Raw genomic sequence first — 41,420 nt, forward strand, 5'->3', positions numbered from 1 at the left:
CTTTGCTGGATTGAAAACAGGTTTAGATGGCTTCGCTGTGGGCAAAGCCCTCAATCATCAAAGTTTGGATGTATGGGAAATTCAATCACAAAATGTGCACCGGGGACATCCATCAGTTTGACACTTCCCATAAGTTGATGCTCAGACAATATTTTAAGTAAATATAAACCCAGAGAATGAATTGAATCCCAGACGACGGGTTTTTGAAGACCAATCCCATTATCGATGACTTCAAGTCGCATACTATCATCTTCAATCTCAGTGAATTGGATGATGATGTGTTTATCCTTTTTTCCAGGATCGGGGAAGGCATACTTCAAAGCGTTGGTGACCATTTCATTTATCATCAAGCCGCAGGGCACAGCAATATCCACAGACAAGTTAATTTCTGGTATGTTTGTTTTGATCTGAATGGGAACTGCATGACGTCCAAAAGCTGCATGTAGTGTATCGGTTAGATCCTGTATGTAGCTGGATATATCAACATTATCAAATTCTGGTGATCTATAGAGTGCATCGTGGACCAAAGCCATTGAGTTGACTCGATTTTTTATATCATCAAGCGTCTCAAGTGTTTTCTTATTTTGAGTCCCGGCTTTTTGTAAACCAAGCAAACTGGCCACAAGTTGTAAATTGTTTTTGACACGATGATGTACTTCTTTAAGGAGCAGGTCCTTTTCAACAATTGATTTTTCCAGAAGATTTCTTTGGCGAACAATCTCAGTTACATCTTCCAGAGATACCATGACCTGATTTGTCATCCCCACGATGTTTTTGAGGGGGTAAAGGAGCATTTGAACCACTTTTATACTCCCATCTTCTGCCATGAATTTGACTTCAGGAATCTCGATGATGTTTCCCTGGACAGCTTTTCTGAAACTTTTCCCCAGAGACAACTGATTTGCCAGTTCGTCCTCTTCAACATGATAATCCCTGATAATTGCTTCTGGACTTTCAGCACCCCAAAGTTCTACCCAACCCGAATTGAGATGGGTAATATTTCCCTCAGAATTGTGGATAGCCATGGGGATAGGAGATTGGGCAATCACCGCACGAAAATAATTTGCCCTTTCGCTGGCCTTCACATGGGCTTTGCGGCGAGATTCTATTTGGGCATTGAGTTGAATATTATGTTTTTCAAGTTCCACCCCACGTTTAATGAGAAACTTTGTTCTAAGTCGAAATGATAGGATGCCAACAAAAGTGAGAAAGAGAAACCAGATTAATATAAACCACCATGTCTTATAGAATTTAGGATACATAATCAATTCAAGCGCAGGACCATCATTATTCCAGACCTGGTCATTATTACTACCCTTGAGATGAAAAGTATACTTCCCTGGGGGCAGGTTGGAAAAAGTCACCTCTCTTTGAGTACCAAGTTGCCGCCACTGATCGTCAAAACCTTCCATGAAATATGCATAATTATTGCTGCTTGGATGGTAATAGTCCAGGCTGGCAAAGCTCAGGCTGAAAAACAAATCTTCAGGATAAAACTCCAACAGGGGTGTGGTAGTGATGGATTTTTCTAATACGATTCTATCATTAAACTTTTGATTGATACCGATGGATGTATTCATGATAGATAAATCTGTGAATTTGACAGGTGGAATATGGCGGTTGTCCTGAATCTGATCTGGATGGAAATACGTAATTCCTTTGACACCACCAAAATATAGCCACCCATTGTCAAGTTGGCACCCTGCAGGATTAAACTCTTTGCTTAATACACCATCTGCGATGCCATATGATTTAAGTATTTTTTTCTTGGGATGATATTGTGCCAGACCATTATTGGTACTCATCCACAACCAACCATGGGTGTCCTGGAAAATGCTGTAAACTGCACTACTGGGTAATCCATCTTCAGTAGAAAAATTCTCAAAAGTACTATTACGTGGATTAAATCGGCTAATCCCACCACCATAGGTCCCCAACCATATATATCCGTCCTCATCCTCAAAGAAACACATCACATCATTATTTGGCAAAGCAGAGGGGTCACCTGGGGAGGCCTTGAATTGTTTTAGTGTCTGGGTGTTACGATCAAACCCGATCAACCCTTCGTTTTCAGCACCAATCCATAACCTTCCTCGAGAATCCTCGAACATGACGTAATATGAAATATTACCAAGATTTATCTCATCAATTCCAGGGGTTCGGAAGGTTTCAAATTTCATGGTTTTAGGATCAAGCCGGAAAAGACCTTCATTCCAGCTACCCAGCCAGATATTGCCCTCCTGATCTTCAAGCATGGACAGTAGATACTCACTTTGGAGAGCTTCAGGATTATCTAAATCAGGGGTAATATGTGTAAAGGCATGGAAATTGTTTCTCAGGAGATCAAGACTTTTACTGGCACTGATGACCCAGAGATTGTCATCTCGATCTACCAGGATATCCTGAATTCCATTGTCACTGACACTTCCCGGGTCATCAGGGTCGTGTTGATACTTTTTAAATGTATTTGTTCTGGTGTTATAGTAGGTGAGACCAGTTGACCAGGTCGCTATCCAGAGGTTCCCTTTGCTGTCGTTGGCAATCTGAAGTATGCGATTATCATGCAATCCCTCAGGATTCAGAGGATCGTAACTTAAGGCGTAGAATTTTTTTCTATTGCGGATATATTTGCCAACACCACCAACAGATGTCCCTACCCAGACGATATCTCCATCATCGTAGAATGATTGGATTGCATCATCATTTAAGGCTGTTACATCATAGACCTTTTTGCCGATCCTCTCTATAAGTTTGCCCTTTAAATTCAGGATCAGAATTCCTTTAGAATCGGTGCCAACCCAGATGCGATCCTCTCCAATTTGCACCATACGGCTTACACTGGTTTCTGGATAGTCAGGATTGATGGTAGAAGTATACCCATGATGAATGAAACCATCGGTTTCGGGATCATAGCAATCCAGACCACCCCAGGTTGTTCCAATCCAAATCCGATAATTTTCGCCATCAAAGGTTTCATAGATATAATTTACATTGTCGTCAAAAAGAGATGCTGGATCATCCGCATTATAGCGGTAGGTCCGCATGGCGTATGTGTTCAAGTCCAGGACGTTCAGTCCATTCATAGTTGAAATCCAGAGTTGATTATCATGGTCCTGAAAAAGACCATAAACAACACGATCTGCTAATGTATCCTCATTTGTGATAAGGGCCTCTACTGGTGTGGACATTCCTGTTTCCGGGTTGAATCGAACCACACCTCCCCCAGAAGTCCCGATCCAGATATACCCTTCATGATCTTCCTGTAATCCCCAAATCGTTCCTTCGCCGAGGGAAAGGCTATCCTGTGGATCATGGGGGTAGTGGATAAATGATTCAGTGTCATCAATGTACTTATTCAAACCTGAAACATAGGTGCCTATCCACAAATTTCCTTTGCTATCCAGGAGGCTTGAATAGATAGAATTTGAATTGATTGATGAGGAATCCATGGGGTCGTGGCGAAATTGCTTGAATGTGACACCATCATAGCGGTTTAAACCGTCTTCGGTACCAAACCACATAAAACCATTTTTATCCTGTGCAATCGTCATCACACTATTTTGAGAGAGACCATGATTAATATCAATGGTTTCAAATTGATAGGAATGATGGTCATTTGCCATTGTAAGGCTGGTCAGGAGTAGCAGCGTGAGGATTACATGAAGCATTTTATTCATAAGTTTTTCCTGATGGTTCCTTCGTTCAAGGCACCAAATGATTTTCATATAAAAAATCAAATGCTCCTATGTAATAGCAAGTGTAGAAATATAGTGTTATTTCCAAGACCTACAAAGAGTAGATACAGTATTTAGCAGGTTTTGAGTTGTTCTTTAGGAACGAGTTTTGGGCTTGAGCGCGGGTCTCTGAATGAGATATTTATGTCTCTGGGGGTGGATACTATTGTTGACCGGGAAAAAATACATCCCAGTTTTTGAGAGTATCTTCCGATGCCTCCTGACTGGCTTCCTTTTTATTGCGTCCCTCACCAAAACCAACTACCGTACCATCTATGGACACCTGAATCATATATATAGGATCATGATCTGGACCAGTTGTCTTGGTGACTTCAAAAGCAGGATTTCCCATTTTCAAGCGTTGGCATTTTTCAGCAAGTTGGCCTTTGTAGTTGAATGACTGTAATTCAGAAGCATAATCAGCTTTGCCTGCAATAACGTGTTTTTTAACCCAGCTTAAAGCTGACTCATAGCCTCCATCCAGGTAAATAGCAGCAATGAGTGATTCAATGACATCAGCCATAATGGAGTCATTGTCGCGTTGTCCACCCCGGCGGCTGGAGTCACTGAGAAGAATCCATTTCCCCAGATCAAGCCTCAGGGCGCATTCCGAGAGATAATTCCCATTCACCAGGATAGTACGGTATTTGGTAAGTGTTCCCTCATTCAGATGAAGATGGGTTTTGAAAAGATAATCTGATACAACCAGCTGTAGAACAGCATCTCCAAGAAACTCAAGACGCTCATAGGAGTAGCGAATATTGTTCTGACTGGCAAAGGAGCTGTGGGTGAGAGCACGTTCCAACAAATGAGGTTTACTGAATGAATAGCCCAGTGTATTTTCAATTGCGGAAAGATTTTTTGCAAAGTGGTCTGAGACCCCTGGTGTCGAATCTTTCTTCCTGAAGAGTTTCCCCAAAATCCTCATACGCGTAAGATCAGACCTTATATTCCTTCACTGCCAGCACAGCATTGTGACCACCAAAGCCAAAAGAATTACTTATTCCTGCTTTGACTTCCCGCTGAATTGATACACGAGGTGTATAGTCCAGATCACATTCATCACAGGGATTCTCGTGGTGAATGGTAGGGGCAATTGTATTGGTCATTACTGTCTTTACCAGGGCAGCCAGTTCAATTCCACCAGATGCACCGAGTAGATGACCGGTCATGGATTTTGTTGAACTCACGGAAAGTTTATAGGCATGGTCACCAAAGACATTTTTAATGGCGATAGACTCGTTTTTGTCATTGGCGGGTGTGGACGTACCGTGGGCATTGATATAGTCAATATCTGTAGGATTTAAATCGCCATCTGACAGGGCCATTTTCATTGCACGATTGGCACCCTCACCACCACTGGCCGGGCTGGTGATATGGTAGGCATCAGCTGTCATTCCAAAGCCAGAAAGCTCTGCAAGAATAGTGGCCCCGCGAGCTTGAGCATGTTCCAGACTCTCCAGAACAAAAACACCAGCTCCCTCGCCCATGACAAAGCCATCACGAGCTTTATCAAATGGTCGGCTAGCTGAATCTGGATCTGGATTGAATGAAAGCGCCTTCATATTAGCAAATCCGGCAAAGCCCATATGGGTCAATGCAGCATCTGCTCCACCACAAACCATGACATCGGCATCACCATAGCGAATGGCCCGCAATCCAAGACCAACTGCATGTGCAGCTGTTGCACAGGCTGAGTTTACGGAGAAGTTAGGGCCTTTGAGCCCCCAGATTATGGAAACATAACCTGCTGCAATATCTGGAATCATCATGGGAATAAAAAATGGGCTGACCCGTCGGTGACCTCTTTTGATAAGCATGGCGTGTTGTTCTTCAAAGGTATAGAGTCCGCCAACTCCACTTCCGATGATGACTCCCATGCGAGTGGGGTCTTCATTTGCAGTATCCAGAGCGCTTTGCTCAATGGCAGCCTTGGCGGAGTGAACGGAATACCGAGTAAAAGGGTCCATGCGACGTGCTTCTTTAAAATCAACCACATCATCAATGTGAATTTCATCTTTGGCAGTGGCAGCTACAGTGGCATTGAAGCCTTCCTCAACCAACCAATCCTGGGTGGTTACGCCATTGGTTCCGGCCACCAGATTGTTCCAGAATTTATCAATTTCATTCCCCAGCGGCGAAACGACCCCCATCCCGGTAATTACAACGCGCTTTTTCATGGTACTCCTTTATAAAAAAAACTGGATTCACCGTAAAGCCAGGTATCAACCCCAGACCCATCAGTGAACCCAGTTTTATTTCAGAATGTTTTGACTAAAGCTTATCCAAGCTTACTGTCTACGTACTGAACGGCCTTCCCAACAGTTGTGATGGTTTCAGCATCTTCATCGGGAATTTCAATATCGAAGACTTCTTCAAACTGCATAATGAGTTCAACAGTATCAAGTGAGTCAGCACCTAGATCATCAATAAATGAAGCATCTTCAGTGATTTTTGCAGCATCAACACCTAATTTTTCGACGATAACATCACGTACTTTTTCAAAGGTTGACATATTATTCTTTCCTCCTAACGTTCAATTCTATCCTTGCATGACCAGGCCGCCGTCAACATTGAAGACCTGACCTGTGATATATCCAGCTTGCTGTGACCCCAGAAAAGCTACCAGATTGGCAACATCCTGCGGTTCTCCAATACGACCCAAAGGGATCTGTGCAAACAGTTTTTCCTTGGCTTCATCTGTGATCGCGTCTGTCATATCGGTGGCAATATAACCAGGTGCAACGGCATTCACAGTGATTCCTCTTGACCCAACTTCCTTCGCCAGAGACTTGGTAAACCCAATAATACCAGCCTTCGAGGCAGCATAATTGGCTTGTCCTGCATTTCCCATTTGTCCAACAACGGAAGTAATATTAATAATGCGACCCCCTCGCAATTTCAAAAAATTTCTTAACAAAGACTGAGACATATTGAAGACACTTTTAAGATTGATATTCATGATATCATCCCATTGATCTTCTTTCATACGCATCATGAGATTGTCTCTGGTGACTCCGGCATTGTTAACCAACACATCTACCTGGCCAAAAGTTTCCAGGGCAGCTGCACTCAAGGCTTTACAATCTTCCATGGATGAAACATCAGCAGCCACACCGAGACAAGTATATCCCAGTGCTTCAAATTCTTGCTGAACCCGTTGACAATCCTCACTTTTTCGGCTACTGATAACCACCTTGGCCCCTAATTCGGCGAAGGTCAATGCTATCTGGTGGCCAATACCTCTGGTAGACCCCGTAACAATTACAACTTTTCCCTGATAATCAATCATGATAGTGCCTCCAATTGTTCCTGGTTTGCGATTCCGCCAGTTACCATATCTCGACTAATGCGTTTAACAAGTCCCTGAAGAACCTTCCCGGGACCAATTTCAACAATTTCATCAACGCCATCATTGACCATGTATTGAACCGTATCCTCCCAGAGGACAGGACTCTGGAGTTGGTCAATCAGATTGGCTTTGATTTTTTTGGGATCTGATGTGGGTTTAGCATCCACATTGGCGACGACTGGAACCCGAGCTTTATTGAATTTTGTTTTCTCTATGATGGCACTGAGATCCTCTTTGGCTGCTGCCATGAGAGGCGAGTGGAAAGCACCGCTCACATTCAGGGCCAAGGCCTTGCGAGCCCCTAAATTTTTAGCGATCTCCATGGCATAGTGTACAGCCACTGTTTCACCTGAAATGACAATCTGTCCAGGCGAATTATAGTTTGCCGGTTGGACGATACCACGTAAGGCGGCATGTTTGCACACTCTGAGGACATCTTCACGAGACATATTCAAAATGGCTGCCATGGTTCCAGTTTGATTTTCTCCAGCAGTTTGCATTCCCTCTGCGCGTACCTTCACGATAGCGAGAGCATCTTCAAAACTCAGCACACCAGCTGCAAATAGAGCGGAGAATTCACCAAGACTATGACCGGCTGTCATGGAAAATTCATAGGACTTTGGCAGGAGGGAAAAAAGAGCAGTTGACGCGACAAACAGGGCTGGCTGGGTCACCTTGGTTTTTGTCAAAGCTTCCAGGGGACCGTTAAAACTTACATCAGCTACATCAAAGCCAAGGATATCACTGGCTTGGGCATACATATCCTTTATCGATTGATGTTTGTCAAATATGTCCTGTCCCATTCCAACATATTGGGAGGCCTGTCCTGGAAATACGAGAGCGCGTTTCATGAATTACCCTTTCTTGCTAGGCCCATAGCGCAGTAAAATACTACCCCAGGTATACCCTGCACCAAATGCAGCAAACAGAACAAGGTCGCCATCTTTTATCCGCTTCTCACGGACCACCTCATCCAATCCAAGGGGAAGTGTAGCAGCGGTTGTATTGCCATATTTATCAATATTAAGCAAGACCTGTTCATCTTTGAAACCTGCTTTTCGTGCAGCAACATCGATGATACGTTTATTTGCCTGATGTGGAATAAAAATCCCTACATCCTCAGCAGTAAAATTGTTTTTTTCAAGAATTTCGACGCTGACATTAGCCATATCATTGGAGGCACGTTTAAAAACACTGCGTCCATCCTGATAGATATAATGTTCACGAGCATCGATAGTGGCATGGGTGGCAGGTTTCCTGCTTCCACCTGCTTTCATATACAGGGCGTCGGCACCGCTACCGTCAATGCGCAGAATATCATCGATCATTCCATAGTTTTCATCTTCAGTGGGCTCGAGCAAGACTGCGCCGGCACCATCACCAAAAAGGATACAGGTATTTCGATCCGTATAGTCCAGAATAGAGCTCATGGTATCCACTCCTACAACAATGACCTTTTTTGAGCCGGTCTGGATGAGGGAGGAACCTGATTTAAGTGCAAAGAGGAAACCAGAGCAGGCGCCTGAAAGATCATAACCCCAGGCATTGGTGGCGCCGATTTTTTCCTGAATCAAAGCAGCAGTGGACGGGAAAAGCATGTCAGGAGTGACGGTTGCCACAATAATGGCATCAATCTCTTCAGCCTTGGTTTCAGTTTCAGCCAGAAGCTTGGTCACTGCACTCACACTCATATCAGAACTGGCTTCACCTTCAGCTACGACATGTCTTTCTTTAATGCCTGTACGACTGACGATCCATTCATCGTTGGTGTCCACCATTTTTTCCAAATCAAAATTTGTAATTATCTTTTTGGGTACATAGGAGGCGACTCCAGTTATTGCAGCTCTGATCATATACTTAGTTTCCTGAATAGTTAATGGTGGATGATTTGTTCGTCCAAATCCGTGTAGGTAATAGTGGATAGGGATTTTGTAATTTCCTGTTCGATGACCTCAATCAAATTCGATTTGATAAGGCTTTGGGCTTCAAAAAGAGCTGCCTTAATGGCTTTCTCATTTGAGGATCCGTGGGCTATGATGGAGATACCCTTGATGCCGAGTAAGGGTGAACCGCCATAATTGTTGGGGTCGAAAATACCCATCAGTTCGGTAAAGACTGGTTTGATTAGCCGGGCACCTAGAAGTCTGCTGGGACGATCTATTCTTTTCTTGATCATACTAAATAGAGTTTTGAATGTACTCTCAGCCAGCTTTAATGAGACGTTACCAGTAAATCCATCGGTAACAATAACATCAAATTTATCAAAAAAGATATCTCGGCCTTCAGCATAGCCCTTAAAGTTCAAGTTGGATTCTTCCAGAAGTCGCTTGGCCTCTTTGACCAAGGGGGTTCCTTTTTGAGATTCCTCCCCAATGCTCATGAGGGCAACTCTGGGCTCCTTGGTTTTGGTAACATTACGATGAACAATGCTGCCCATGATGCCGTATTGAAGTAAATTTTTTGGTTTGGCTTCAGCTGTTGCACCCACATCCAGCAAAAGGGTAGCACCTTCTTCGTGGGGCATAAAGGCTCCAACTGCAGGGCGATCGACTCCAGGGATGCGACCCAGTGAGAGGAGGGAATAGGTCATGATAGCACCAGTATTCCCGGCAGAGATAAAAGCGTCTGCTTCTTTTGACTTGACCATACCTATACCCACACGCATTGATGAATCTTTTTTTTCCTTGTAGGACCGGGTAGGGGATTCATCCATGCCAACCACCTGGGAGGCATGCTGAATATGTAATCGCGGACTTTCAAAAGATCTCTTTTGAAGTTCTTTGCGAATAAGGTCTTCCTTACCAACCAGGATGACTTCACCAATACTTTTGGGATCATTCAAATATTGAATAGCACCTTCTATATTGATAAAAGGGGCATTATCGCCCCCCATACTATCAACCACGATTTTCATTTTTGGAATCAAACTTCTTTAGGAATGGTAACCTGTTTTCCCTTGTAGTATCCACAATGGGGACATACTCGGTGTGGTAATTTTGGTTCGCTGCAGTTTGAGCAGGTGATAAGACCGGCAAGAGTTGCCTTCCAGTGTGTACGGCGTTTGTCTCTTTTGGCCCGTGAGGTTTTTCTTTTTGGTACAGCCACGAGTTAAATTCTCCTATTCATTGAACAAATCTTTAAGCTTAGCCCAGCGTTCATCCGGTACTTCATTTGCTTCGATACTTTTTTGCAGGTCTTGACCTGCTTTGCAATCAGGACCACATCGATGTGAAATAGGGATGACTAACAACACAGCATCATGGACAAGAGGATAGAGATCATATTCTGCCTGGTGAGCTGGAACGTGAAATATCTCATCTCCTTCATAAGACTCCAGGAACTTGGAATCAAAGGTGAGCATGACGTCAATTTCGCTCTCCAGGGTATCTTCAAACTCCTCCATGCCGGACTCACATATAAAGAGACCCGTGCAAGAAATCTTTCCGTGCAGATAAAAATTTTGACCCTGTCGGTCGATGCCTAACTTCAATTCAAACTGGAGTGGTTTCCACTCGATGCTTTCATCTTGTTGTAGTTGTGCTACGCTGTCAAAGATCTGCTCTGATTTGCCTCTCGGCAATGTGTTCAGTACTATCTTCATTGTCAAAGCCGCGCAATATAGATGGGAGTTATTCGCATGTCAAACGTTTAACTTATTGAGAAATCAGCAGCCTATCAGGGCTGCATCAGACCCTCAATCTCTTGAATAGTTTTAGGGATAGACTGGCTTAATACACGGTGTCCCTTTCGTGTTACCAGCACATCATCTTCAATACGTACACCAATATTCCACCATTTGGAATCCACGTCTTCTGACTCGCTAATATAGATTCCAGGTTCCACAGTGAGAACCATCCCGACTTTTAAGGGGTGCGCCTTGCCATCGTCACCCACCCATCCACCGACATCGTGGACATCCAGGCCCAACCAATGTGAGGTGCCGTGCATAAAAAATTTACGATAGGCTTTTTCCTGAATAAGATCGCCGGGATCGCCTTCGAGCAATCCAAGACCAACCAGCCCAGAAGTGATAAATGCAACAGCAGTGTTGTGAGGTTCCCTCCAGGAAACACCTGGCTTCACTTTTTCAATAGCTGCTAGCTGGGCATCAAGCACGAGTTGATAGATTGCACGCTGCTCAGGGCTGAATTTTCCGGAGATGGGGAGGGTTCGGCTGATATCAGCTGAATAGAAATTCCACTCAGCTCCAACATCCATCAATAAAAGATCTCCAGCAGTGAGTTCACCGCGGTTGTCTTCATAATGGAGGTATGTAGCGTTTTTGCCTGCTCCGACAATGGATGGGAACCCCAGACGTTCAGCTCCTCGTTTTGCGAAACCATATTCAACGGCAGCCTGCACCTCATACTCAAACTTCATGGTAGGAATCAGTGGCCAGACTTCCAGCAGTGATTGACGGGTCACATCAATAGCTTTTTCCAAAGATTGAATTTCACCAGGGGACTTAATGAGTCGATGTGATTTGAGTAGCGCAGATGCTTCCTGCAGCAGGCTGGGATGGCTGCTGATGGATTCAAGTTTTTCCGCAAACTCATGCTCAAAAACAGGGTCGCTGCCATAAGAAATAACAAGTCGTTCATAGCCCTTGATCAGTTTCCCCAGATGGGTATAAAAATCCCCATAATCATATGCTTGATCAACGTCAGGGAGAGCGATGGCTTCATCAATTCCAGCTTTGGGACCGGTCCACACCTCCTTTTTTAAATTTCGAGGTGTGACAAACAGTGAAACCTCGGCGCTATCCTCCGGGTTTGCTTGTGGGGTAAGGACCAATATTCCCCCCTTAAGAGGCCAGCCTGTCAAATAAATGAAATCTGAGTCCTGTCGATAGGGATGTTCAACATGATGATTACGATCGGTCTGTGGGGCAGTATGAAAAATAGCACAGGCGTTAAGTCCCCGCAATTCTTCAAGAAAAATGGCTCTGCGTCTGGCGAACTCATCAGCAGGGAGATTATCCTTTTTTGACATGCTGCTGGCAGTTGCTCCGCATAACAGAACAAGCAGGAGGGGGATAATCAATTTTATTCTGGGGGGCATTAAGATATCCTTATTCAATAATTCGGTACTGAGAGCGGGCAACTTTGACAGGCACCGCATTAAAGTGCCACCATTCTATGGAGATAGCCTGAAAGCCAGCTTGAGTCATCACTTCTCTTAAGAGAAGACGGTTGTCTATCTGCTCCTGAGTCAGTTTTTTTTCTTTCAGGAATGAAGCTTCATGACGTGGTTGAGCCAGTTTGCCAAAATAGTCAAATGCAGTTCCCATATCCAATGGGACCCCATCCTTAGTGGCAATGGTAAGATCCACAGCAGAACCAAAGTTATGGACGGACCCTCTATCAGGATTTGCCACATAGTCCTCAGATGGTGTATTCACCACGAGAGCCCACATCTTACGCTGAATGGAGCGAGGCCGAGCGCCATCATAAACCAAAAGGGTTAATTCAGGGTGTGATTTCTTGAGTGAGTCCTGGGCTTGTTTAAGCATGGCTGCAGCCTTGGGCTGGAGATAGCAATTTTCTAATTCTCCATAGGTATCCACTGAAAGAAAATTGTCTGATGTGGAGTATTTCAACTCAACCAGGATATCTGGAGCCAACGTGTGGATGTTTACCAGTCCCTGTTTTTGTAGTTGTTCTTCCAATGATATTTCCTGACCTGCAAACAGGTGGAAAAAGCAAATGAGAACAACCAGGGGTATGTATGTAAATCGATTTTTCATGGCTTCAAGATAGTGTAATCTCTCCCATTCTGAAAGTTTCGAACTCGAAGCGGATTTTTTGTACAGGCATCAGCGAAACGCATATCAATAAACCGATAGGGTAGGTGGGCATCTCGCTCTTTATGTATCCCCAGTCTGGTTGTTTGGATAATATTTTCAGGGGAGTATGCATCATCCCAGAGCTCAAGATGGTGGGGTTTCAATTGCTGAGCATCCCAATCTGAAACCTTGATATTAAGGGATTTGCATAACAAGGTTTGACCGGCACATAGTCTGGCCAGGGAACGTTTGCTGCCATCTCGGTTGGGATTGTTATTCTGCATAGACAGGATTGACGCGGGATCATCAGTATATCTGGCGACAGGATACCCAGATTTAATGAGTACGGCGTTGCCATCACCCAGACAGGAAAAATTGAGCGAATCCCCTCCTCTGGCATAATACATATATATAGTCCCTGGGGACATGAAGAGCGCTTTTCGTTTATGGGTGTAACCCAGGGAGGAATGACTTGCCTTTTCCCGGCGATAATATGCTTCGGTTTCGATAATTCTGGCCATCAGCCATTGAGTACCAGAATTCACTGCAATGACCTTCCCCAGAAGTGATTGAGCCACAAGGAGCGGCTCTCGCTCAAAAAAAGTCGCTGATATGTGGGCAGGTTGTTTATGCTTTAGGTATTCCACTGTTCCAATATTCACTCAAATAAGGACCAACCAAATGATTCTATGCCTGAGACATTGTATAAATATTACTATTTTGGTCACTCTCAGTTGCGAGAATGTCTTCTCGAAATTCAGAGGGAAATCACGAAACAACTATATTCCCTTCAAAATATTGAACAAAATCAGTTGATGTGAAGCACGTTTATTAATTTACTACGACATTTTATGTTGGTACTGCTCTACATAATTGACTCAAATGAGAGTCATTAGCAGTTAGCCCATCCTTTTGGCACACCCTTTGTAAATACCGTATTTCAGAATACAGAAAAATTAATGAGCATAATTCCAAATACTGAGTCAGCAGCCGAATCTTCCCAGGGTGAAGTGTATCATACACCACGGGAGGTTGCCCAACGGTTGAACCTTTCAGTTGAAAGCCTCCGCTTGTATGAACGTGAGGGTTTGATCGTTCCACACAAGTTGGACTCAGGTCACAGACGTTATACTGATTCTGATATTGAATGGATTGTTTGTATCCAAAAACAGATTCATGAAAACAAACTGAATTTTGCAGGCATTCGCTACATCCTATCTATGCTGCCTTGTCATGAGATGAAGCCCTGTTGCCTGGAAGACTATAAAACGTGTCCTGCTGGAGACAGAAGTTGTAGACCCTGCTGGGATTTTGATAATACACCTTGTCGAACCAACGGAGAAAATTGTAGAACCTGTGTGGTTTACCAACAGGTCCTCAATGTTGAAAATCTAAAAAAAATATTATCGGTGAAATTCAAATGCGATTAATACAAAAATTATGGATTGCTACACTGCTTGTGTGGAGTTTTTCATTTTTAAGTTGTGATGCTATCAATCCTACCAGCGATGGAGATTTGACGGATTATACCTGTGAAGGTTGCCATACAAATCGAGCGGCTCTGACAAATATAATTGATGCGTTGAATCTGGAACCACATGAGGAAGAAGCTGAGGCACCTGGCTGAGGTGGCGGAGCGGTGCCGTTGGCACTCACGGATAAAGTTTTAATCAGAATCAACGCCACACGTGGTGTGAACTCATTTTCTGATATTGATCCCATTCATGCCGCCATTGGTTGTGCAGGTTGTCATGGTGGATCTTCATTGGTTGATGCAAAAGATGATACCTCAGCATTTCGCGAGGCTCACACGGGGATGATGCGCGATCCTTCTGCAATTGGTGAACTGGGATGTAGTGGCGGAAGCTGTCACGCAGGCATTGTCGCTCGCAACGAAACCAGCATGCATAGCAATCTCTGGGGTGAAAAAGCACATGTAGCCCTGAGAAATGGGTACGAATCATTTGAAGCATGTCCCTCCGAGATTAAAGATGGCTTTGCCAAAGATTGCAATAGCTGTCACACGACCTGTGGACAGTGTCACATCAGCCGTCCCCATGCTGCTGGCGGTGGTTTTCTTGAGCAACGAGTGGGATATAGCCACAAATTTTTAGCTACACCAAGTGAAGAGAACGTCTGTACGGCCTGTCACGGATCTCGTGTAGGAGATGATTGGAATGCCAACCAGGAACGTGTTCCTGGTAATGTACCTGATGTTCATAATGATTATGGCTATACTTGTCTGGATTGTCATACGGAAGATATGCATGGTGAAGGTGAGAGCGATGCTGAATACACCTCTCGCTATCAAGTAGCTGATTTGCCCGAATGTATTGACTGCCATCAAATCGACAGGGATGACAATGCTTATCACCGCATGCACTGGCCCAATGCAGATGCCTCTGATGGACCAGATCTGGCATGTTTTGTCTGTCATTCACAACAATATAATAATTGTAACACCTGTCATGCTGGTACCTGGAAAAGCGAGTACAATGAACACAATACAGATGAGTATCGTGTTTATCCCCAGTTCAAAATTGGTCGCAATCCCTATTATGGTGATGCGGGTCATCCTCATACTGAATCAGCCTGGATCACGGTGAGACACGTACCAGTCTCTCCAGACGCTTATAAAAACTGGAATATTGGTTCCTGGGATTTACAGGATCTATCTCAGACAAAAGATATGGAGACCTGGAAATATACCAGTCCACATAATATTCAACGCTGGACCGAAAGAACTTTAGTTGATACTGCCTGGGCAAATAATTCAAACCAGGATTATACAACGGATGATTGCTATACAAGTTGCCACATGCATGGTGATGTAGGAGCCTATACAGCAGTCAATGATGCGCTTTATTTAATAGATGAAAACATGGAGAACGATATTACCAATGATGATTTGAGTGATGAGATTCCCTTCAACACACTTACGAGTTTGGGAGATCAGTCAAATGGTAGTTATTGTAATGCATGTCATTAGTAAATAGTCAAATAAAAACAAGTTAACTAAGCCACGAGGAGGTAAGATGAAACTTGATTGGAGACTAGTATTGGTATTGGTGTTGTCACTAGGACTTATGGTAAGTTGTGAGGACACTGATGATGAAGAAACAGCCACGGCATTTGAAACATTGACCACATATATGGCCGATAATTCATATGATGCAGATGTGGTGGTAAGCGGATGGACTATGGCAGCTTCCGCACTTACTGGAAACGAAGCTAACTACTTTATTTTGGACATCCGTTCTGCGGAAAAATACGCTGAAGGTCATATTCCTATGGCTGTCAACTGTCCTGTATTTGCCGATGTTCTCACGACTGTCGAGGCCCAAAACACCTCTGATCTTCCAGTGGTAGTGGCCTGTTATAGCGGTCAATCAGCAGCCCATGCTGTTGTTGCACTACGCTTGAGTGGATATACAGATGCAAAATCACTTCTGTTCGGTATGAGCAGCTGGGCCATGCAGTTTGATAGCTGGTCAGGCAATGTTGCCAGTATTGCTGTAGGTAATGCCAACTGGTCAACTGCTGCTGCACCTGCCCTGCTTTCAGGTATGGATGATCCAGTGATTGACACTGATCTCACAGATGGCGCTGCCATTCTTGCAGAACGTGTTGATGCCATTCTTGCTGGTTTTAAGGGAACACCCTCTGCAACAATCCTGGCAACACCTGAAAACTATCAGATCATTAACTACTGGGGATTGACAGACTACGACCATTATGGTCACATTGCTGGTGCCTATCAGGTTACTCCTGGAACACTGACAATTGCCAATGATGGTCTTGACATGCTTGATCCTTCACAGACAATCGTTACCTATTGCTGGACCGGTCAGACATCATCCATGATGACAGCCTGGTTGACAGCAGTCGGTTATGATGCTACCAGCTTAAAGTTTGGTGCAAATTCAATGATCTATTCAGCACTCGAAAGCCACAAATGGGCTGCTTTGACTGCTGACTTACCAATGGAATAGTTTATATTCATTGAACCAATTTGAATAAAACATATTCATATCGTTTTAATAGAGGGGGCCGAATTCTATTCGGCTCCCTTTTGTTGACCAGCTTTCTCTTTGGGCAGCTCACATTTCCAGGTGTTAAAAATCCACACGGGAGCAAAGACTGCTCTTTTTGTCATACTGAATCACTTGGAGCAAACGCAGCAAATCTAAAAAAAGATATTTGTGTTCAGTGCCATTCTGCTGTCGCAGTAAATGACCTGATCCATCCGCTTCAAAACGTCAACCCCAAGTCAAAAAAGGTGTCCATCTCCACTAATTTTAAGCTGGATACCGATGGAAGTCTGGGGTGTCTGACCTGTCACCAGGTCGCCTGCAAAATTGATCGCTCCAACCGAACCTTCTTAAGAGGGGGCCCCTATAAACTAGAGATTGATTTTTGCTACAATTGTCACAATAAATCTGACTATAAGAAAATGAATCCCCATAAACAGGTTCAAGCCGATGGCAGTATCAACAATTCAACCTGTTTGCAGTGTCATGCAAAGCAACCCAGCAAGGATGATCATCCCACCATTGCCAGAGAGATGCAGTTGGATATGGCTGCCACCTGCAACAAGTGCCATTCTCTCCATTCTCACGAACAGAATCATCAGGGTAAAAATATTGAATTATCCAAAAAAGCGACAGTAAAACGCTTTAATGAAACACAAAAAAAATTCGGGCTGACTTTGCCCCTTTCAGCGGATAATCTTATACAGTGTAATACTTGTCACTATACTCACAACCGGGGGACCCTTGCAGCCGATCAGGTGATTTACGAGGGTGACGGAGAAAACCAGCGTTTTTTACGCCTATCAAAAGAGAAATTGTGCTATGCCTGCCACGATCTATAGACCTTCCACATTGCTAGTGTTGATTCTGTCCCTGCTGATGCTGACTGCCAGTTCGGTGACGGCTCAACAGGCCGATGCTGAAAACTGCAATTTATGCCATGGGCTGGCTCTGTTGGGAATTGCTACACCAGCAGACGGACTACGAAGCTTCGAAATTGCCTCGGATGCTTACAGCCATTCAACGCACAGAAATGTTATCTGCAGAGATTGTCACACGGATATCAACGTCTTTCCACACCCTGAACAAGTGGCTAAAGTTCAATGCTATAAATCCTGTCACATTACAAAACCATTTGCTCTTACTGGTTACTCACATGCTGAGCAGGCAGATGCACATGCTATCAGTGCCCATGGTTCCAATCCTGAATATTCCGATGAAAAAAATGCGGCCAAACCTGATTGTAAATACTGCCACTCAAATACATTTCGGAATGTTATCAATAATGCTGCACTACAAGAAAGTAGTCAGCATTGTGCCCGATGCCATGAAGGGGCGGGTCTTGCAGGTGTGATTCTGCATGTGAGTTCCCATTCTGGTCACAGGACTGCTCAAGCCTCTATCAATGTCGTAGAATTGTGTTCATCCTGCCACGCTGATCAGGGCCATATGAAACAATTTGACGTCAACCTGACTCAGGTTGGTGGTTATGAAAGACACTTCCATGGTAAAGCGCTGAAACGCGGTCTGGATGAGGTTGCCAATTGCATGGATTGTCACCGCAACCATTTAAACCTTCCTGCAAAAGACCCCAACTCAAGTATTCACCCCAATAATATTCAACAAACTTGTAGTGCAAACAGCTATTGTCATTCCAATGTATCCAGCAAATTTGCTGCGTCTGCAATTCACTCAGAACCGACATCTCAAAACAATCCCATCCTTTTCTTTGTAGAATGGGGATTCATAATATTAACCGCTGGTACCATGGCCTTGCTCTTTGCTCACATTTTCCTCGATTTTGGACGCTGGCTCGGTGATATCTGGATGCGGAGGAAGGGAAAATGAGTCAAGACTATACACGTTTTACTCTCAGTCAGCGTTTGCAACACATTTTCATGTTTGTACCTTTTATCATATTGGTTCTGACCGGATTCCCCATCAAGTTTCCTGAAAGCGAATTTTGGAGTTTCGTCATGTCAGCCGCTGGAGGGATTGAAAATACCCGTATTGTTCACCGGTTCGCTGCAGCAGTCATGATTCTTGATTTTGCCTTTCATATTCTTTATGTCGGCTACAATCTCTTCAAAAATAGACCCTCTCTCGCTGAAATGCATCTCCTACCCAATGGAAGAGATGGCAGGAACATCAAAGAGAACTTGAAGTACTTTCTATTTCTGTCTGATGAGCGTCCAAGATTTCACAAATTCTCATATATTGAGAAATTTGATTACTGGGCGGTGTTCTGGGGTATGTTTATCATGGCAGGAAGCGGAATCATATTGTGGTTCCCCGTACTATTCAGCAAATTTTTACCAGGTATTGTGATTCAGATCGCCTACATCGCCCACAGCGATGAAGCCATGTTGGCACTCTTAGCCATCATAATCTGGCATTTTTATAATGTCCATTTCAACCCGCGCATCTGGCCTGCAAATAAGGTCTGGTACAAAGGAACATTGTCCGAAGAAGAGATGGAATATGAGCATCCCCTCGAGCTGGAGGAAATCAAAGCCAGAGAGGAGGCTTCAAAATGAAAACAATGTTGAAGGTTTTTTATGGTTTTCTGGCTCTCGTCCTGGGAACCCTTATTTCCGTCACCCTCATCAAGGCAGTTGTTTCCCATGATACTCCTCATGAAACCGAAGTCCTCTCTGAATCCCGTTTCCCAGACTATGTGGAGCAGCTCAACAACTATTATGATAGTTACGAGAATCGTCAGAGTCATTTTCATCGAACAACAGAACGCTATTTTCTACCCATGGAGCAGCAGGAGAATTGTCTGAACTGCCATTCGCTCTGGCCCCATAAAAAAGACTTGAGAACACGGGCTTTCAACAACCAACACTCAAGATATATGTCATGCATGAGCTGTCATATGAACGAAAAGTCTGGTCGACCCATAAAATTTGAATGGTATGATTTTGGTGTGGATAATTCCATCACTCGACAGGGCCCCTTTGGATTGACCCGGGATGGCGATGGCCAGCTATCCGGGACAGAAAACTTCATTAGTAAAATTCTTCCTGTGATTTATGATGGTAATATTCAAAGCAGAATTTTCACCCCCTACAGCACAGAAAAATTGATGGAATACCGCAAATCAGTTGACGCTGGTAAGCTTGTAGATGAAATCCAGGTAAGAAACGAGGCCGAAGCCCTGGTAGGGGAAGTAGCGCTCACCTGTTCTAAATGCCATTCTGAATCGTCACCATTTCCCTGGGAAGCCTTAGGGTTTAAAGGTGAAAGATTAAATGAAATGCGTCACTCAGCTGTTGTAGGAATGGTTGAAAAATATGAATCATTCTATTTCCCACCGGTCTTCGAGTAGTAAAAGATTTCGAGAAAATCCATGAGAGCAAACAAACTTCTAGTCGTTTTTCTGATTACCTGCTCTTGCCTGGTCCAGGCTCTTGAAGCTCAGGATATAAGCTTCTCATCTGTCCGAGTTATTGAATCTAACTTTAGCTTCCCCAGCGATATCTGCGGTAATGATAAGGGTGATGTATTTGTGTTGGACGGCATGAATGATCGAGTGGTTCAACTCAAAGCAAGTGGTGAGCTGGTTGTAATCAAACCACAAAGAGAATCTATTTTCAAAGCAGTTGGAATCGCCTGGATTAATGATGCGCTGTGGATTGCAGACACACCCCGTTCACGGCTACTGAAAATGGGGATGGACGGACGGATTAGCCAGGTTGTCAAGCTTGATCATCAAACTGAACCCGTTGACGTCATTAGCATGGATGACAATATGGTGGTGACAGATCGTCGCAATCATACTATCACAGTTCTGGATAATAATTTTAAAGAAAAATATTACTGGGGAAAAAGAGGGGACAAGGTTGGTGAATTTATCAATCCAGGTTTCCTGGCCGCTGGACCTGAAAATAGAATCATTATCGGAGACATCCTCAACCGCAGAGTTGTTTCATTCTCACCCAGTGGTCGCTACCCACAATTCATTGCCAAACAAGGCGTTGAAAAAGGACAAATATTCAGACCCAAAGGGGTTGCCCTGGATTCAAAAAACCGGGTGTGGGTGGCTGATGGATACACAGGAGCGATTCAAGCCTTTTCCATCTCTGGAAAATATTTAGGTATCGCCACCAACGATGGGAAAAAGCTCGCCTTATCTGCTCCCATGGGGGTCTATATTGATAAACAAGACCGTCTGTGGGTCGTGGAGTCATTCGCCAGTAAAGTTAGCGTTTGGCGGATCAAATGATGAACAGTCTGAAAAGATTATTCATCTCGCTTGTTGTCCTGGCACTGTGCAATACTTTTGCCTTTGGTCAACACAATCCAGATGGCCGCAAAGTGAGCCTCGATTGTGTCACCTGTCATGTCACCTGGCATGTCAATATTGATCCTGAAAAATCATTACTTCCCAAAATAGATGCACCCATTCAGATTCAAGGTATGCCTGCTCGCATTCCCATGGCAGCAATGTGTTTTACCTGCCACGATGGAACGGTGATGGATTCGCGCCAGATATTCTCTTCTGGGAATCATCAGGGGAACATGGATGTGAAGCATGCCGATATCAAAGATTTACCCCTTGATAAACATGGCAAGATTTACTGTGGCACCTGCCACACACCCCACAGCTTGAAACCCACTCGTCCAGGTGGTCTGGCACCCTTCCTGCGGAAGGCTAAAATAAATTCTGATTTATGTCTCAACTGTCACTCAAATCAGGCTCAAAATCATAAAAACCATCCAATAAAAGTGAAAGTCTCTCCAAATAACACAATGCCAAAGAGTACGTTTTGGGGTAAAGACGGTACTATGGAATGCATGACCTGTCACCCGATTCATGGGAAAGAACCTGTGAATGGTGTGGTAGGCAAGGATCGCAGCAAACTCTGCTCCTCTTGTCATGAAGCCTATTTTAACATTAAGCTCACTGATCATGATCTTGCCAGCTCCTTGAAAAATAAAACAGGCAATATGGGACCAGATTTCAGGGGAAATGACCCCTGTGCTGCTTGCCATGTGAGCCACAATGGTAAAGCCGAGCATATGTGGGCCATGGCAATTGATCCGAAAGCAGGGGAGAATGCCTACTGTGTTGGATGTCATAGTAATAATGGATTAGGCAAGCAAAAAGTATTTACCCACGCAGGTCACCCCGTATCAAATATCAAATTAAGAAAAAATATTCCAGCATTGGGAATCAAAGCTGGCGACAAATTGCTCTGCAAATCTTGTCACGATCCACATCAATGGGAATTTTCCAACAAGCATGCCGTGAATGCCGGCAATGAAGAGGGTACTGAATATACTTCTTTCCTGCGCTTGCCTGATGATGCCCAGGGTCAGTTGTGTGTGACTTGTCACGCCAGCCAGTCGAGCATGTTTAATTCTGACCACAGTGTAGCGCGTGAAGGTTTCCAACAGTTATTCAGAGAATCAAATACCTTGCATGGTCAATGCACCGTTTGTCATGGGGCTCATACAGATGCTCTGGCAGGATCAACGGAAGATGATCCATACACCGTTCTCTGCATGCGCTGTCATGATGGCCAACACTTTGCAACTTCAGTGGTTCATAACAACCATCCCATTGGCGTGCCTTTTACATCAAAAAGCAAGCTTCGTGGCTACAAAAAAGATGGACAAACCTTACTTAGCTGTAACACCTGTCATGACCCCCACAAATGGGGTAAAAAAGTTGAGGTTTCCCGGACAGTGGATTTGAAGGGAGATGATAGAAATTCATTTCTAACCATTTCAAACTGGCCCGAACCAAAACTCTGCCTTGACTGTCATCCTGAACAGGAAACTATTTTGAATACAGATCATGATTTGACTGAAGCAGACAGGAGTGCCTGTAGTCTTTGCCATGCGCCTCATAATGCTGAGACGCAATATGGCATTCTGGCAAAATGGGGCGATGCTCCTGGTGCAAGTTTTAATGAAAAACATTGTTTCAGTTGTCATAATGAACAGGGTTCAGCCTCAGCCAAGGTGGTTGAAGGGTACAGCCATCCACGTGAATTTGGCATTCTGACACCGCCGGCACGAGGAACGGGAGTTTGGTTGGACTTCCCCCTCTTTACCGAAGCTGGTCCCAGTATGACCGTTGGACACATCGATTGCTTTACCTGTCACAATCCCCATTCCTGGTCTTATAAACCGGAGTTTCAAAAGTTGGGATTGGGAAGCAAGGGAGGCGATGATGGCCAGGAAGGCAATGACCTCACATCATTCTTACGCAACCCCAGCCAGCTTACCCTTTGTACTGATTGCCACGGCGAAAGCACATTATGGAAATACAACTACTACCATGATCCAGTTAAGAGAAAGAGATACTAAGATGAGAGTCATCAGATCTTTTAAAACTCGCTTAACAGCTATGTCACTTATAATGGTGATTTTCATGTCTGGACTTGTTGGCTGTGCTTCTAGCAGCAAGCTAGGTGAGAGCTTGAATTACCCTGCTGATGTGCCACAGCCCTATCTAACCCTGGAACAGGTTATTGAGGGAGCTCAGGATACACCTGCAGGTCTGTTCAGTCGTTTTCTGGGTATGATTGTGGGACCAGAGAGAAAATTTACCCTGAATCAACCAACCGACATGGTTGTGGATCAAAAAGGACGTCTGCTCATTGTTGAGTCTGAATCTGGATTTATCTCTATCTATACTGAAGTAGAAGGGGAATGGCTGAACAGTGGAAGAGTTCATCTGCCTGAGATTCTACATCCCACGTCCATTGCAGCGGGTCCCAATAATATTTTTGTCAGTGATTTGATGGGTGGCAACGTGCATATCCTTGATTATGAGTTTAATCTGTTAGGGACCATGAATCATTCTGATATGCAAAGACCGGGAGGTCTCTGCTACGATGCACATTCCAATCGGTTACTCATAGCCGATCCGCCAGCCCATAGAATCTTCATTTTTTCTCCTGGGGGTGAATATCTAGCTCAGGTGGGACGGGTTGGACATACCAAGAGTCTTTTACAGAGTCCCATTGCCATCACAGTTGATGCAGCCAATGGTAATATTTATGTACTGGATGGGATGGCTAGGAAGGTTAAACACTATGATCCCGATTTGAATTTCATAGGCAGTTTTGGTGAATATGATCAGGTGCCCGGCAGTTTTGCATTTCCAAAGGGTATTGCGATTGCAGTAGATGGTACTTTATTTGTTGGCGATGCTGCTTTTGGAAACATCCAAATGTTTGATCCTGCTGGCGCTCTGCTTTTCTATTTCGGCGAAACAGGAGCAGGGGCGGGTCAATTTCTGATGCCACGCAATTTATTTATTGATCATGAGCAGCGTTTGTTTGTTGCAGATCCATTTAATAACAGGGTGCAAATTTTTCGTTATTTCGCACAGGACTGAGCGGGGACATGAAACTTAATTATACACATCAGACAACACCTCCCATGAGATTAATGGTGATAGGTGTTATCAGTATTGTTTTGCTTGGCAGTCAGGTATTCGCACTTGATTTGACAAGTATGGGTAGAGTTGAAAGTCGAGTTGGAATACTCTCGAATGATGCTGGGGCCGATAACAATTTAGTCCACATGGAACGCATTAACTGGGGCATCCAGCAGCAATTTAATTATCTGGATTTTAACTATAGTTTAACTGGCGGAGGAATCCTCAGAGGATCCTCTCAACTTGAAATGACGGAATTTGTTCCTGAGTTCCAAGCCAAAGCACAACTTCAGCCATCTCGAAAAACCACCATTGAGATGTTCAGCTATTCTCAATTGAGAAATCCCATGCAGATTGCTCAGGATAGCCTCCAGCATAGGGAGCAGGTCAGTGGGCTTCAATTTCGTTCCAGCCTCCCCAATAACGGACGATTACTTCTAGCCTATGGATTCAGAAATTCCAAACGAGACACCAACACAATAGACCACCAATTTGCTAAACTTCATCTCGAACAAAAACTCCTGGGGTTACAGTTCCGTTTTCGTGGCGAAAAAGATTTGATCACCAATGAGGTTACAAGCGGGGACGACGACAGATCCAACATGTCCATTCAGTGGTACGGAAGCCCTTCAAAGGGCTTAAACTGGACAGCAATAAATTCCGTGTATAATTATGGCGGAAATGCCTATTGGCGTGTTTACCAGCGTGTAAACTATCAGTTATCCAACCGTTCCACTGTCTGGGCACACTTCAACAATCAGCAGGCAGCCTATCGTGGCAGCTATCTCAACACACAAACTTATGATGTCGATTACAGATGGAAAAAAAGTGAGACCATGGCCTTTCAACTGCTTACCGAGGGGAGTAAGGTCAAACCGATTAGCGGGGATCCCCAATTCCATTGGAGAGCTTATCTCGCCGGAGTGCATTGGCGTCTTGGCAACCGGTCTACTGCTCTGGGTGTGTTCCAGTTTGGATATAAGGAATCATACCGATTTGGATCCGGTCTTGATATGCGCTTTGAATTAGAGGAACGTATCCCGCTTTTACAGAATCGAAAATTACGCGTTGGCGTAAGTGATCATTCAGAAGGTGAAATATTTATTGGGCAGGATGGCGTAAGCGAGGATCCACAATATGATATTGACCATCGATTGGATTTAACCGTTGATCTGTGGCCGGGTCAAAAAGTTCAAGTCGCCAACACCTTCGGGCTATTGAATCATTTTGGAACGGATCTCGATTTTTCAGAGGATACCTTGCGCAATGCCATCACACACAACATTCAATTTAAATACGTAAAACGCAAGCTGAGAGCCTCTCTGGATCATCTGGCTATAAGTGATCTGGGTGACGAGAGTGATTTACGTCTTCACATGAATACACGCCTCACCTATCATATGTCTCCTGGCAGTAGTTTGAATTTGATCAGCATGTATCGTTATCAATCTGAAATCTATCCTGACTATCTCTGGCTTAATTCATTTATAAAAGTGAATATGCACTATTTCAATTGGGCACTTGAAGTTCAAGCTCAGGGTAAACCCGATACCATATTTGATGAAAAATTCTCAGTATGGATGCGTTTTGTGAGGCAACTATGATCAAGCTAAAATTTATTCCAATTCTTTGTGTACTAGCCGTGTCCCTAATGGGTCAAGGGCTTGAGGATCTGCGGAGTAAGAGTAAGATTGCAGCAACTCCCCATAACCTGATGATGAATAAAAATGGGCTCATGCTGGATAGTGTTCTTGTTGATTTCTCCCTGTGTCGTTCATGTCATGTGCCCAATAAGGCTACTGCTGTTGAACCCCTGTGGTATCGAAAGATCTCAATTCCAAGATTCGATATAAATAAAGAAATAGACGCTGGAGATGAGCATGTTCACACCCTGGATCCAGGCAGTCGGAATTGTCTATCCTGTCATGATGGATCAATGGCTCGCAGTTTCCCTCATCGTGGTGACCAGAAGCACCCCCAGGTTAACATGACTGCTTCTGAGGCTCGGGCACCAGCAAATTATAACATGCACCTTTTCAATTTCCCCAAATCAGGGAAGGAAATCAGTCATCCTGATGAATCTTCAGCATTGATGCTCACCAATCAGAATCAGGTTGGTTGTATCACCTGCCATGATCCTCATAACAATGAGAAGGGTCATTTTCTGAGAGTATCAAACCAGGGCTCTGAAATTTGCATGGAATGCCATCATATGCAGAACTGGGAAATGTCTACACATGGGAATCCCCAGAATCCCTTGCATGCTGAGCTTGAGGAAGTTGCCTGTCTGCAATGCCACTCCATCCATACCTTACCTACTAATGCAAAATTACTTAAGGCCGATGAAAACACACTTTGTCTGAGCTGCCATGATGGAAGGACTGACGAAGATACGGAAATCGCCAGCATAAAGAATCTTGAAGAAGTATTTGAAAAGCCATTTACCCATCCCATCCGTATCAATCCCAATGTCACCGATGTAGGCTACGATTCTGATACAGACTCTCCATGGAATTTTGGTTTAGCTGACGATCGTTTTGTCCGTTGTGGTGATTGCCACAATCCACATGCAGTAACTGAAAAAAATATTTCGCCTGTCCTCGATGGAAGTCTGGCCTTTGTTGAAGGTGTTGATGCTATCGGCTTTCGGAAAAATCAGGTTGATTATGAGTATGAAGTTTGTTACAAATGTCATGGCCAAAATCAGAACGCAAATCCTGGTAATGATGTTGCCAGACTCCTCAGCGTAGGGAATCGAAGCTTCCATCCCATTGAAAGTATCGGATTGTCACAGCGTGTCCCAAGTTTGAAAGATGGGTGGAGTGAACAATCCCTAATCACTTGTTCTGATTGTCATGGGAATGACGATCCCTATGGCCCTCAGGGTCCTCACGGTTCAAGTTTGCCCCATATTCTCAAAGCACCTTACAGTGACTTCCCCTATGCCAGCATTGATGAGCAGGAACTTTGTTTTAAATGTCATGACCAGCGCAAGATTACCGGAAATGATGGCTTCAAATTCCATAATATCCATATCAATAGGGCTGGTTATAGTTGTTCCGCTTGTCACAATCCACATGGTAGTGTTGATTCCCCTGGTCTCATTGATTTGAATCAGTCTCACATTACCAGCATCAACGGGGAGAAGCAGGTGGAAGGTTTGGAACCAGGACATGGAACCTGTACGCTGAAGTGTCATGATGCCAAGCATTTGAGGGATGTCTACTAGTCGAAGCCCTGCACATCGTCTAGAATCATTTAATTACGAATATTATCCTGGATTATAGAGTTTAGCTATAGTCCGGGATTCCTTTATGTCCCTGAATCTTGTATCTACACTAGGCTTGATCCATTCGGGGTTTTGTTTCGCCCAATCTCCGGAAATCAGCAATACCAGGAGCTTGAGAACAAGAAGCAATCGACCCTTAATCAATTGGTTCCAGGGTCGAGTCCTGCCTGTCCCGCCGTAGCTCGTAGAGCGTAGGGGGAGGCGGTGTACAAAGAGAAACCCTTGCAGGGTAAGCCCTGCAAGGGTTTTGTGGTTTTAGGGCATTCGTCACCGAAATCTTGAAGTTGGGTCATAACGGGTCATAAGAGATCATATCGTCCAGAATTGGGGATACATCTGGGATACCGCTATACATCAACCCTCCTAAATCCTTACCTGGATTGACTTCGCATGACTCAGGCGTCGGATCTGTTATCCGAGGGCAGAAGAGAGGATCGATTCTGCAAGCAAAGCAGGGAGGCTAATTATTCAAGCTGTCATTCGAGCTGTTTTCTTGCTCTTGACGCTTGCGTTCCATTAACTGATTCCCATAAGGAAGATCTAGATCAAAACCCTCAGCTCGAAGATTCTTCATCCATACTTCAAGTCCCTGAAGCGATGTCTCTTCTGCTTTAACAAAATCTTTAATATCCATGTATATTGCCTTATTTAGCGCGATTTTTTGATATTCAAGCGCCAAATTAAGCATTCCACCCATACTGTAAATAAGAGCCAAGTAATCGGCTGACCAAAACACACCTTCACCATAATCTATATCCTGTGCAATTGCATAGGCAGTCTTAAGTAATTGCTCTTGAATAAGAAAATTCTCAGACTCTACATCTAGAGCTTCAAAATTTTCAATATATATCCAGAGCTTATTATAACAATCTACCTGAAATGCTTTATCCCCAATTTCTTCCGCTAATCTTAATGCCTTCTCGCAATAAGAGCCTGCATCAGTATTAGCACCTTTTTCATCGTGGCTTAATTCTGTCATTGCATAATAGGCTCTAGCTAAACGAGCTTTACTCTTAATTGACTTGTTGATCTCGATACTATTTTCGAGCAATGTTCTCCATTTAGAATTGTGGTAATCCTCAAAAAGCTCAATGTATTCTATGTCCAATCGATTCCGTGAAATCCCTTGCGACATCACCTTATTCTGGAACACCATCCCCCAATTATGTGCCTTCGCCTTTTCTATTTCTGCTAGCTTCAAAAGCGCAGTGGCCTCTTCGGACATAAAACCGTTTTTTTGAGCAATACGATGTGCAACCTTAAAATGCCTTTTAGCCTTCTTAAGTTCGGTATACTTCCAGTCCTTTAATATTGATATGTACGATTCACCTAATGCGTTATGAACCGAAATCTCAGTGTGTAAATCATTCACTTCTTTAATCTGTTCAAGCGCTTGCTTGGAATACTCAAGACCATCAATGTGTTTGCTCCATTTGTTGAAAATCGAACTGATATTCACTAGTGATTCAGCAATGTACCTACTGTTTCCAAGTTCTACAGAGCGAGTATAGCAGTCCTGAAAAATGTTGAGAGCCTCTGTGTAGTTACCCCTGTCAAAAAAACTCTTACCCAGGTAGATCTGGGCATCAATTAAATTCTTGTCTATTTCTAAGGATTCCCTGAATAGTGATTGGGATTGCTCTAAATCTCCAAGATTTTGGCGATTATCATATATATACTTTCCCTTTAGATATAGTTCATATGCTTCGGGATGAGGGATTGAAGTCAGGTGTATACTTCGATCTTTGACACCCAGACTATTAAGTATGCCCGATGTTAGTTGTTTCGATATAGGAGCGAGACTGTCGACAGGTTGATTCCATTTGTTAGCGTAAACAACCGAACCTATCGCAGGATTCACCAGTTGGGCTCTAAAGTTAACGATCCTATCCTCAAGTAGCATGCTTGTCACAAGAAGATGCTCTACACCAAGTTGATTAGCTATGTCTTGTGTTGAGAAATCTATTGTGCCGAACCTGAGAATATCCGCGAGCGGTGGGATTCTAACCAATCCAGTACTCGCCAACTCAATAATTAAATCCTCAGTCACGCCCCGTGTCCAATACTCCTCAGCGCTATTATTCAGATTTTGGATGTGAAGAACACCAACTGATGGAAGCTCATTGCCGCGGGCTATTACTATATACACCACCACCAATATTGCAATGGTTCCAGATGAGGCGTACCTGATCCACCATCCTGGTTGACTTTCAAGCTTTGCTGATACATCAGAAAGTTTTGTTGGGGTTAATCCGTGTGAAGTGAGACAATAAACACGAATATCTTGTTTCACTCCCTTGAGTTTTGGTTGCCCAACAAACTTGATCTCGTAAACTGGACTTCCTGATATATCGTGCTGCACCTTATCTGAAATGGCAATTCCACCAACCGCAGAAAAGGGCTCAATTCGTGATGCTACATTGACATCGTCTCCAAAGACATCACCATCTTTCTCAAAAATATCACCTTGGTGTATACCGATTCTCAGATTTAGCCCAGGCTCCTCTTTTAGTGTTTTTTGAATTTCAATTGAGCAGTCTAATGCTTGGATTGAGCTCTCAAAACACAGCAGAAGACCATCCCCGATTTCCTTAATCCATTGACCTTCATATTTTGTAACAATTGGTTTTAGGAGCTCACGCTGTCTATCAAGAAGTGCGAGGCTCTTTGTTTCATCCTTGGCAGAGAGCGCCGTGAATCCTGCAATATCAGTAAAAACTATTGCCCTAAGTTTCCTTCGACTTGTGGTCACAAAAAGAATCCCCGAAAATGTTTGAGACGATCAATTCGGGAATCCGAGTTAGTCGATCTCTGTTAATTGGAATACGTGAAGAATATAGTTGAGTAATTGATCTAATCCCAAATTGTAGTCAGGTTATGTGAAACTCCTGTGCTCTTAGTTTGCAAGAAATATCTACAAAATTGGGGATACCAGCGGGATACCGACTGTTTCAGTATCTCATAACTCACTGAACCATAGCTACTTACGCAACACAGCCATTTGACTCTTAATCAATTGGATCCATCAAATTATTCAGGACAAAGTTTCCTGAATGATTTTGATAGAGGGATGCTAAGGTAATATCTCGGGGAGTGGTGGAGACGAAAACCCCCAGCTGTATTGAATGTCAGCTGGGGGTTTTTAAGGTTGTCAGAGTTCTGATTAAATCAGTTTAATCTTCCTCCACCTCAGGTGGGTTGAGCTCAGGGTCTGGTTCTGCACCACCGTGCTCATGCTCAAACATTTGCCTGGGCATCTTACCTGATAACCAACTGGTATTCATGGGAGCTACACTGGGTCTGAAAACAGTGTTGTAGAGATGCCAGATGAGAATGGCCAGGGTTGCCAGCCAGGCTTCCCAATAATGAATGACCAGGGAGACATCAATGAAGCCACTGGAAAATTTCTGAATAAAGAAATTGTCAAACCAGAGCACCAAACCGGTTCCTATCATGACTATGTTGCCCCAGACACCAGCCCAGTATTCAAGTTTTTCAGCATAGGCAAATCGGCCAAATCGTGGTTCATGATCTCTAAAGTCAAAGAAGTACAGCACCATTTCCCAGAACTCACGAATATCCCGCAAACCAGGAACCATATCTTTAACAAACTGCTTTCCACGTTTGGTGAACAGGAAGAGTAGATGCCATACAGAAGTGACAATCATAAAGACCGCTGCATAACGATGGACCACGCCTCTGAATTCAAATCCACCTTCCCAGCCAAAGAAGAACTCAGCAATCCAGGATTCATTGAAGCGCAGGGAGAAACCTGAAACCACCAGCGTAAAGAAGGATACCAGCAATGCGGTGTGTTGCACGACTTCCAAACCTCGCATGCGCCGAACTGAAGGTCCTTTCATTGTCATGCGTACTTGTTTTAAGTAGTCCAGGACAGTATGCAGGAACATCCCACCAATGGTTACAGCGATGAGTAGAATGTAGATTTTCTCGATAAGTACTGCCAGAGGCGCTCGTGGGTCTGTATCACCCATACCATGGATGGTTACTGCGGCAAGCTTGTCACTCATTCCGGGATGACACTCGCCACAGGTCGTCGCCAGATTATTTGGATGAATGGATGAGGTAGAATCCGTGCTGGGTAAAATCCTGTGTGCACCATGGCAGGATTCACAGTTTGCAACATGGATGTCGCCGGACATACTTTTCAGTCCATGATAACTATCAACATAACTACTGACCTTGCCACGTTTGGTCCCTAAACGTTCATTGAGAACCGTGGACTCATGACAGGGCTCACAGGTGGCTGAAGCAACCCGAAGCTTAGAGACAGGAGATCTGGGATCAGAAGGTGAGATGATACCGTGTTCGCCGTGGCAATTGGTACAGACCGGGGCGTTGGCCATCCCGCGTTTGGCCATTTTACCATGAATACCTTCCCAATAGTCTTTGGCTTCTGCCGGGTGACATTTCCCGCAGGTGGTTGGAATATTAAGATGATAAATGGAGGATTCTGGATTAGTTGGAGGATATATCCCATGGGAAGAACCTCCTGAAGAGTGGCAATCATCGCAGGAAGCTGCTTTTGTATTGCCTCTGCCAGTGGCCTTGCCATGGACACTGCTATTGTACATAGCCACAGGGTGTTCAATGAGGATATCATAGCGTTTGACCAGGTCGATGTTCTCATGACAATTGCCGCATGTATTTGCCAGGTTGGTCGGGTTGACACTGGAGTTTTTCATGCTGCTGGGAAGGATATTGTGATCGCCGTGACAATCGGAACAAGTCGGCATATCCTTGCACTCACCCTTTACGGAACGTCCATGTGACTGATATTGTTCTGAGGCATCATCATGACAATCCCGGCAACCTTCACAACCAGCAACAAAATTTTCAGCTTCTGGAGTGTGTGGGCTGGTATCATGATGGATATGACAATCAAGACATTCCATCCCCTCATGAATAGAACCATCCAAATCATCCTGAATGATTGTTTCCATCTCACTGGTTTCATGACAGTCGATACATTGGTCACTATCAATGGGTTCATAATCATCATCCTGGGCAAAAGCAGGTACAATGAACAGGAGCAAAATGAACCAGGGGAAGATGTTTTTAATCGTGAATCGCATAAGAATGTGGACCTTCTCCATCTAAGGGCTTATTTAAGCTTGATTAATTCTCCAGGAATATCTGTGGGAAAACTCAAATCTTCATCGTGACATTCCACACAAGATGGCGTGATATCATATTGATCATCAGTATGACATTCATAACAGTCTATTTCTTCGTGGTCTTCACTCAATTGCAATCCGGTCACAGCGTGATCAAACGAGTCCACCTCAAAATTGGTATGGCAGGTTGTACAGGTATTGTCCAACGCGGTGATTGGTTCTTGGCCAACATGGCATTGATTGCACTTCAGGGGTTGGTGATGTTTGTTCAGCTCCCAGCCCGTGTTGCTGTGAGTAAAGCCCTTTGAGGCTGTACTCCGATGGCATAATTCACATCCCGTCTCTATTCCCGTATCATGACATTGACTACAGGGGTCGTGGTGAATAGCTAATGACCTCACCTTTTTATTCTTGGAGGGGGTGTAGTTATGACAGGTTGCACAATTGGTCTGTCTGTGACAATGTTCACACTTAAATCTATACAACTCGACATGCTCTTTGTGCTGGAACACAACTGGCTTTTGCTTGCTCTTTGGGGATACAAAGTTGAAGATATTGGGTACAATGATTTCTTCATGATGATGAGCTAAAAGATCAGTTGAATCCAGTTTTTTACGAATATTGAATCTCAGTTTTTTCTGAACATGACAGGTTTCACAAACCTTGTCTCCAGTCCAACTCTGGTGGCAGTTCAGACAATTCCGGTGATAGGCACCGTTAATGGTGGGCATGGTCATGGAAGCATTTTCTTCTTCGCTCACATGACAGTCTGCACAGGGTTCGTAAACACCTTCGGAACCATGGTGGTGACAGGTATTACACCCCCCACCCATTTTTGTCATATCGGCATGGAGTTTGTGGTCGAATAGGACTGGATTGAAAATGTTCTCCAATAAACCAATTTCAATTTTATCTGGTATATCGACAGTGACCTGCTTGGTCTGTCCAATGGAGATGCCGAGGCAGAGGAGGAGAAGCAGAGAGCCTATTCTGACTTTCATTCAGTTGTCTCTCTATTTTCCAGGTGCTGGATGAGAAACTTCCTTGATACGAACCGCATAATCAAATGGCTTATAGGTCGGTGATTTTTTATTGTGACACACCGTACATGATTTTTCTGAGATGGTCAGGAGATTTACAGATTCGCGGGTGATAGTACCATCTGCAATGGCGGCCTTTGTTTTCTTAGATTTGTAGAGACTGCCTGCACCATGACAGGATTCACAACCTACACTTGCCAGATCCTCGTTCAGCTTGACAGCCTTTTTATCCAGCGGGTCAACAGTGATCTGATATCCAGACTCGCTTCCCCAACCAGTAGCATGACAGGACAGACATTCTGGAGCTTGATCGGGTGCTACTTTCAGCCCCATTTTCTTGGCAATTGCCTTCGCTGCATCGGTTTTCAATGATTCCATAGAGCGAGCATGGGGGCCGTTTTCCCAGATTGAGTACTGAGAACCCACTTCTTCCTTGCTGTGGCAGATTTTACATTTTTTTGAGCCGACATATTCTGCAGTATCTGTTTGAGAATAAACCATCCCCACACTTAAGATTAATAGCACAATAAGCATTTTTTTCATGATACAGTCCTTTCAGTAAACCCAAATTATTGATTTTATTAGTGATCTAGATAATGTATAAGTGAATAACATTTTTTCCCCGCACTCATATTACATGATTAAACGCAAACTTAATTATAACAAATAATGTGCCAATCAGCAGATTATATCACGTCGAACGGTGGGTCGAATCGTCGAATATAAGTATTTTTATCTGTGAATAATAATAAATACTTAGGCCTCTTTGTTATGTGTGTGTAACAAGGGTTGCAATGAGGTACAAAACCAACTAGTAGCAACCAAATTACTCTAATGAAAACAATCAGCTAATTACTTGCTAAATAGCAGTTATATTGATGCCGATGTTTAACCATAACACAAATTATGAAAAGAGGTATATATGAAAATTGGGATCGCATCCAACGACCAAAGATCAATAGCACAGCATTTTGGCAGGACCAAGGGATTCGTGATTGCTGAACTAATTGATGGAACAATTAAATCAAAGGACTATCGTGAAAACGTCTTTACCCATCATCTGCAGCAAGGTGAGCATCAGCACGAGGGAGGACATGGACATTCCCATGAGGGAATCCTGGCAGCTTTGAAGGATTGCGATGTGGTCATTGCCAGAGGTATGGGTCGTCGCATATACGAAGACCTTCGTGGAGCCAACATCGAATCATTGATTACTGACATACCAACAGTTGATGATGCACTTTCTGCTTATGTATCCGGCACCTTGATCGACAATCCGGAAAAGGGGTGTATCCACTAACCAGCAATATTGGAACAGGAAATATCTATGTCAAATCTGGATCATTTATCACGGAAACAGCTCGTTGGAATGTTAGATGACTTTGCCAAGAATTGGCTCGCCCATGATGGCCTTTGGTTTCAGGCAATCGAGGCCAGGCACGGAATGGAAACTGCCATTGAATGTGATACTGAGGCGTGGAGACAGTTTACTGTAATAGAGGCCAGAAGAATCATGAAACGGCACAACATTGCCGACGATTCTGGTTTGGAAGGCTTGAAAAAGCCCTGGGTTATCGATTGTACTCCCGACTTAACAAACAGTCAATTTTGGAGGAGACAGAGGATAGCTTCCTGTTTCAAATGCAGGCGTGTCGCGTCCAGGGTGCCCGAGTCAGGCATGGACTAGCTGATTTTCCATGTAAGTCTGTTGGGCTGGTGGAGTACACAGAATTTGCAAGAACCATCGATCCGCGAATCAAGACTATTTGTGTGCGCTGTCCGCCAGACCCACACCCCGATAACTATTTCTGTGCATGGCGGTTTATGCTCACTGCATGATCCACAGGAGTGAGGATACGATTTCTCTTGCAATAGGGGACAATATTAATCATCTTTAAACTGTACATAAACTTGACTTGAATGGGGTAATATATATGATTCAAATTACAGAAACTGCAGCCGAGAAGATTAAGGGTCTCATGAGCCAGCAGGACCTTTCCGATGAGGGTGGTCTTCGCATTTATGCAAACTCAGGCTGTTGTTCAAATGGTTCCTATGGAATGTCTCTGGAGAATAAGCAACATCCCGAAGACAATGTCTTCGATTCACAGGGCGTCCGTGTTCTGGTTGATCCAGCGAGCTTTGCTCAGTTGGAAGGTGCCAGTGTTGAATACTACAAAGACGAACATGCTGAAGGTTTTACAATTTTGAAACCTAAAGCACAGTCGAATTGTGGATGCGGTGGCAATTGCAATTGCGGAGGCAACTGCAACTGTTAGGACCGTAACTCTCCTCGAACAAGACCCTGGCTCATCACCAGGGTTTTTTTTACCCCCCCAAGCACTCTATAGGCAACTCATAAGCAAATAGACCTGCCTGATATATACACCCGAAGGTTTTGGGGTAATCCCGGCGTAGCTCGTAGAGCGAAGCCGGATAATTTAAATCCCAAAGCACCCTGTAGGTGACTCATAATCAGATGAACTTGGTGTAAACAACGCAGGTTTTGGGGTAATTACTGCAATTTTAATTCCGCCAACCGTTTTAGATGTCCAGGATGCTCCATCAGCAGTTAGAAATAATGTCTCAGCTTAAATAATAATTACGTTAACTCACAAGAAACCTTTATTAGCTCCTATAGTTTGCCTTGTTAGACTGTATTTTGGTCTTAGTTTATCCATATGTTGCCTGACCCTCATAATATGGACCAGTATCCCTGGATGATAAATTTTAAGAAGAATCCAATTCCCGTTCTATTAAAGGCAGCACCTCTCCCAATCCGCTATCAACTGGTAGAGGATATTCTAGAGGATTCGTCTTCTGAAGATTTCTTAGCATTACAAAAAAACTTGAGAAAGCATCAGCCCAGACGGAAAATTCTGGCAGACCAGAGTGCCATTGGTTTATGGCCGATTGATGGTAAAACCACTGGATTGAATGATGCTCAAATTCAAACCCTTCAACTTTTGAAACAGCTGGAAGTTCTACAAGGACTCCTTGATTATTCTGTAACCCACAAACAGGATAAAGTGATGCTGGGTATGCGGGAAGTTCTACGAGCACTGGCTGAGCAGAATTTACCATTGAGACTACATCACCATGCCCAGGCAATCTATCTGGCGATTGTATACCAGTTAGAAGGCAGCCCAATCATCAAGCAGCTAATGAGAGATATAATTGCTCGGCAAAATTCAGATGGTGGTTGGTCCAGTTTACCTACAGAAACCGCATCCTGTTATTGGAGTAGCTTATTCTTTCTTTGGACCCTGGGGCAGTCAGAAAAATTCCGCGAGAATCGGGCCATTAAAAAGGGGCTTAAATATCTGGAGGGGAAGGTTCTTCAAGAAGGAGAGAGTACACTGCTCCCAGGTATGCAAGTCTGGGATACTCTGATCTCTGGAACCAGTGGTCTCAGCATCATCTCAGGAGGAACCCTCAGATATTTGGAAACCATCAAGTTAATTGATGGGAAAAATAATGACCGTAAAACATATAAACTGCTTGATTGGCTTATAGATGCTCAGCTAAAAACAGGGTTATGGCCAAGTATTGTGGGCCGGGATAAACAGGGTGACTTTGGTGTCACCTTGCGAGTTTTAAAAGTGTTGAAACATTTCCAGACACAACGAGTTCAGGAAACACTCAAGTACGATTCAGATGTCTAATTCAAAAATATATATTCGGAGTAAACGATGACAGATATAAACCCTTCAACCGCCTTTCCAGTGATGCCACTGCGCAATACAGTGTTGTTTCCGCAGCAGGTTATCCCGCTTTATATAGGTAGAGAACGATCATTAAAACTATTACGCGAACTTCCTTCAGGGAAAAAGACAATTGTTGTCGTGGCACAACGTGAAGGCTCAGTGGAGAATCCAGAAGCTGGTGATCTTTTTGATGTTGGGACCACTGCCTCAGTCATGAAGATATTGGATATGCCTGATGGTAGCCAGAGTGCTATTGTCCAGGGAGGTGAACGCGTCCGCATCAAAAGCTACTCACAGACAGACCCATATTTTAAAGCTAGCATTGAGGGTATAGAAGAAATCTATGATGCCGATCTAGAGACTGATGCCATGTCTGCCAATATCCGCACACTTTTCCGTGAACTTTCAAAGGTCGCAGACTATATCACCCAGGAACACATCTCACTGCTCTCCAATATCCAGCACCCTGCCCGCCTGGTGGATAGAGCCGTCTCAATGATGCAACTCTCCAATACCGAAAAACAGGGTATCCTGGAAGAAACTGATGTCACAGAACGTCTGAAGAAAGCTACTGTCCTCATCAATCGGGAAATACAGCGCCAGGAAATTGGTGAGAAAATTCAGACTGAGGTCCAGGAAGAAATTTCAAAAAGTCAGCGTGAGTACTTTCTTAGAGAGCAGATGAAAGCCATCAAGAAAGAATTGGGCGAAGATGATCAAACCCTGGAAATCAAGGAACTGGAAGAGAAAATTCTCGAAGCCGGCATGCCGGAAGAAGCGCTAAAAGTAGCCAATAAAGAAATTGACCGCCTCCAGCGAATCCCCCCATCATCTCCTGAATATACGGTTTCCCGTACCTATCTGGATTGGCTTGTGGAATTACCCTGGAGTAAAGAGACTGAGGATCGAGTTGACATACAGGAAGCTTTGAAGATTCTCGATAGAGACCATTATGGTTTGAAACGCGTCAAAAACAGGGTCCTGGAATTCCTCGCTGTACGGAAGCTTAAGATGGAACAAAGTCCTGATGCACCCATCAAAGGACCTATCCTGTGCTTCCAGGGTCCGCCTGGAACGGGTAAAACATCACTTGGTAAATCTATCGCTGACGCTCTCGGTAGAGAATTTATTCGCATCTCCCTGGGTGGCGTTCGGGATGAAGCCGAAATTCGCGGTCACCGCAGGACCTACATCGGTGCCTTGCCAGGTCGAATCATACAGGGACTTAAAAAAGCCAAAACCCGTAATCCGGTCTTTATGCTGGATGAGGTTGATAAGCTGGGGACTGATTTTCGAGGCGATCCCAGCTCTGCGCTTCTGGAGGTGCTTGACCCTGAGCAGAATAACTCTTTCAGTGATCACTACCTTGAAGTGACTTTTGATTTATCCAAGGTCATGTTTATTGCCACAGCAAACTGGCTGGACCCCATCCCTGGCCCGCTCCGTGATAGAATGGAGATGATTGATTTCCCTGGCTATGTCGAAGAAGAAAAAATCCATATCGCCAAATCTTATTTGATTCCCAAGCAGGTCACAGAACATGCCCTGGAAGAAGAGCAGATTACCTTCATGGATACTGCTATTGCTGAGATTATCGGTCGCTATACGTATGAGGCGGGTGTTCGAAATCTTGAACGTCAGATTGCCAATGTATGTCGCAAGGTCGCCAGAGAAAGAGCAGAAGGGAATGACAAACCACGTCGTATCACCAAAAGCAGTATAGCCAAGCTGCTGGGGCCTCCAAGACGCCATAGTGAAATTGCCGAGCGTATGTCTAATTATGGTATCGTAATTGGATTGGCCTATACAGCCGTCGGTGGAGATATTCTCTTTATTGAAGCCATGAAAATGAAAGGCAAGGGCGGCTTGAAGCTCACTGGCAAACTGGGCGATGTGATGAAAGAATCCGCTCAGGCTGTGTATTCTTATATTCGCTCAAATGCGGAAAAATTTGGGGTAGATCCTGATTTCTATAAAAAATGGGATATCCATGTTCATATCCCGGCCGGTGCTGTGCCAAAAGATGGTCCATCAGCTGGTATCACCCTTTTTACGGCCATGATTTCACTCCTCACAGAGCGATTGGTGAAAAGTAATCTGGGTATGACAGGTGAGATTACCCTCCGAGGAGCAGTTCTGCCTATTGGTGGTATTCGTGAAAAGGTAATGGCTGCCAACCGTGCTGGTCTGACAACTGTTATTCTGCCAAAGAAGAATGAGGCTGATCTGGTAGAATTACCTGATAGAGTGAAAAAAGAGATGGAATTCAAATTTGTAGATAAAATTTGTGATGTCATTGAGCTGGCACTTGAGCCAGCTACCGAAAAGAAAAAGGTCACCCAAAAAGTAGCTGCTGAGGCATAGAAGAAGAGATACTTTTAAAACGAATCTTACGAATTCAATGAAGGGATTTTTAAACAGAGCATAAAAATTCATTGATTTCGTCTACCTTTTGTGGGAGTTTTAACTGTTATAAAGAGGGAGTCGTCTGATGCATTGTCCCAAATGTAAGGGTTATATGAAAAGTATTAAGTACGAGTATGTTCAGGTTGAACGCTGTACGAAATGCTATGGGATCTGGTTCGACAGATTTGAATTACAGGATTTGAAACAATTATCCGGTTCTGAAGTGATTGATATGGGAGATCCCGAGCTCGGTAAACAACAGAACCAGAATATTGATGCAGTTTGTCCAAGATGCGACATTGCCATGACCCCTGAGGCTGACAAGAGGCAGGCTCACATCCATTATGAACGTTGTCCTGATTGCAAAGGTGTCTACTTTGATGCCGGTGAATTCAGGGATTATAAAGAATTGACCGTCGGCGAATTCTTTAAATCCTTCTTTAACCGATCGAACAACTAGAGCTATAACCATAATTTCTACCAAGGTGCGGGAAAAGTCCCCTCCTTGGAGGGGTGTCTCGTTTACGAGACGGGGTGGGTAAAGTATGACGAAGAGAATTATTTTGACATACAATCCAGACTTAAAGCCAAAGGCCAAAAAACTCCATCAAAACATGACGTTTTCGGAAATTCTATTGTGGAAACGACTAAAAGCAAAACAAATGATGGGTTTTCAGTTCAATAGACAGCGTCCTATTGACAATTATATCGTAGATTTTTATTGTAAGGATTTGATGCTTGCCATTGAAGTTGATGGTGCCAGTCATGATGCTGTAGAAGTTCAGAAATATGATGGGAGACGACAAAAAAGATTAGAAAAATTGGGTGTGAGGTTTCTGAGATTCGATGATCTGGATGTTAAAAAGAATATAGATGATGTGGTGATGACGATTCAACTATGGATTGAAGAGCATCAAGAAGATTTGACGGAAAGAAAACCCACCCCTAGCCCCTCCAAGGAGGGGAACGATTGGGAGAAGTAACTGTGGATACTTTGCTAAAATTCATAAAAACACAATACGAGCGGCCGGGCACAAAACCATTACTTGCCATAGGTGTCATCTTGATTTTGGCTGCCTTGGGAATCGGAATCAGTGATAATCCACCCGGCATTGGGTTGACTTATCTTGGTATAACCTGCTTGGGCTTCAGTCTGATACATCACTGGCGCAGTGCCCGAGACTTTGGAACCCTTCTGGCAGTCTCCATCATCAGTTTTCCCGTCATGGTTTTGCTCCACAATATCTTTGATGGAATCAATACTCAAGTTGGTACTATTCCTGTGGTGAATCAATTCTTGAATGGTTTTGCTGTTATTTTTTTTATTGGAGGTGTGCTCATTGCTCCTGCAGTTGCTTTAGTAGCTATCGTGGGGGGACTGTATTATCTGATATTCAAATAGCACCCGAATTAAGAGGCTGTGTGAAAACGGGGGTCCAATAGAGGATACTTAGTTAGGGTTTCGATCCCGCGACTAGACAGATCATGCGTAACCTTTTGATAATAAACTAGATAAGTTGTATTTATTCTTGTTATTAA

37 protein-coding genes and 1 pseudogene are annotated in these 41,420 nt (G+C 43.9%); 21 read left to right on the forward strand and 17 right to left on the reverse strand.

Going from position 1 to position 41,420, the window contains the following annotated elements; all coding sequences use genetic code 11:
- Nucleotides 1–50 precede the first annotated feature (50 nt).
- From ISR87_09365 to ISR87_09425, 13 genes are all read right to left on the reverse strand, one after another.
- Nucleotides 51–3,677, reverse strand: coding sequence for a PAS domain S-box protein (locus tag ISR87_09365; GenBank protein MBL7025654.1), 3,627 nt, complete (start codon nt 3,675–3,677; stop codon nt 51–53).
- 220 nt (nt 3,678–3,897) lie between these two features.
- Complete coding sequence (gene rnc, locus ISR87_09370; GenBank protein ID MBL7025655.1) at nt 3,898–4,662, reverse strand: ribonuclease III; 765 nt, start codon at nt 4,660–4,662, stop codon at nt 3,898–3,900.
- Between the two features lie 10 nt (nt 4,663–4,672).
- Nucleotides 4,673–5,914 carry a beta-ketoacyl-ACP synthase II gene (gene fabF / locus ISR87_09375; protein MBL7025656.1) on the reverse strand — a complete coding sequence of 414 codons (1,242 nt, stop codon included), beginning with the start codon at nt 5,912–5,914 and terminating at the stop codon, nt 4,673–4,675.
- Nucleotides 5,915–6,015: 101 nt separating this feature from the next.
- Nucleotides 6,016–6,249, reverse strand: coding sequence for an acyl carrier protein (locus tag ISR87_09380; GenBank protein MBL7025657.1), 234 nt, complete (start codon nt 6,247–6,249; stop codon nt 6,016–6,018).
- 27 nt (nt 6,250–6,276) lie between these two features.
- Nucleotides 6,277–7,026 carry a 3-oxoacyl-ACP reductase FabG gene (gene fabG, locus ISR87_09385; protein ID MBL7025658.1) on the reverse strand — a complete coding sequence of 250 codons (750 nt, stop codon included), beginning with the start codon at nt 7,024–7,026 and terminating at the stop codon, nt 6,277–6,279.
- Nucleotides 7,023–7,937: an ACP S-malonyltransferase gene (gene fabD, locus ISR87_09390; protein ID MBL7025659.1), complete on the reverse strand. Its 915-nt coding sequence runs from the start codon at nt 7,935–7,937 to the stop codon at nt 7,023–7,025. Before fabD ends, fabG begins: the two co-directional genes overlap by 4 nt.
- 3 nt (nt 7,938–7,940) lie before the next feature.
- On the reverse strand, nt 7,941–8,939 hold the full coding sequence (locus ISR87_09395; protein MBL7025660.1) for a ketoacyl-ACP synthase III: 999 nt from the start codon (nt 8,937–8,939) through the stop codon (nt 7,941–7,943).
- A 20-nt stretch (nt 8,940–8,959) separates the two neighbouring features.
- Complete coding sequence (gene plsX, locus ISR87_09400; GenBank protein MBL7025661.1) at nt 8,960–10,000, reverse strand: phosphate acyltransferase PlsX; 1,041 nt, start codon at nt 9,998–10,000, stop codon at nt 8,960–8,962.
- Nucleotides 10,001–10,008: 8 nt separating this feature from the next.
- The gene (gene rpmF / locus ISR87_09405) at nt 10,009–10,191 is read right to left on the reverse strand and encodes a 50S ribosomal protein L32 (protein MBL7025662.1); all 183 of its coding nucleotides are present in this window, start codon (nt 10,189–10,191) and stop codon (nt 10,009–10,011) included.
- 13 nt (nt 10,192–10,204) lie between these two features.
- Nucleotides 10,205–10,687, reverse strand: a complete 483-nt coding sequence (locus ISR87_09410; GenBank protein MBL7025663.1) for a DUF177 domain-containing protein — start codon at nt 10,685–10,687, stop codon at nt 10,205–10,207.
- Between the two features lie 74 nt (nt 10,688–10,761).
- Nucleotides 10,762–12,147 carry an aminopeptidase P N-terminal domain-containing protein gene (locus ISR87_09415; GenBank protein ID MBL7025664.1) on the reverse strand — a complete coding sequence of 462 codons (1,386 nt, stop codon included), beginning with the start codon at nt 12,145–12,147 and terminating at the stop codon, nt 10,762–10,764.
- Between the two features lie 10 nt (nt 12,148–12,157).
- Entirely contained in the window at nt 12,158–12,832 is a 675-nt protein-coding gene (locus ISR87_09420) for a M15 family metallopeptidase (GenBank protein ID MBL7025665.1), read from the reverse strand.
- A complete protein-coding gene (locus tag ISR87_09425; GenBank protein ID MBL7025666.1) occupies nt 12,829–13,518 on the reverse strand; it encodes a DNA-3-methyladenine glycosylase in 690 nt (229 codons plus the stop codon). Before ISR87_09425 ends, ISR87_09420 begins: the two co-directional genes overlap by 4 nt.
- A gap of 312 nt (nt 13,519–13,830) precedes the next feature.
- Between ISR87_09425 and ISR87_09430 the strand changes: the two genes are divergently transcribed.
- The 13 genes from ISR87_09430 (at nt 13,831) to ISR87_09490 (ending at nt 27,530) form a co-directional block, all read left to right on the forward strand.
- On the forward strand, nt 13,831–14,301 hold the full coding sequence (locus ISR87_09430) for a MerR family transcriptional regulator (GenBank protein MBL7025667.1): 471 nt from the start codon (nt 13,831–13,833) through the stop codon (nt 14,299–14,301).
- Nucleotides 14,292–14,498, forward strand: coding sequence for a hypothetical protein (locus ISR87_09435; GenBank protein ID MBL7025668.1), 207 nt, complete (start codon nt 14,292–14,294; stop codon nt 14,496–14,498). Before ISR87_09430 ends, ISR87_09435 begins: the two co-directional genes overlap by 10 nt.
- Before the next feature lie 12 nt (nt 14,499–14,510).
- Nucleotides 14,511–15,860 (forward strand): hypothetical protein, encoded by a 1,350-nt coding sequence (locus tag ISR87_09440; GenBank protein MBL7025669.1) that lies wholly within the window; start codon nt 14,511–14,513, stop codon nt 15,858–15,860.
- Nucleotides 15,861–15,906: 46 nt separating this feature from the next.
- Nucleotides 15,907–16,863 carry a rhodanese-like domain-containing protein gene (locus ISR87_09445; protein MBL7025670.1) on the forward strand — a complete coding sequence of 319 codons (957 nt, stop codon included), beginning with the start codon at nt 15,907–15,909 and terminating at the stop codon, nt 16,861–16,863.
- Nucleotides 16,864–16,883: 20 nt separating this feature from the next.
- Nucleotides 16,884–17,744, forward strand: a complete 861-nt coding sequence (locus tag ISR87_09450; GenBank protein MBL7025671.1) for a hypothetical protein — start codon at nt 16,884–16,886, stop codon at nt 17,742–17,744.
- Nucleotides 17,725–18,750 carry a hypothetical protein gene (locus ISR87_09455; GenBank protein MBL7025672.1) on the forward strand — a complete coding sequence of 342 codons (1,026 nt, stop codon included), beginning with the start codon at nt 17,725–17,727 and terminating at the stop codon, nt 18,748–18,750. The genes ISR87_09450 and ISR87_09455 overlap by 20 nt, the downstream gene beginning before the upstream one ends.
- On the forward strand, nt 18,747–19,439 hold the full coding sequence (locus tag ISR87_09460) for a cytochrome b/b6 domain-containing protein (protein ID MBL7025673.1): 693 nt from the start codon (nt 18,747–18,749) through the stop codon (nt 19,437–19,439). Before ISR87_09455 ends, ISR87_09460 begins: the two co-directional genes overlap by 4 nt.
- On the forward strand, nt 19,436–20,233 hold the full coding sequence (locus ISR87_09465) for a hypothetical protein (GenBank protein MBL7025674.1): 798 nt from the start codon (nt 19,436–19,438) through the stop codon (nt 20,231–20,233). The genes ISR87_09460 and ISR87_09465 overlap by 4 nt, the downstream gene beginning before the upstream one ends.
- Nucleotides 20,234–20,254: 21 nt before the next feature.
- Nucleotides 20,255–21,130 carry a hypothetical protein gene (locus tag ISR87_09470; protein ID MBL7025675.1) on the forward strand — a complete coding sequence of 292 codons (876 nt, stop codon included), beginning with the start codon at nt 20,255–20,257 and terminating at the stop codon, nt 21,128–21,130.
- Nucleotides 21,127–23,223: a cytochrome c3 family protein gene (locus tag ISR87_09475; protein MBL7025676.1), complete on the forward strand. Its 2,097-nt coding sequence runs from the start codon at nt 21,127–21,129 to the stop codon at nt 23,221–23,223. Before ISR87_09470 ends, ISR87_09475 begins: the two co-directional genes overlap by 4 nt.
- Nucleotides 23,224–23,287: 64 nt before the next feature.
- Nucleotides 23,288–24,259 (forward strand): 6-bladed beta-propeller, encoded by a 972-nt coding sequence (locus ISR87_09480; protein ID MBL7025677.1) that lies wholly within the window; start codon nt 23,288–23,290, stop codon nt 24,257–24,259.
- Between the two features lie 8 nt (nt 24,260–24,267).
- Nucleotides 24,268–25,905, forward strand: coding sequence for a hypothetical protein (locus tag ISR87_09485; GenBank protein ID MBL7025678.1), 1,638 nt, complete (start codon nt 24,268–24,270; stop codon nt 25,903–25,905).
- Entirely contained in the window at nt 25,902–27,530 is a 1,629-nt protein-coding gene (locus tag ISR87_09490) for a hypothetical protein (protein ID MBL7025679.1), read from the forward strand. Before ISR87_09485 ends, ISR87_09490 begins: the two co-directional genes overlap by 4 nt.
- Nucleotides 27,531–28,050: 520 nt before the next feature.
- On the opposite strand, the gene ISR87_09495 is transcribed toward ISR87_09490, so the two are convergent.
- From ISR87_09495 to ISR87_09510, 4 genes are all read right to left on the reverse strand, one after another.
- Complete coding sequence (locus ISR87_09495; GenBank protein ID MBL7025680.1) at nt 28,051–30,342, reverse strand: adenylate/guanylate cyclase domain-containing protein; 2,292 nt, start codon at nt 30,340–30,342, stop codon at nt 28,051–28,053.
- Between the two features lie 421 nt (nt 30,343–30,763).
- A complete protein-coding gene (locus tag ISR87_09500; protein ID MBL7025681.1) occupies nt 30,764–32,686 on the reverse strand; it encodes a hypothetical protein in 1,923 nt (640 codons plus the stop codon).
- A gap of 29 nt (nt 32,687–32,715) precedes the next feature.
- Nucleotides 32,716–33,729, reverse strand: a complete 1,014-nt coding sequence (locus tag ISR87_09505) for a hypothetical protein (protein MBL7025682.1) — start codon at nt 33,727–33,729, stop codon at nt 32,716–32,718.
- Between the two features lie 12 nt (nt 33,730–33,741).
- Nucleotides 33,742–34,311 (reverse strand): cytochrome c family protein, encoded by a 570-nt coding sequence (locus ISR87_09510; protein MBL7025683.1) that lies wholly within the window; start codon nt 34,309–34,311, stop codon nt 33,742–33,744.
- A 379-nt stretch (nt 34,312–34,690) separates the two neighbouring features.
- Between ISR87_09510 and ISR87_09515 the strand changes: the two genes are divergently transcribed.
- The 8 genes and pseudogenes from ISR87_09515 (at nt 34,691) to ISR87_09550 (ending at nt 41,283) form a co-directional block, all read left to right on the forward strand.
- Nucleotides 34,691–35,068 (forward strand): iron-molybdenum cofactor biosynthesis protein, encoded by a 378-nt coding sequence (locus tag ISR87_09515; GenBank protein ID MBL7025684.1) that lies wholly within the window; start codon nt 34,691–34,693, stop codon nt 35,066–35,068.
- A gap of 27 nt (nt 35,069–35,095) precedes the next feature.
- Nucleotides 35,096–35,607: pseudogene (locus ISR87_09520) on the forward strand (hypothetical protein).
- 95 nt (nt 35,608–35,702) lie between these two features.
- Nucleotides 35,703–36,047 carry an iron-sulfur cluster assembly accessory protein gene (locus ISR87_09525; GenBank protein MBL7025685.1) on the forward strand — a complete coding sequence of 115 codons (345 nt, stop codon included), beginning with the start codon at nt 35,703–35,705 and terminating at the stop codon, nt 36,045–36,047.
- A 441-nt stretch (nt 36,048–36,488) separates the two neighbouring features.
- Nucleotides 36,489–37,433: a hypothetical protein gene (locus tag ISR87_09530; protein MBL7025686.1), complete on the forward strand. Its 945-nt coding sequence runs from the start codon at nt 36,489–36,491 to the stop codon at nt 37,431–37,433.
- Nucleotides 37,434–37,460: 27 nt separating this feature from the next.
- Complete coding sequence (lon, locus tag ISR87_09535; GenBank protein MBL7025687.1) at nt 37,461–39,839, forward strand: endopeptidase La; 2,379 nt, start codon at nt 37,461–37,463, stop codon at nt 39,837–39,839.
- A gap of 127 nt (nt 39,840–39,966) precedes the next feature.
- The gene (locus tag ISR87_09540; protein MBL7025688.1) at nt 39,967–40,341 is read left to right on the forward strand and encodes a zf-TFIIB domain-containing protein; all 375 of its coding nucleotides are present in this window, start codon (nt 39,967–39,969) and stop codon (nt 40,339–40,341) included.
- Between the two features lie 85 nt (nt 40,342–40,426).
- Nucleotides 40,427–40,864 carry a DUF559 domain-containing protein gene (locus tag ISR87_09545; GenBank protein MBL7025689.1) on the forward strand — a complete coding sequence of 146 codons (438 nt, stop codon included), beginning with the start codon at nt 40,427–40,429 and terminating at the stop codon, nt 40,862–40,864.
- Entirely contained in the window at nt 40,852–41,283 is a 432-nt protein-coding gene (locus ISR87_09550) for a hypothetical protein (protein ID MBL7025690.1), read from the forward strand. Before ISR87_09545 ends, ISR87_09550 begins: the two co-directional genes overlap by 13 nt.
- Nucleotides 41,284–41,420: the final 137 nt, after the last annotated feature.

The organism is Candidatus Neomarinimicrobiota bacterium (assembly GCA_016784545.1).
Classification (GTDB): domain Bacteria; phylum Fidelibacterota; class UBA8477; order UBA8477; family JABMPR01; genus JABMPR01.

Excerpts from the sequence above, each read along its gene's own strand:
- ISR87_09365 (MBL7025654.1), bottom strand. The coding sequence starts at position 3,677 with ATGAATAAAATGCTTCATGTAATCCTCACGCTGCTACTCCTGACCAGC.
- rnc (MBL7025655.1), bottom strand. The coding sequence starts at position 4,662 with ATGAGGATTTTGGGGAAACTCTTCAGGAAGAAAGATTCGACACCAGGG.
- fabF (MBL7025656.1), bottom strand. The coding sequence starts at position 5,914 with ATGAAAAAGCGCGTTGTAATTACCGGGATGGGGGTCGTTTCGCCGCTG.
- ISR87_09380 (MBL7025657.1), bottom strand. The coding sequence starts at position 6,249 with ATGTCAACCTTTGAAAAAGTACGTGATGTTATCGTCGAAAAATTAGGT.
- fabG (MBL7025658.1), bottom strand. The coding sequence starts at position 7,026 with ATGATTGATTATCAGGGAAAAGTTGTAATTGTTACGGGGTCTACCAGA.
- fabD (MBL7025659.1), bottom strand. The coding sequence starts at position 7,937 with ATGAAACGCGCTCTCGTATTTCCAGGACAGGCCTCCCAATATGTTGGA.
- ISR87_09395 (MBL7025660.1), bottom strand. The coding sequence starts at position 8,939 with ATGATCAGAGCTGCAATAACTGGAGTCGCCTCCTATGTACCCAAAAAG.
- plsX (MBL7025661.1), bottom strand. The coding sequence starts at position 10,000 with ATGAAAATCGTGGTTGATAGTATGGGGGGCGATAATGCCCCTTTTATC.
- ISR87_09410 (MBL7025663.1), bottom strand. The coding sequence starts at position 10,687 with ATGAAGATAGTACTGAACACATTGCCGAGAGGCAAATCAGAGCAGATC.
- ISR87_09415 (MBL7025664.1), bottom strand. The coding sequence starts at position 12,147 with ATGCCCCCCAGAATAAAATTGATTATCCCCCTCCTGCTTGTTCTGTTA.
- ISR87_09420 (MBL7025665.1), bottom strand. The coding sequence starts at position 12,832 with ATGAAAAATCGATTTACATACATACCCCTGGTTGTTCTCATTTGCTTT.
- ISR87_09430 (MBL7025667.1), top strand. The coding sequence starts at position 13,831 with ATGAGCATAATTCCAAATACTGAGTCAGCAGCCGAATCTTCCCAGGGT.
- ISR87_09435 (MBL7025668.1), top strand. The coding sequence starts at position 14,292 with ATGCGATTAATACAAAAATTATGGATTGCTACACTGCTTGTGTGGAGT.
- ISR87_09445 (MBL7025670.1), top strand. The coding sequence starts at position 15,907 with ATGAAACTTGATTGGAGACTAGTATTGGTATTGGTGTTGTCACTAGGA.
- ISR87_09455 (MBL7025672.1), top strand. The coding sequence starts at position 17,725 with ATGCCTGCCACGATCTATAGACCTTCCACATTGCTAGTGTTGATTCTG.
- ISR87_09460 (MBL7025673.1), top strand. The coding sequence starts at position 18,747 with ATGAGTCAAGACTATACACGTTTTACTCTCAGTCAGCGTTTGCAACAC.
- ISR87_09465 (MBL7025674.1), top strand. The coding sequence starts at position 19,436 with ATGAAAACAATGTTGAAGGTTTTTTATGGTTTTCTGGCTCTCGTCCTG.
- ISR87_09470 (MBL7025675.1), top strand. The coding sequence starts at position 20,255 with ATGAGAGCAAACAAACTTCTAGTCGTTTTTCTGATTACCTGCTCTTGC.
- ISR87_09475 (MBL7025676.1), top strand. The coding sequence starts at position 21,127 with ATGATGAACAGTCTGAAAAGATTATTCATCTCGCTTGTTGTCCTGGCA.
- ISR87_09480 (MBL7025677.1), top strand. The coding sequence starts at position 23,288 with ATGTCTGGACTTGTTGGCTGTGCTTCTAGCAGCAAGCTAGGTGAGAGC.
- ISR87_09485 (MBL7025678.1), top strand. The coding sequence starts at position 24,268 with ATGAAACTTAATTATACACATCAGACAACACCTCCCATGAGATTAATG.
- ISR87_09490 (MBL7025679.1), top strand. The coding sequence starts at position 25,902 with ATGATCAAGCTAAAATTTATTCCAATTCTTTGTGTACTAGCCGTGTCC.
- ISR87_09500 (MBL7025681.1), bottom strand. The coding sequence starts at position 32,686 with ATGCGATTCACGATTAAAAACATCTTCCCCTGGTTCATTTTGCTCCTG.
- ISR87_09505 (MBL7025682.1), bottom strand. The coding sequence starts at position 33,729 with ATGAAAGTCAGAATAGGCTCTCTGCTTCTCCTCCTCTGCCTCGGCATC.
- ISR87_09510 (MBL7025683.1), bottom strand. The coding sequence starts at position 34,311 with ATGAAAAAAATGCTTATTGTGCTATTAATCTTAAGTGTGGGGATGGTT.
- ISR87_09515 (MBL7025684.1), top strand. The coding sequence starts at position 34,691 with ATGAAAATTGGGATCGCATCCAACGACCAAAGATCAATAGCACAGCAT.
- ISR87_09525 (MBL7025685.1), top strand. The coding sequence starts at position 35,703 with ATGATTCAAATTACAGAAACTGCAGCCGAGAAGATTAAGGGTCTCATG.
- ISR87_09530 (MBL7025686.1), top strand. The coding sequence starts at position 36,489 with ATGATAAATTTTAAGAAGAATCCAATTCCCGTTCTATTAAAGGCAGCA.
- lon (MBL7025687.1), top strand. The coding sequence starts at position 37,461 with ATGACAGATATAAACCCTTCAACCGCCTTTCCAGTGATGCCACTGCGC.
- ISR87_09540 (MBL7025688.1), top strand. The coding sequence starts at position 39,967 with ATGCATTGTCCCAAATGTAAGGGTTATATGAAAAGTATTAAGTACGAG.
- ISR87_09545 (MBL7025689.1), top strand. The coding sequence starts at position 40,427 with ATGACGAAGAGAATTATTTTGACATACAATCCAGACTTAAAGCCAAAG.